This window comes from Salimicrobium album (assembly GCF_900107115.1).
GTDB classification, from domain to species: Bacteria; Bacillota; Bacilli; order Bacillales; family Halobacillaceae; genus Salimicrobium; species Salimicrobium album.
Map to the genome: position 1 here is coordinate 1 of NZ_FNOS01000003.1, position 57671 is coordinate 57671.

At 42.4% G+C, this 57671-nt stretch carries 48 protein-coding genes and 6 pseudogenes (1 of these 54 running past the window's edge); 11 read left to right on the plus strand and 43 right to left on the minus strand.

All coding sequences use genetic code 11. The annotated features are described in order from the left end of the window. Positions 1 to 9: 9 nt before the first annotated feature. Positions 10 to 162 (minus strand): hypothetical protein, encoded by a 153-nt coding sequence (locus tag BLU03_RS13650; RefSeq protein ID WP_176765422.1) that lies wholly within the window; start codon positions 160 to 162, stop codon positions 10 to 12. Positions 163 to 1094: 932 nt separating this feature from the next. Between BLU03_RS13650 and BLU03_RS13860 the strand changes: the two are divergent. Then, positions 1095 to 1256, plus strand: a pseudogene (locus tag BLU03_RS13860) (helix-turn-helix domain-containing protein); the annotation flags it as partial. A 521-nt stretch (positions 1257 to 1777) separates the two neighbouring features. On the opposite strand, the gene BLU03_RS06145 reads toward BLU03_RS13860, so the two are convergent. From BLU03_RS06145 to BLU03_RS06185, 12 genes and pseudogenes are all read right to left on the minus strand, one after another. Further along, entirely contained in the window at positions 1778 to 3202 is a 1425-nt protein-coding gene (locus BLU03_RS06145; RefSeq protein WP_093106383.1) for a lipopolysaccharide biosynthesis protein, read from the minus strand. A gap of 10 nt (positions 3203 to 3212) precedes the next feature. Then, positions 3213 to 4238 (minus strand): dTDP-glucose 4,6-dehydratase, encoded by a 1026-nt coding sequence (gene rfbB / locus BLU03_RS06150; RefSeq protein WP_093106386.1) that lies wholly within the window; start codon positions 4236 to 4238, stop codon positions 3213 to 3215. 4 nt (positions 4239 to 4242) lie between these two features. Next, a complete protein-coding gene (gene rfbA, locus BLU03_RS06155) occupies positions 4243 to 5115 on the minus strand; it encodes a glucose-1-phosphate thymidylyltransferase RfbA (RefSeq protein WP_093106388.1) in 873 nt (290 codons plus the stop codon). Then, complete coding sequence (locus BLU03_RS06160) at positions 5115 to 6233, minus strand: DegT/DnrJ/EryC1/StrS family aminotransferase (protein WP_093106391.1); 1119 nt, start codon at positions 6231 to 6233, stop codon at positions 5115 to 5117. The genes rfbA and BLU03_RS06160 overlap by 1 nt, the downstream gene beginning before the upstream one ends. Beyond that, the gene (locus BLU03_RS06165) at positions 6226 to 6963 is read right to left on the minus strand and encodes a dTDP-4-amino-4,6-dideoxyglucose formyltransferase (protein ID WP_093106394.1); all 738 of its coding nucleotides are present in this window, start codon (positions 6961 to 6963) and stop codon (positions 6226 to 6228) included. Before BLU03_RS06165 ends, BLU03_RS06160 begins: the two co-directional genes overlap by 8 nt. Before the next feature lie 128 nt (positions 6964 to 7091). After that, positions 7092 to 7337: pseudogene (locus BLU03_RS13865) on the minus strand (transposase); the annotation flags it as partial. A 110-nt stretch (positions 7338 to 7447) separates the two neighbouring features. Beyond that, positions 7448 to 8664 (minus strand): annotated as a pseudogene (locus BLU03_RS06170) (ISL3 family transposase). A gap of 308 nt (positions 8665 to 8972) precedes the next feature. After that, positions 8973 to 10019, minus strand: a complete 1047-nt coding sequence (locus tag BLU03_RS06175) for a TDP-N-acetylfucosamine:lipid II N-acetylfucosaminyltransferase (protein WP_176765424.1) — start codon at positions 10017 to 10019, stop codon at positions 8973 to 8975. A gap of 62 nt (positions 10020 to 10081) precedes the next feature. Continuing rightward, complete coding sequence (locus tag BLU03_RS13655) at positions 10082 to 10228, minus strand: hypothetical protein (protein ID WP_176765425.1); 147 nt, start codon at positions 10226 to 10228, stop codon at positions 10082 to 10084. Beyond that, entirely contained in the window at positions 10225 to 10353 is a 129-nt protein-coding gene (locus BLU03_RS13810; protein ID WP_281241178.1) for a hypothetical protein, read from the minus strand. The genes BLU03_RS13655 and BLU03_RS13810 overlap by 4 nt, the downstream gene beginning before the upstream one ends. A gap of 1059 nt (positions 10354 to 11412) precedes the next feature. Beyond that, complete coding sequence (locus tag BLU03_RS06180; protein ID WP_093106399.1) at positions 11413 to 12633, minus strand: hypothetical protein; 1221 nt, start codon at positions 12631 to 12633, stop codon at positions 11413 to 11415. 203 nt (positions 12634 to 12836) lie between these two features. Continuing rightward, entirely contained in the window at positions 12837 to 14027 is a 1191-nt protein-coding gene (locus BLU03_RS06185; RefSeq protein ID WP_093106401.1) for an IS256 family transposase, read from the minus strand. 510 nt (positions 14028 to 14537) lie between these two features. Here BLU03_RS06185 and BLU03_RS13870 point away from each other — a divergent pair. Both BLU03_RS13870 and BLU03_RS13875 read left to right on the plus strand, forming a co-directional pair. Next, on the plus strand, positions 14538 to 15002 hold the full coding sequence (locus tag BLU03_RS13870; protein WP_176765426.1) for a transposase family protein: 465 nt from the start codon (positions 14538 to 14540) through the stop codon (positions 15000 to 15002). Further along, on the plus strand, positions 14998 to 16098 hold the full coding sequence (locus BLU03_RS13875) for a transposase (RefSeq protein ID WP_407690268.1): 1101 nt from the start codon (positions 14998 to 15000) through the stop codon (positions 16096 to 16098). The genes BLU03_RS13870 and BLU03_RS13875 overlap by 5 nt, the downstream gene beginning before the upstream one ends. 127 nt (positions 16099 to 16225) lie before the next feature. On the opposite strand, the pseudogene istB reads toward BLU03_RS13875, so the two are convergent. Together istB and BLU03_RS06205 are read right to left on the minus strand one after the other, a co-directional pair. Then, positions 16226 to 16951: pseudogene (istB, locus tag BLU03_RS06200) on the minus strand (IS21-like element helper ATPase IstB). Next, the gene (locus BLU03_RS06205) at positions 16944 to 17591 is read right to left on the minus strand and encodes a Mu transposase domain-containing protein (RefSeq protein WP_407690265.1); all 648 of its coding nucleotides are present in this window, start codon (positions 17589 to 17591) and stop codon (positions 16944 to 16946) included. The pseudogene istB and the gene BLU03_RS06205 overlap by 8 nt, the downstream one beginning before the upstream one ends. Positions 17592 to 17914: 323 nt before the next feature. Between BLU03_RS06205 and BLU03_RS13880 the strand changes: the two are divergent. After that, positions 17915 to 18021: pseudogene (locus BLU03_RS13880) on the plus strand (IS630 family transposase); the annotation flags it as partial. A gap of 142 nt (positions 18022 to 18163) precedes the next feature. Here the strand turns inward: BLU03_RS13880 and BLU03_RS06215 are convergent. The 4 genes and pseudogenes from BLU03_RS06215 to BLU03_RS06230 form a co-directional block, all read right to left on the minus strand. Then, entirely contained in the window at positions 18164 to 19282 is a 1119-nt protein-coding gene (locus BLU03_RS06215; protein WP_093106414.1) for a glycosyltransferase, read from the minus strand. Between the two features lie 91 nt (positions 19283 to 19373). Further along, positions 19374 to 19889, minus strand: coding sequence for an IS30 family transposase (locus BLU03_RS13525; RefSeq protein WP_143023824.1), 516 nt, complete (start codon positions 19887 to 19889; stop codon positions 19374 to 19376). A 206-nt stretch (positions 19890 to 20095) separates the two neighbouring features. Continuing rightward, positions 20096 to 20200 (minus strand): annotated as a pseudogene (locus BLU03_RS13885) (IS30 family transposase); the annotation flags it as partial. A gap of 143 nt (positions 20201 to 20343) precedes the next feature. Continuing rightward, complete coding sequence (locus tag BLU03_RS06230; RefSeq protein WP_093106422.1) at positions 20344 to 21318, minus strand: ATP-grasp fold amidoligase family protein; 975 nt, start codon at positions 21316 to 21318, stop codon at positions 20344 to 20346. Between the two features lie 972 nt (positions 21319 to 22290). On the opposite strand from BLU03_RS06230, the gene BLU03_RS13890 reads away from it, so the two are divergent. Further along, complete coding sequence (locus BLU03_RS13890; protein WP_407690269.1) at positions 22291 to 22416, plus strand: IS3 family transposase; 126 nt, start codon at positions 22291 to 22293, stop codon at positions 22414 to 22416. A gap of 16 nt (positions 22417 to 22432) precedes the next feature. On the opposite strand, the gene BLU03_RS06245 is transcribed toward BLU03_RS13890, so the two are convergent. The 11 genes from BLU03_RS06245 to BLU03_RS06295 all read right to left on the minus strand — a co-directional run bounded on the left by BLU03_RS06245 (position 22433) and on the right by BLU03_RS06295 (position 34169). Then, complete coding sequence (locus tag BLU03_RS06245; protein ID WP_093106430.1) at positions 22433 to 23539, minus strand: glycosyltransferase; 1107 nt, start codon at positions 23537 to 23539, stop codon at positions 22433 to 22435. A gap of 20 nt (positions 23540 to 23559) precedes the next feature. Then, positions 23560 to 24534, minus strand: coding sequence for an SDR family oxidoreductase (locus tag BLU03_RS06250; protein ID WP_093106432.1), 975 nt, complete (start codon positions 24532 to 24534; stop codon positions 23560 to 23562). 60 nt (positions 24535 to 24594) lie between these two features. Then, positions 24595 to 25908: a nucleotide sugar dehydrogenase gene (locus tag BLU03_RS06255; protein ID WP_093106435.1), complete on the minus strand. Its 1314-nt coding sequence runs from the start codon at positions 25906 to 25908 to the stop codon at positions 24595 to 24597. 18 nt (positions 25909 to 25926) lie between these two features. Continuing rightward, entirely contained in the window at positions 25927 to 27036 is a 1110-nt protein-coding gene (locus BLU03_RS06260; RefSeq protein WP_093106438.1) for a glycosyltransferase family 4 protein, read from the minus strand. A gap of 20 nt (positions 27037 to 27056) precedes the next feature. Next, positions 27057 to 27953 carry an NAD(P)H-binding protein gene (locus BLU03_RS06265; RefSeq protein WP_093106441.1) on the minus strand — a complete coding sequence of 299 codons (897 nt, stop codon included), beginning with the start codon at positions 27951 to 27953 and terminating at the stop codon, positions 27057 to 27059. Between the two features lie 22 nt (positions 27954 to 27975). Further along, positions 27976 to 28575: a sugar transferase gene (locus BLU03_RS06270; RefSeq protein ID WP_093106444.1), complete on the minus strand. Its 600-nt coding sequence runs from the start codon at positions 28573 to 28575 to the stop codon at positions 27976 to 27978. Positions 28576 to 28713: 138 nt separating this feature from the next. Then, on the minus strand, positions 28714 to 29601 hold the full coding sequence (gene galU / locus BLU03_RS06275; protein ID WP_093106446.1) for a UTP--glucose-1-phosphate uridylyltransferase GalU: 888 nt from the start codon (positions 29599 to 29601) through the stop codon (positions 28714 to 28716). 13 nt (positions 29602 to 29614) lie between these two features. Continuing rightward, entirely contained in the window at positions 29615 to 31465 is a 1851-nt protein-coding gene (locus BLU03_RS06280) for a polysaccharide biosynthesis protein (protein WP_093106449.1), read from the minus strand. 369 nt (positions 31466 to 31834) lie between these two features. Further along, positions 31835 to 32599 carry a tyrosine-protein phosphatase gene (locus BLU03_RS06285; RefSeq protein ID WP_093106451.1) on the minus strand — a complete coding sequence of 255 codons (765 nt, stop codon included), beginning with the start codon at positions 32597 to 32599 and terminating at the stop codon, positions 31835 to 31837. A 108-nt stretch (positions 32600 to 32707) separates the two neighbouring features. After that, on the minus strand, positions 32708 to 33412 hold the full coding sequence (locus tag BLU03_RS06290; RefSeq protein WP_407690266.1) for a CpsD/CapB family tyrosine-protein kinase: 705 nt from the start codon (positions 33410 to 33412) through the stop codon (positions 32708 to 32710). Beyond that, positions 33402 to 34169: a YveK family protein gene (locus BLU03_RS06295; protein ID WP_076571727.1), complete on the minus strand. Its 768-nt coding sequence runs from the start codon at positions 34167 to 34169 to the stop codon at positions 33402 to 33404. Before BLU03_RS06295 ends, BLU03_RS06290 begins: the two co-directional genes overlap by 11 nt. Positions 34170 to 34721: 552 nt before the next feature. On the opposite strand from BLU03_RS06295, the gene BLU03_RS06300 reads away from it, so the two are divergent. After that, complete coding sequence (locus tag BLU03_RS06300) at positions 34722 to 35519, plus strand: LysM peptidoglycan-binding and 3D domain-containing protein (protein WP_093106454.1); 798 nt, start codon at positions 34722 to 34724, stop codon at positions 35517 to 35519. A 235-nt stretch (positions 35520 to 35754) separates the two neighbouring features. Next, on the plus strand, positions 35755 to 36732 hold the full coding sequence (locus tag BLU03_RS06305; protein WP_093106456.1) for a C40 family peptidase: 978 nt from the start codon (positions 35755 to 35757) through the stop codon (positions 36730 to 36732). 255 nt (positions 36733 to 36987) lie between these two features. Here the strand turns inward: BLU03_RS06305 and BLU03_RS06310 are convergent, their stop codons facing one another. The 3 genes from BLU03_RS06310 to BLU03_RS06320 all read right to left on the minus strand — a co-directional run bounded on the left by BLU03_RS06310 (position 36988) and on the right by BLU03_RS06320 (position 41650). Next, the gene (locus BLU03_RS06310) at positions 36988 to 38370 is read right to left on the minus strand and encodes an N-acetylmuramoyl-L-alanine amidase (protein ID WP_093106460.1); all 1383 of its coding nucleotides are present in this window, start codon (positions 38368 to 38370) and stop codon (positions 36988 to 36990) included. A gap of 140 nt (positions 38371 to 38510) precedes the next feature. Continuing rightward, complete coding sequence (locus BLU03_RS06315; RefSeq protein WP_093106462.1) at positions 38511 to 40178, minus strand: S8 family peptidase; 1668 nt, start codon at positions 40176 to 40178, stop codon at positions 38511 to 38513. A gap of 86 nt (positions 40179 to 40264) precedes the next feature. Further along, entirely contained in the window at positions 40265 to 41650 is a 1386-nt protein-coding gene (locus BLU03_RS06320; protein ID WP_093106465.1) for an N-acetylmuramoyl-L-alanine amidase, read from the minus strand. Between the two features lie 335 nt (positions 41651 to 41985). On the opposite strand from BLU03_RS06320, the gene BLU03_RS06325 reads away from it, so the two are divergent. The 4 genes from BLU03_RS06325 to BLU03_RS06340 all read left to right on the plus strand — a co-directional run bounded on the left by BLU03_RS06325 (position 41986) and on the right by BLU03_RS06340 (position 47437). Next, positions 41986 to 43938 (plus strand): S-layer homology domain-containing protein, encoded by a 1953-nt coding sequence (locus BLU03_RS06325; RefSeq protein WP_093106467.1) that lies wholly within the window; start codon positions 41986 to 41988, stop codon positions 43936 to 43938. Positions 43939 to 44045: 107 nt separating this feature from the next. Continuing rightward, positions 44046 to 45128 carry a polysaccharide pyruvyl transferase CsaB gene (csaB, locus tag BLU03_RS06330; protein ID WP_093106470.1) on the plus strand — a complete coding sequence of 361 codons (1083 nt, stop codon included), beginning with the start codon at positions 44046 to 44048 and terminating at the stop codon, positions 45126 to 45128. Positions 45129 to 45173: 45 nt separating this feature from the next. Then, positions 45174 to 45923, plus strand: a complete 750-nt coding sequence (locus BLU03_RS06335) for a WecB/TagA/CpsF family glycosyltransferase (protein WP_093106472.1) — start codon at positions 45174 to 45176, stop codon at positions 45921 to 45923. Then, positions 45920 to 47437, plus strand: a complete 1518-nt coding sequence (locus BLU03_RS06340) for a putative polysaccharide biosynthesis protein (protein ID WP_176765428.1) — start codon at positions 45920 to 45922, stop codon at positions 47435 to 47437. Before BLU03_RS06335 ends, BLU03_RS06340 begins: the two co-directional genes overlap by 4 nt. Before the next feature lie 219 nt (positions 47438 to 47656). On the opposite strand, the gene BLU03_RS06345 is transcribed toward BLU03_RS06340, so the two are convergent. The 10 genes from BLU03_RS06345 to BLU03_RS06390 form a co-directional block, all read right to left on the minus strand. Next, the gene (locus tag BLU03_RS06345; protein WP_093106477.1) at positions 47657 to 48967 is read right to left on the minus strand and encodes a UDP-glucose dehydrogenase family protein; all 1311 of its coding nucleotides are present in this window, start codon (positions 48965 to 48967) and stop codon (positions 47657 to 47659) included. 16 nt (positions 48968 to 48983) lie between these two features. Beyond that, entirely contained in the window at positions 48984 to 49868 is an 885-nt protein-coding gene (gene galU / locus BLU03_RS06350) for a UTP--glucose-1-phosphate uridylyltransferase GalU (RefSeq protein WP_093106480.1), read from the minus strand. A gap of 37 nt (positions 49869 to 49905) precedes the next feature. Continuing rightward, on the minus strand, positions 49906 to 50385 hold the full coding sequence (gene pssE / locus BLU03_RS06355) for a PssE/Cps14G family polysaccharide biosynthesis glycosyltransferase (protein ID WP_093106483.1): 480 nt from the start codon (positions 50383 to 50385) through the stop codon (positions 49906 to 49908). Beyond that, positions 50382 to 50855: a PssD/Cps14F family polysaccharide biosynthesis glycosyltransferase gene (pssD, locus tag BLU03_RS06360; protein WP_093106485.1), complete on the minus strand. Its 474-nt coding sequence runs from the start codon at positions 50853 to 50855 to the stop codon at positions 50382 to 50384. The genes pssE and pssD overlap by 4 nt, the downstream gene beginning before the upstream one ends. Further along, positions 50856 to 51953 carry a glycosyltransferase gene (locus tag BLU03_RS06365; protein WP_093106488.1) on the minus strand — a complete coding sequence of 366 codons (1098 nt, stop codon included), beginning with the start codon at positions 51951 to 51953 and terminating at the stop codon, positions 50856 to 50858. It lies immediately after the preceding gene. 19 nt (positions 51954 to 51972) lie between these two features. After that, a complete protein-coding gene (locus BLU03_RS06370; RefSeq protein WP_093106490.1) occupies positions 51973 to 53370 on the minus strand; it encodes an O-antigen ligase family protein in 1398 nt (465 codons plus the stop codon). A gap of 690 nt (positions 53371 to 54060) precedes the next feature. Further along, positions 54061 to 55551 carry a tripartite tricarboxylate transporter permease gene (locus BLU03_RS06375; RefSeq protein WP_093106493.1) on the minus strand — a complete coding sequence of 497 codons (1491 nt, stop codon included), beginning with the start codon at positions 55549 to 55551 and terminating at the stop codon, positions 54061 to 54063. A gap of 16 nt (positions 55552 to 55567) precedes the next feature. Then, positions 55568 to 56026, minus strand: a complete 459-nt coding sequence (locus BLU03_RS06380; RefSeq protein WP_093106495.1) for a tripartite tricarboxylate transporter TctB family protein — start codon at positions 56024 to 56026, stop codon at positions 55568 to 55570. Between the two features lie 68 nt (positions 56027 to 56094). Further along, entirely contained in the window at positions 56095 to 57111 is a 1017-nt protein-coding gene (locus BLU03_RS06385; RefSeq protein WP_093106498.1) for a tripartite tricarboxylate transporter substrate binding protein, read from the minus strand. Positions 57112 to 57258: 147 nt separating this feature from the next. Beyond that, a protein-coding gene (locus tag BLU03_RS06390; protein WP_176765429.1) for a response regulator crosses the window boundary here: on the minus strand, positions 57259 to 57671 show its 3' portion. The gene runs 256 nt beyond the window's last position; 413 of the gene's 669 nt are visible here — the last part of the coding sequence; the start codon falls outside the window, past its right edge; it ends in the stop codon at positions 57259 to 57261.

Sequence of the window (57671 nt, forward strand, 5' to 3'; positions counted from 1 at the left end):
TATGGCTTTTCAGCCAATGTAGGAAATAAACGAAGGGATGCGAGTGGCTACATAAACGTTTTCCGTTTTATGCATTTTTCTCTTGCCAAATACAATAGCTGCTATGCTGAATTTTTCTTTCCGTAATTGATGAACGTACACTACCTTTTCTACTTTTTCCACCTTCCTTGTCCTCCTCTTTCTCCGTTAAAAAATCTACCAATTAAGTATAACGGAGGGGAGGTAATGAGTGAGCAAAAAGTGTTCAATTCTGCTGATCGGAAAGTGTCCACTTTAGTCTAGCAGTTACAAAGCCCTGTCATTAACTGGTACATCGCTTGTCACTCGGTGGTAAAATAGATGGCAATGGTGGTACATTTCATTGGCTGTAATCACCTTTTAGAAGAGGTGCATTTTTGATTTAGTAGCTTTACTCTGCCAGTTCCACTCTTTTCCCGGTCCGAAAAACTGTATGGGAAGAGCGAGAAGCGAGTTACGTAAAAAGTCTAACTTCTAGTTTGGAAAAATTGTTATTGCACTGATTACTTACGCATCCTTCGGGCACTCTGACCACTAGTCAAATAATCGTAATGAAGAAAATTCATCTACTTTTGAAAACGATACCTCATCTTACCTTAATAATGATTACGAAATTTCTTACAATTATTGTATCCCAATAGTGAATCAAAAGGACTGCAGAAATTTGAGTACCTTCTATATATAATGGTGTGTTTACGCTATATTTTGCATGAAGAGATGGAGAATCACTGCTTTATACAAAGCCTATCTATATTACGGCATTACAGCGAAACTAAAATTCATTTCCACGATTTCTCGTAGACAGGGGCTCATATCCAAGTAATATAACCCCCGAGAACAATATTCCCAATCAATGATCGTACGTCAACTCCCGTGCGATTTTTCCCCAATGAGCTATACAAATGGAAATTCAACTTCTCAAAAATTATAATATGGAATTTCCATACAATATGCCACTGTCAGTATGTAGAACTCTCCACCGATCCATAAGACGATAGAAACATGAACTATCCAGAAACTCTACTTATAATAGGACAATACATTCGCCACTTACGTATTAAAAAAGTCTCTCTCAGGAAAAAGTTGCACTTGAAGCAGGTATCTCACGTTCTTATATGGGAATTATCGAACGAGGAGAAACTGGTGCTAATATGTTCTTCTATTTCAAAATCGCCGCAGTATTCGGTGTACGTATTGAAACAATTATGAAAGGAGCCCGAAATATCATTACTTGTTGACTATTACTTTTTTCCACTACCGATAAAGGAGAAGCTTTTCGTTTCACTAACTTCTGAAGAAAGAACTCCTCTTCCTTCCCTATTACTACCCACTCTTGAAGAAACAAGTGATCCTTATACTTACAAAAAGACAATACCTTCGTTTCCCTATAGGTGACACTTACGTCGTCATTGAAATCCTCGGAGAAAACTACTTCTATGCCCGGGCAACTTTCAGCTATATGCCTTACCAGGTTGAAGGCAACAACCCTCAACAAAGTCCTGGGTACCATCATCCGTCGCATCAAATCAGATAATCGTGATTACTATGCAAATTGAATTTCCTGGTTCAACGTTCAATTGATACTTCTCGTAGCTTTATTCAGAAATTTGATATTGTTCAGACGGGTTTAAACGCCTTCTATTATAACTGAATATTCAGAAAAATTTAGATAAAGAAGATTCGCAGTATTTCATTAGAATACCGGAATCACTTTTAAATCTTCCTACTTTGAATTTTTTATTAGAAAGGCATTTATTATTTAGTCAAACAAAGCTTTTCTATTTTTCAAAACATAATGTAAATCTTTTTGAAATATCAGCACCAATATTACTAGAGGACCAATACCAAATAAAATGTTAAGCAAGAAACTATCCTCTATAATAGATGCCCAAGCATAGAAACTAACTACTATAAACATAAAATATATACGTTTCAACGGATAAGATACTCTATAATACTTTAGTGAAAATAATGTTCTCAAACTGAAAAACACCACGTAAGAAAACGCTGTAGCTATTGATGCTCCTATTGCACCATAACTAGGTACAAGAATCCAATTTCCTAAAATGTTCACCCCACAAGCTACCGAAGCGATCAAAATATGCCAATTTGTCTTTTTGTAGAAATTCACTCCTATAACCGTTGTTTCAGAAATAGTATAAAAAATGGGCATAAATACAAGGAAAGGCATGATAATTGCAGCTTCACTATATTGAGAACCTAATAATAGTACAATAATATCTTTAGCCGCAATACTGGCAATTGCTACGATAAACATAACAAAAGTTATAACAATCGATATATATTTAAAGAAATCTTTGTCACCAGGGGAATTTTCAAACTTCTCATAAGCTACCGGAGTCCAGAACGTAGAAAAAGTTGTCCTTACTACCATCACTAAAGCGACTAGTCTAAAAGCTGCCGTATACAAACCTAATTCATCGAAGTCACTCCACTGCCTCAGAGCAATTTTGTCAAATGCCTCAAATAGCCATGAAATAAAAATAGTTAGTACAAAAGGAGCTCCATATTTAAAAATATCTTTTTGTGAATGTTTCATTCTTCTTACGTTTGCGTTAAAGGGATTCCATAAACCCCTTCCAAAGTATAGAGATATTACAGCTACAAACAAGAGAGTTAATAACTTTGCCAATACTAGTGTTTCAAACTCCTCACCAATCAAATACAAAAATACAAAAATAAATATTAGGCTAAAAGTTTTCTGGAAGATTTGAAGTAAGGAATACAAGTTTCCTTTTTGTTGCATACGGATTACTAATTGGCCAAAACGAAAAACTAGTTGAGCTATTACCCCTAATGATAAAATTGAAGCAAGCAAAATACTTTCCCTTCCAAACAAATAATTTGTCAGAGGAGCATAAAGAAGAAAAATGAGTCCTATAGTAAGCACTGTAAGTATCACTGGTATCTTCAGCACATTGAAAAGTAGTGCCCCGCGTTTTTCTTCATTTTCCTCATTAAAGAACCGGACAAAGGCTTGGTCAGCTCCAAATATAGTTAAAATCATTCCTACTTGAATGAATAAATCAAACATTGAAGCCTTTCCTAGCAACTCAGGTGGGAATAACCGAGTAGTGATCATAGTTATTAATAATCCTAATAGGAGCCCTACCCAACTACCATATGAAAACTTCAAAAACTTTTTAATAAGAGTGTCCTTCATGATTAACCTTCTATCGATAACAATTTTTATAATCTAGGTATTCTCCAGAAAAAATCCTGTTAACCCAGTTTTGATAAGATAAGTACCAATCTATTGTTTCTTGCAAACCATTTTCAAAAGCATAGTTAGGGGACCATCCCAGTTCTTTAGTTATCTTTGCATTATCGATAGCATATCTACGATCATGCCCCAACCGATCAGTAACATAAGTGATCAACTCTTCACTTTCACTCAGTTGCGTCAGAATCAACTTTACAATCTCTATGTTTTCTTTTTCATTATTACCACCAATGTTATAAACCTCTCCGCTCTCACCTTTACGAAGCACAGTATCTATTGCTGAACAATGATCTTCTACATGAAGCCAATCCCTTATCTGTTTTCCATCCCCATATACAGGCAAAGGATTCTCTTCTAAAGCGCGATGAATCATTAAAGGTATCAGTTTTTCCGGAAATTGATAAGGTCCATAGTTATTAGAACATCTTGTTATGTTAACTGGTAACTTATATGTTTCATGATAGGCACGAACAATCATATCTGCCGACGCTTTCGAAGCAGAATAAGGGCTATTTGGTTGAAGATTGCTTTCTTCAGTAAAAAAACCATCTTCCCCTAACGTCCCATAAACTTCATCCGTTGATATTTGAATAAATTTATTCCTATCATGATAAACTTGCGGTTTTACTTCCCAATTTTCTTTTGCTACATCTAAAAGGGCTTGTGTCCCTAAAACATTAGTTGTCAAGAATAATTCAGGATCTTCAATACTGCGATCCACATGAGACTCTGCAGCGAAATTTATTACCACGTCTATTTGGTGCTTATCAAATATTTGACGAAGTTGAGTTCGATCGCAAATATCTCCATGAATAAACTGATAGTTCCTATTGTGTGCAATATCCTTCAAATTTTCCACATTTCCTGCGTATGTCAATTTATCCATATTCACAATGGTATAATCATAGTGGTGTAGCATATACCTGACAAAGTTAGAACCTATAAAACCCGACCCGCCGGTTACTAAAATATTCATATTCTTATTTCGCTCCTTTGGAAATTTCCAGCAAATATTGGCCATAGGCTGTCTTTTGTAGTGGCTTTGCTAACTTATGTAATTGTTCAACATTAATATAACCTAGACGATAAGCAATTTCTTCAATCGAAGCAATGTATAAGCCCTGACGCTTTTGAACGGCCTCTACAAAATTGGAAGCATCCAACAAAGATTCATGCGTACCTGTATCTAACCAGGCAAGACCGCGCCCCATAACTTGCACATTTAAATCATTTCGATACATGTAAGTTTCTATAATAGAAGTAATTTCAAGTTCTCCCCGACGTGATGGTTCTACCGATTTTGCTATATCAACTACATCATTATCAAAAAAGTATAATCCCGGTACAGCATAGGGTGAACGAGGGGATTCCGGTTTTTCTTCTATGGAAATAGCTTTGTAGTTATCATCTACTTCTACCACTCCATATCGGCGTGGATCATCCACAAAACATCCGAAAATAGTTGCCCCTTTTATGAGACTTGCACTTTCACGTACTTTATTAACAAAATCTGATCCATAGAAGATGTTATCTCCTAAGACCAAAGCGACATTAGAATCACCGATGAACTCCTCACCTACAATAAATGCTTCTGCTAAGCCGTTCGGTTCTTCTTGAATGACATATTCAAAAGACATCCCAAGATGTTCACCATTTCCTAAAAGTTCTTTGAATGTAACCACATCTCGCGGGGTTGAAATAATCAACACTTCTTTAATCCCTGCCAACATGAGAACAGATAAAGGGTAATAAATCATAGGTTTATCATAAACAGGAAGGATTTGTTTTGAGACAGACTGAGTTAGTGGATACAACCTTGTTCCCGATCCACCTGCTAAAACGATTCCTTTCATTAATTTTCCTCCTCTTTATTTACTGATATTATTTTCTCACAAATAAATTCGACTTCTTCTTCAGTTAAATCGGAATAAAGTGGTAAACAAAGCACATTATTTGCTACGTATTCTGCAACTGGTGCCTTTGTTCTGTAAGCTTTGAAAGCTTCGAAATTACTAGTCAACGGGTGAAAGTATTTTTTGGTTCCAATATTATTTTTGTATAAATACTTTTGCAAATCATCCCGATTAATACCAAATATTTCTTTCTCTACTAAGATTGGAAAATACGCAAAATTATAGTTCACATCTTCTCTTTCATATTTCAAAGTGCTAATACCACTAACCTTATTTAGATTCCCTAGATATTGGTTTGTTAAATGCTCTCGTTTCTCTATTTCATTATCTATTAAAGATAAATTAGTCACCCCCATAGCTGCATGAAACTCGCTCATTTTTGCATTTATACCCGGCTCTTCTATATCATTGTGTTCATCAAGACCAAAGTTCCTTAGCATTTCACTTTTTTCCTTCCAAATTGCATTTGAATAACTTAAAACCCCCCCCTCAATAGCGTGAAATACTTTTGTAGCGTGCAAACTAAACATCGATATATCTCCATAAGCAGCAATACTCTGCCCTTTATTCAGTACAGAAAAGGCATGAGCCGCATCATAGATTACTTTCAAGTTATATTTATTAGCAATTCTTGCAATCTCTTCTACATTACAGGGGGTTCCAAATACGTGAACTGCTAAAATCGCTGAAGTTTTGTTCGTTATTAGCTTTTCAATTTTATTTACATCAATATTATAATCATTTATTGAAATATCACAAAATACAGGGGAGAGACCATCTTGTATAAGAGCATTAGTCGTAGAAGAGAACGTAAAAGGAGTAGTAATAACTTCCCCAGTAAGTTCCAATGACTTTAAAGCTATTTGCAATGCAGAGTGACCATGGGAAAATAAAGATACGTAAGGAACTTTCAAGTATTCTTTTATTTTTCTCTCGAAGTCTTGGTGAATTGGTCCTTGGTTAGTTAACCAGCTATTTTCCCATACTTTGGATATCTCTTCAAAATACTTCTCTTTCTTAGGGAGTTTTGGCTTCGTAATACTAATAAAATCACTCATTTCTATCCACCACCTTTTCTAAAGAAACACTGATATAAATTTTCTCACCATTATTATTAATAAAGTATGCATTTTTATAATTTCCATGCGTTAGTGCTCTCAAATGTTTTATAACTTCTTCATAAGTAGCTTTTTCTTGCAGTGGTATTTCACACAATTTATTGAAATCCTTTTTCCAATTCACATTCCCTTCACTATCAGGAGAATATGTTTCGTAGTTATTTTCAATGATTCTTTCAAAGTGTAAAGCCAATAACTCAATTTCCTTTCCAACAATTTTTTCATAAACATCCAAAGAAGTTTCATCTTGATCTATTTCAACTTTTTCCTGTAGGATAATTGGTCCATGATCCACTGCACTATCCATTTCATGAATTGTTACCCCAACAGGTAAATCATTTATTATACTAAATACTTGTGGGTACCAACCTCGGTTATAAGGATTAAAACCAGGATGAACATTGATACAACGCACGTTATTAACGATGTCTTCCGGGAAAATCTGCTTAGAGTGCAAAGATATAACTAAATCAAAATTATTCACAATCCATTCTGCCTCTTTTTTTATGTCTATTTCTTTGAATTCCTTATTTTTTGAGAACTCTTTTTTAAAAGTTTGGTTTTTTACAGAAAAACGGAAAACAAAATTATGATTAGTCTTCTTTCTATAAATCATTTTTTTAAATTCATCAAAGATAACTTTATTATCTGTAACAACTAATATATTCATAAATTCACCTCTGAAATAATTTGTTGTAACCGACCATCGGGTACAGTCAATAAGTTTGTGTAAATCGTCAGGATGATCTTCGGTGGAGGGTGTTAGCTTTTCTCGCCTGTCTCGGTTAGAGACCCGTATCACTCCTCAAACATGGGGTGCAGTTCAAGGCTTGCTTCCTTGAAGCCGCGGGGTCTGCGTGTAGACCATATTTGAAAACATATAAATCTTCTTTCAACGGCTTCTTCGGATGGCAGACTGCCCATCGTTTTCAGACAATTCTTGAATTCCTTCATAATGCGCTCAATGATATTGGCAGTGTAGATCTTCGATTGTATCGAGGAAGAATAGTTCAAGAAGGTGGTTAGGACGTGGAAGTCATTTTTTACTATACGAAGGAACGGACCATTTCATTCAATTGATTTTCAAGGCTGTTTTGTCCTATACTTATAGGTTCTAAGTCAATTGTTGGGGTGGAGGGTGTTCCTCCGCCCCTTTATCCTATGTTCTTTCCTATCTTCTTGAATTGGTGATGCATCAGAATGCGGGCACGTAACCGGTCGTGCCGATAAAATCCGAACGCATTCCGTTTGAATACTTTCGTTTGGTTGTTCAAGCCTTCCACCAATCCATTGCTGTAATCAAAAATGAAACTGTTCATGATTTCCGTCTGCCAATTTTTAAACGTATGGATGGCGGAGACGAATTCATCCAACCCGGAGGCGTGCACAAGATCATAAAAGGCATACAGATGCTCTTTCACTTTCTTTATGTTCCCTTCCTCCTCGTACTTCGCCAGCTCAAACCACTTCTTATACGCCTCTTTCAAATCATAGGCTACCTTTAATTCCGAAGATAGACCGAGGTACCTTTCCAGGTACCACCGTTGTTTCTCTGACAGGAGAGCGTACGGCTTGTGGAAGACGTGCTTCATTCTCTTGCACTTTCTTCGATCATAGTCATGAAAGTCCTTTTGGACTCTCTGTCGCACACGATCAACCGCCCAGTTGATATACCGACAGAAGTGAAAACGATCGGCTACAATGATCGGGTTGTTCAATGCTTTGTTCACGGCCGCCTTGAAGGTGTGACTCATGTCCATGACGACACACTCCACCTTCGATGTTTTCTTCGCCAGATACTCTTTCACCGTCTTCGACGACCGATCCGGTAAGATATCAATCGGTTCGCCGGTCTCCGCATTGGCAATGATGACCTAGTACTTGCCCTGGTCCGTGTCTCCCTTGTATTCATCGATGGCAATGACACGGGGGAGCTCTTCGACTTCTTTCAAATGCGTAGCCGAGATATGATCGAAGCGTCGTACAGCTGTGTTCGGGGACGTGTGGAACTGAAGAGCTGTGTCTTTGAAATTCTTTCCGTGAATCAATCGAAATCCGAGCGCCTGGTTCCATTCTTTCGAATGACGCTGATACCGATCGACGAGGGGATTCTGTTCCGCCACCTTCTTTCCGCACGGACATACATACCTCCGTTTTCGATAGAAAACGTACGTAAGGCGTTCAAACAACTTGAGGTGCTGAACCTTCTGCCTGCGATAATCATGCACGCGACTGGTTTTGGTTTTGCAGGAAGGGCAGACGTGGGGGATTTCTTCGGCGTCTGGACGTAAAGATACACACAACCTTCCCGTTCCTCCATCTTCATCACTTCCATATCTTCAAATCCGGGAATAACCATGGTAGAATGCATATGTACACACAACTCATCTCTTTTGCTTGTTTCTCGACAATTCAAGTGTAAAAGATAAAGGAGCTTGTGTGTATTTTTCTTACTTATTTTTTTAGATACCCCAAAAATATTGTAGAGCCTACTTGTAGACACAGGTAGGGTATCCCCTATCATGAGTTGACTTGGTCTTTAACTATGATGATTCCCTGCCTCTTTTTTATCTTCAAGAGATTTTACACAAACTATTGTACGTCATCCGTCCACTTTAGTCTAGAAGCTACATTAGTCCATTTATTGCTTAATTGCATTTGAAAAGTCAAGGCGTCTTGTTAATCATCAAAGATATTCTCCCAGTAAAATTTAATATACTCCTCATCAAACAGTTTTTTTATATTTTTATTATTAGTTGATTTATTTACTATAGAAGTTATTTCTTGAGTATGATTAAGCTCGTTAATACTATGCAATTGAACTTTAAATTGCTTATAAAAATCCCACATCGTAGTGTCAGTTCTTAGCATCACAGTTTTATTTAAATATAAAAACGAATTAATATTGAAAATTCCTTGCTGTCTATTATTATTAAAAATACCAATATCAATATTACTAAGATACTCAGCATATCTAGGGGGAGAAAGAAAGTTAGTTAAAGGAATAAACTTGTCACCGAAAAGTGTTTTCCCGTACTCACTTACTTTTGAAGCATGGGATTTATTTCCATATGAAAGAGGGGCGAATATTTTAATATTTTGATTTTTGAATTTGTATAATTGCTCCAATACTTCTATATGATTATTAGTAGGGGCAGCTGAATTACCTATTTGTATATTGATTGTATCTTTTCTTTTACTATCATCCTTCTTTAATATATTTAAAAATTTAATATTTATTGGGTTAACATAAATACCATGATAATATTTTCCTTGAACTCCATACCACCTTCTTGCTAACTCATAATCACCAGGCACTAATGAGACTATACCTTTAAATCGTTTGACAATATACTTCTTTACAGACTCTAAAATTTTATCTTTGATTTTTTTCTTTGGTTTTCGATAGTTATATAAATCGCTTCCCCAAATCACCCAATAACATTTTTTTAATAACCACGGTTGAAGAGCTAGCAATAATAGAATTTTTGGTTTGGGCAAACTATGTAAGATTATCTTTTTTGATAAGTACATTTTATTATTTATTTTAATTAACCCTTTGTAACCTTTAATGTAAGTCATGTTATTCATCAAAAGCTTGAATTTATCTTCGTCTTTAGATATATTCAAAGCAAACTCATGGTCATTTTTATTAAAATTGTTATTTATAAACGCGTTAAATGGCTCTACAAATTTATCTGTATTTTCTATATGTAAAATCTTCATACATTGCCCCCTTAACTGTTTTCCTCTAATATGAAACCACATTTTCTCTTTGATAAACCACGTTAAAATTCACTCCCCCTAAGACATATCAGCCTCCCGTGGACCTGGGTGTATTTTTTGTCGGCACCCGGGACATGGAAAACGAACTCTTCGGGTTGTGCTTCAAGACCAAAGAGATGTTCTTCGATCTCCCTGTACTGGTCGATCAAATAACGGAGAATTCCTGACGGACAATGCATGAACCGATGGTAAAGGCGCCACTGTCTTCTGCCGCCTGCTTCAACGCTTCGAGTCGCTTGATGCCTACGGGGCGTCGCGTGACATATATTTTCACTTCAACCAGCAATCCTTCTTCTGAAGCTTTCCGGATATCTTCTGGAAGGAAGATGAATATTTCACTCGTTTAGAGCCGTTGTCACGGACAAATTGAGCCAGTATCTCGGAAAGAGAACCACTGACCTTTCAGCCACCATTTACTATGCTTTTGTCCATGTGGTGAAATTATTGCAGATAGCTTGAAACAATGCCTTTAGGCTTACCTGCACCAGATGGTAACACGTACAAATCGATTCTAAGTATCCGTAGGCGCGCCCCCTCCCATACTAAGACTCGGTCGCTATGGTGAATGGCAAGCCGCTTCGCAGTGGCTGGTTCTGACTCCGGGAAAGTGGTTCTGTTCTTCCGTTATAAATGCTCATTTTATCCAAAAAGGTGGTTCTACTTAAACGAAATATTCAGGAGCCTTTCTCCCACAGATGGGTTGCTGCTTTCCCAGTCTAGTCTTTGAAAACGCAAAAGAATCCTGTGAAGTTGCGACCCAGGCCATCCTGCATTTTGATGGAAGAGAAATTTTCTGCATGATAACGAAGAGCTTCATGCCTTCATACAAATCTGCGTACACATCCTCGGGCAAGATCGTTTAATAGACCGTTTCACCTTCATCGGACGGATGACCACGGTATGGGTATCGCGGGTTTTCAGGTTGCACGCCAGGTTCAGCCAGTAATCATCTCGATCACGATGTCCGGGCGGTCGTGACCCTTGAAAAGGTAGGGAAATTCGAAACGATCTCCCCGTGTTAGCGAAGACCAGCCGTTTAGTGAGGTCGCGGCTCCGGTCATCAACGATCGTGCAAGATGTTTGTGTTTTGCAACGTCGATGCCGATGATTAGCGTCTCTTCATTCATTTACGTTTATCGCTGATCTTGTGTAAAATCCTCGGGGTGATACTCTTTCGGTACCTAAACCGAGGTCATTGTAATGACCCTCTCTATCGTACCAGGGAGGCTTTATTATGCATCTGGCTTCTACTCTGCCCCCCTTAAAATTCTTCATTACAGACATGCTTTCAAAAGATGTTTTTACTTTTTATACACTTGATTTCTAATCTAAGTTATCTTTGTACTTCTTTCTTATAGGAATGCTTCTTATATAGTAATCCTATTATAAAAGTAAGTATTATAAATCCATACACACCTACTCTTTGTCGCGTTGAATCTCCTCCATATTCAATTCCTAGTGCTAATGCATGAACAAATATAGGAATTACATATAAATACATTTTTGACCTTAAATCTTTATATTTAAAAAATTTTATTATAAAAAGTAAAACTGCAAAAGAAAAAATCAACGCCAAAAATGAGTCAATGAAGGTTATTAAATATACATTAGGGGCAGCTATTAAATTCCAAAACAGAGGAGAGAAGTAAAATTTCACCAAACTAACCAAAGGATATACAACCAACTCAACAACGCTGCTCTCAGCTAAAAAAGAATTTATTTTTTCAAGGTAGTTAGTAGCAAAAGGAAGATTCAACAAAACAATACTAGTTATTATTGCACTGGATACCCCTTTTACTTTTTGCTTCTTAGTAAGTTTTCCAAAGACTAAATAGTCAAACACAATAGCCAAAATAATTGAGGCACCTGCATATATTCTTACCGTGACTAAAAAAAACGCAGGTATTAAAACTAGAACTTTATACTTTTTTTGTTTATATATGTAAAGGGAAAGTATCATTAAAAATAAAACTAATGAATCTTTTAATATATTACTTGTGAATAAAAACATATTAAAGCTACACAAAAAAAGTATGATAGTTATTTTAGAAATAGACTCTCCAAAATCACTTTTTAATAATTTATAAAACATCAAAGACGAAAAACTAAATAGAAAAATATTGGCCACATAAAGTGAATAATTAGTATTAAAAATAAAACTAATTATATACATGAAGTAATAGTAACCAAAATGTAATGAACCAACAATACTTGTTAAAGATTCAACACTTAAATTTGACTGCCTTACTATTTCTAAATTAGATAGATAATTAAATGAATCAGGAAAAGGAGATGTTATAGTTTTATAAATAACGTAAGAATACATTGATTTAACTAAAAAGCTTATTAGAATAAGAAATGTTATTACTTTTGAAATCTTTTCTTTATACAAAAGTCCTACCAATATCAAAAAAAATATTAGAACCGGATATACTTCAATTGGTATGATATCTACATAATTAACACTTAATAAGAAAAATAAACTTATCAGTAAAGCTACTACAGTTACGAAAAACGAATAATTTAGATAATTCACATTTTTTATATGGCTCATTTTATTCACCTTTTACATTAAAATCGGTTGGAAATATTATTGGATTTTATTAATTGTAGAAAGACATAGGACAAATACACCGCGTACTAGAAAATGATTAACTTTGACAAGAGTGAATCAATAGTGCTTAAGTAGATTTGAATTTTAAATGGGTACCGTCAATAAGTTTGTGTAAAACAGTAGGATGATCCTCGTAGGAGGGGTTAGCTTTTCTCCTCCGTCTCGGTTTGAGACCCATACCGTTCTTCGAACATGGTGTGCAGTTCAGGGCTTGCTTCCTTGAAGCCACGGAGTCTGCGTGTAGACCATTTGGTGTTGCATTCATCTGAAACCATATAGATCACCTTTTCTACGGCTTCTTCGGACGGCAGGCTGTTCATCGTCTTCAGACGTTTCTTGAATTCCTTCATGGTGCGCTCGATGATGTTGGTCGTATAGATCATCGGGCGGATGGAGGAAGGGTAGTCCAGGAACGTGGTCAGGACGTGGAAATCTTCCCTCCAGGATCTGGAGATTTTCGGATACTTCTTCTGCCATGTGTCACAGAAGGCCTGCAGCTGCTCTTCAGCTTCTTTCTTACTGTTGGACCGATAGATGGCTTTCATGTCTTCACTGATGGCGGAACGGTCCTTTTTCCGGACCTTGTTCAGCGTGTTCCGTACTTTATGGACGACACAACGCTGCACATCAGCTTTCGGATAGATAGCTTTCATCGCTTCCTCCAGACCGGGAAGACCGTCGAAAATGCCGAGAAGTACTTCTTCGCACCCCCGACGGTAGATGTCGGAGAGGACTTCCTTCCAGCCGAGGGAGCTTTCCTGACCGCCGACATAGAAGCCGAGAATCTCACGATAGCCGTCTTCCCTGACACCGATGACGACGTAGACGACCTCGTTCGCCACATCGTCCCGGCGCAACTTCAGGTACGTGCCGTCGAGATAAAGAACGGCATATCTTTTCTGGAGAGGACGCTCCTGCCAGGCACGGATATCTTCGATCACCACATCGGTGATGTTACTGATTGTGCCAGGGGCGTAAGCATGACCGAGGATGTGCTCGAGGAAGTTTCCGATTTCACGCGTACTCACCCCTTTCTGATACATGGTGATGACTGTTTCCCCCAGCCACTGTTGATATCGCTGATACGGTTGAAACATTTCCGTCTGGAACGCATTGTCCCGATCTCTCGGTACCTGAAGGTCTTCGATACGTCCGTACTTCGTATCCAGTTGACGACCATAACTGCCGTTCTTATAGTTTTTCAGTTCCGGATTTCCTTCGAAGAACTGGTTCATTTCTTCCTTCATGATCGTTTCCAGCTTCTCCTGGACGAAGGAACGGACCATATCGTCCAATTGATTTTCGAGGTTGTTTTGTCCTATACTTGTAGACATGAGGTAGGGCATCTCCTTTCATGAGTTGATTTCGTCGTTAACTATGAGGATACCCTACCTCTTTTTTAGTCTTCAAGAGCTTTTACACAAACTATTGTACGTCATCTTTAAATGCAAACTTCTAACTAAGTCAATTGACTGTGACCCTTTACTTATCTGACTATATTCTACTTGCTTGTAATAAATGATTATACCATTGCAATTGAGACTAGCATGCAAGTTATCCAAGTAAATTCCACAGCAATGCTTAAAAATACTATCCGTATCCGTGGTTCACTTTTGTAGTAGATGAGTCAATATCATAGCAATCCTGGCTCAAAATATGGCACATCCGGTTTATTTCGATGGGTGTACACAATAATAGTATATATCAGTTTAAATACCTTTCCATATGGTATCATGTTAATGATTATATCTGTATTTGGCAAGAGAAAAATGGGTCTTATTCATTTTTGGGGAAGAGTTTCTATCCCAAGAGGGTATACAGATAGTAAAAAGGAGATAGGAATCATGAATACCCTCTTACGTCCTCTCGAGACTCACCTCCAGGTCTTGAACCATTCGGAAACGCCAACCTCTTTCCTATTTGTTATTGCGAAAGAAACGAAGTCTTCTTGTTGTCCTTTATGTCACCATTCTTCCGAACGCAAGCACAGCTCCTATATGCGAATCATCCATGATCTGCCTATACAGGGAAAGCCGGTTCTCCTCTATCTTTGGACACAGAAGTGGTTCTGCACGAACGCTGGTTGTAAACGAAACGTATTCACCGAAAGATACACGTGGCTTCTGCCGTCTAAGCGAAGGACCAGACGCATGGAAGAAATGTTACGTACTATCGCTTTCTCTAATAACTGTGTCCAAGCTTCCCTTCTTTGCCAAAACCTTGGGGTGAGTGTCAGTCATGATACGTTGTTGCGCCTGGCGCACCAAACAGAAATCCCTCTAACGTCCAGCCCCTTTCGTAGGTATTGATAACTTCGCCTGGCGAAAAGGACATAGGTACGGCCTCCTTATTTGTGATGCCCGTACCCACAAACCGATTGAACTGTTACCGGATAGAGAAAAAGAAACGATTCAAGCGTGGTTACAGGCACACCCGGAAGTATTACGAATCACAAGGGACAGATATCCTCGATTCAAAGAAGCGATGGAAGAAGTGAGACCAGATCTTTATCACATCCATGATCGCTTCCATCTCATTCATAATCTATGGGACCTTCATGACGAGGTCATGAAAAAGGTACTCCCTTCAAAGATTAGAAAGAACGGAGAACCGGAGGTTCCCGTCATTGTCACGGCCACCAAACAGGAACTGCGTCAAAAAGAAAATGTCGAGCGTAAATGGGCGCGTGTGCAGGAAGTTCAACGATTGCGAAAGCAAGGATATTCCCTGCGTCGTATAGGTAATCTTCTTTCTTGCAGTCCTGTTACGGTGAGTAATTACTTATCCATGCAGGAGCCTCCTCAACCTTACCGGTCAAAGCGTCCGAAACCAATAGATGTTCATGAAGCACGTGTGATTGAAATGATAGAAAAAGGGATGAATGTGAAGAGGATTCATGCTTGTTTGAGCCAGGAATTCGATTACAAAGGCACCTATGGTGCTGTTCGAGTATTTGTCACGGAAACTCGCAAAAAGAAGAAACAAGGACAAACGCTTCAGGCTCATCATTATTACTCCCGGAGATATATCCGGAAACTTTTTTGGCAGAACGCTTTGGAAGACGAAGAGAAAAGGTCGGTCATCAATGAAATACTGGAAAGGTATCCTGTGTTGGGCCCCTTTTATGCTTTTCTGACTTCCTTCCGTACCACTGTTTCCTCCAGAGATGCCGAAGGATTTCGGTCTCTCATTCTATTCGAAAAACAGAGGGAGGACCCTTTCACAAAGTCGTTCATCACAAGATTGCTTACAGACTTTCAACCAACGCTCCATGCCTTAATGAGTGAAGATAGTAATGGCTACGTCGAAGGACAAATAAACCGACTGAAAATGATGAAACGTCTATTATACGGGAGAGCCAGTTTTCCTCTTTTACGTGTGCGTATGCTCTACCGCATTCAATAAGCTTCAAAAAATTCTCTTCCTTCATGAAAAGGGAACACGTTGGCTCTCACCAAAAATGAATAAGACCCAGAAAAATGCATAAAACGGAAAACCTTTATGTAGCCACTCGCCTCCCTGCCTTCCTTTCCTACATTGGCTGAAAAGCCATGGATTCTTTTAATCGATGACTGTCGTCATTGAATAGGACGAGGTGGGAGTGATGGATCAAGCGATCCACGACCGCCTCCGTTAAAATCGGGTCGCCACATACATGATTCCATTCCCCGAATTGAAGGTTTGTCGTAATGATATTACTCCTCTTTTCTTAACACAGACTGATGACTTGGAATAATAGTTCAGCTCCCTGTTTATGCAAAGGGATGTACCCAAGCTCATCCAGGATCAATAAATCAAGCTTCTCAATCTTCTTGAACACTTTGCTTAACGTCCCTTTCTCACTGGCGTCCAATAGCTCATTGACCAACGAAGCGACGGTATAGAATTTCACGCGTTTCCCCTGGTGCTGAATGACGTTCAACCCTATGAGGGTTGAGAGATATGTCTTGCCGGCACCTACGCCACCCTAAAAGATCACATTCTCTTGGTTTTCGATAAAACTACCGTTGTACAGCGTTTCCTGGTCAGAGTCTGCCCCCATACGAACTTCCTTCCAATCGAAAGGTTTGCCGGACGCCTTCGGCAGGGTTGCCGATTTTAATAATAAATTGATTTTACGCTCTTCGCATTGTTCAATCTCTTCCTCGAACAGCCGGAGGAGAAACTCCTCCTGGGATTCTGCTTGAATCTCCTGATAATGTTCACGCACCCAACTCAATTTTAGACGTTTGGCATACGCCTGAATCTGTTCATGCATGGTCGCTCACCCCTTCCGTTGCGAAGAAGGCATTGTACTGCTTCATGCCCCGATGGGCCTTCCGCATCGATGGAAGATGCTGAGGAACGGCCACTGTCTCTCTGTAGCCTCGTCCATGCATTTGCTGATGGTACACTTGCTGAATCGCATCAGCCGAGGGATGACCATAGTGGGATGCTGTCTTCAGTGCTTCTACAGCTTTATCCATGTGTTGATCCTTCAGGATCTTCGCTAAAAGTTTCAATGCTTCTTTCTTCTCAGAAAGCGTACATTCGTCGAGATACTCCTGCCATGGATAAGGCAGCTGATCAAAGAAGGTTGTATATTTCAGTGCGGTAGGCCGTTCAGCCATCAGAGATACATAAGGGAGCCAGTCCATCGATTTCTTCTCCTGGCCATACATTCGTCGGTGCGAGACGATAATGTCATCACCCTGGAAAATGAAAATGCAGTCATACCTGACACCGACAGTCACCCGTTGTTTGGCGAACCGAGGCGAGGTCGAATACTTCTTTTGATCCACGATAACGAAACCGTATTTATCAGCCTTCAATAATTCATATCGAATCGTTTCATAAGAAGTTTCAAGCAAGTAATATAACGAATGGAAGTCTTCCTTGTGCAAAAAAGCTTTGCACAAGGAAGAGATTGACCATATTTTCTTTCAAGACTAGTCGTTGATTCGTAAGTATCAAGCAATTCAGCGAACCTGGTTCCTGAAAATAAAGCAATATCTTCTCCCCCACTGTCAACTTAAAGGAGTTAAACTTGTAGATATATTAAAACGTGAAACCGAAAAAATCTTCTGTATCGAAGAATGGTTGTATGACACTGTGGTATCCAATAACATCCTGACGAAAGTTCTGTAGGTCTATCCAACTGGAAAGATCATTATGTTTTTAGACAATAGACAATGGCCGTATTCATCACGCCAAGCTCGACCATCTTTTTTAAAAAAGGATGGTCGAGCTTACTTTACTCCCACCTTATAGTCCACGCCTTAATCCGGTAGAGAGATTAGATTATGGAAATGGTTAAAAGAACCAGTCACTATCAATAGCTTCTTTCCAAAATTTAAAATTCACAGGAAGAAATTAGGACTCCATAGACCCCGCTTGTCAATGACCGGGGGGGTCTAATCAAGATTTTCTTTGTACGACTTTGAATTCAAAATCAATAGTTCCATTTATATAACAATTATATATTCTTTAATTAACCATTCTTAGTGTTGTCTAACAATTTAAAATAAGACTCATATTCCTTAACAATATTAACAGCATTAAAATCTTTAGTTCTAATTTTCGCATTTCGGATTATTTCACTGTTGTCGTGCTCTAAAGTTTCTTTTATAACCTCTGCTAACCGTTTATAATCATCTACACCTACCAATTTACCATTTAAGTTATGCGTTATAATCTCTTTCGGTCCAGAATTACAATTAGTTGATACAACAGGAACTCCTGAGGCCATAGCTTCCACAATAACATGTCCGAACCCTTCCCATTTTGAGGTTAAGACAAATACATCAGCTTTATTCATATAATTATAAGGGTTTTTAATAAATCCCTTGAACACCACATAATCGTGAATATTTAGATTAACCGCCAATTGTTTTAATTCTTCTTCTAAATGCCCTACTCCCGCTATTATTAGTTTAGCTTTATACTTTTGACAAACAATTTTAAATGCTCTTAGAAGAGTAGGATAATCTTTAGCTTCAACTAACCTTCCAACAGAGATTATTTTTTTTTCATTTTCACCGAAAGCCTCTTCATCATTAACAGGTTCATTTTTTAATTGTTCTATTGAGTCAATATCAACTGGATTATATATAACTTGGATTTTGTCACTTTTCACTCCAAAATTATTTATCATATCATCTTTTACACCATTTGAAAGTGCAATAACTCCATTTGCAAAATTATTGTAGCAAATTTTCGTTAAAATTTTATTTTTAGTTGTTACTTTTTTTGACTCAGACCTAACAGCAGCCTCTCTAACTATTAACTTAGGTCTATTTTTAATAATTAAGCCGGTTACTAAACTAGTTATAATATTATTATGATTAACAGTGGTAAATATTATATCTGGACGTTCATTAATAATAGTTTTCCGTAATCTCATGACTGAATATCGTAATCTATTCGTTTCTAAATCAATTACTTTAACGTCTTTTTTCAAATAATCTGAATAGACATTTGAACTATAGTTTCCTACAACTAAAGTAATAATGAAATTATTTCTGTTTAAATTATTTATTATATTAATCACAGTTCTTTCAGCGCCACCTCCACCCAAGGACTGCATAAAAAATAAGACTTTTGTTTTCATTTGAAATCTCCCATAACTTATTAATTTTTATTAGAACTTGAATCGCAATAGTAAATGCAACAAAACACCGTATGGTAAAATCAGGTTATAGTTAATCCAGTTTCTGAATCTTCCAGCGAGTCGGAAAGGTCGGCGAAGTCCGAGCCATTATCCGACGTGATGGTTTTGAAGATGGTAGAGAAATCATCTCCATAGGTCTCCTGGATAGCTGTGAGAGCTTTCTGAACTTCAGTGGCATCTTTCTCCCTCCGATTTTATACATGATTTCCCGGCGTGTCTGTCGTTCGGTCAGAGTCAACAGCGCTGCCTCTTTGGATCGTTTGCCGACCACGGTATCGATTTCCCAATGACCGAATTCATCACGGTCGTCCATGACGGAAGGGCGCTCTTCGATGCTTTTGCCCAATACCTTTTTGTGTTGCCGGTTGCGCTTCGTTTTCGTGGATCGTTTTACTTTAAGAGAGAGCTCGATGTTCCGTACGGAAATCAGCCCGATATCGATGTAATGATACAGCCTCCTCGTACAGATGATGCCCTTGCCGAACCAGTTGTTTTTTTTGCGACGCCCACAGCGACGTCGGGAGACCAGTGACGATTTTCGATACATTCGGTGGCGAACGCCAGAAATGGCTGGATCGACACGAACTTGTAGGTCGCGCCGCAATGGGAAAGGTTGATTTCGTAGATACGCTGCCCGGGATCCGGGAAATACACCTCGTGTTCGGTCCGATCGGTTTTAAGTTGTGGGACAGATCCTCGCTTCAGTTCCCTCGAGACGGTAGATTTGTGAATACCGAGGGGATCGGCGATGTACTGCATCGTATGTCCTTCCTCCCGCAATGCTTTGATCTGTCCCCACTGATCGAGAGTTAGGTGTGAAAAGACCCGTGCATGTGTGTTAAAATAAGAGTCGGCCATTGGTACATCCTCCCGTTATGTGTGGTTTTCGTCGACTCAATCATAACGGATGTACCATGGCTTTTTCTATACCCGAAATCGGGAGAGATCGTTGTTGCATTTCATTTTACAATTAAGCCGCAAAAAACAGATTAAAAAATGATCTAGTTTGATGTTGACAACTTAATCTTGCTACTATTCAAGTCAATCCATTCCCCCATTTTTATACTCCACTCTTCAGGTTCCACCTTTTGTGTTCCTCCACCATGATAAAAGGTGATTTCACCAAAGTATATGTTCCCTTCAATATTGAATAAATCTACTCTACAATGAGCGAATGGCTCAGCTAGTGCTTCAGCATATTCTACCATTTTATAATAATTTGGAGGTTTTACTAATAGGGAAGAATCGAAATTTTTTCTGCCAACTTTAATGTTCAGTAAATTAAAATCCCTATCATGTACATTTCTGGTAGAATACGGGTTATGGGTGCCGTCATTGGATGCAATGCCTACTTCTGAAAATACCATCTTCACTTCTCCATCAAAACATAAGAATTTATAATCCACTAGACCTAGTTCTTTCTTATCCATCAATACCTTTTCAATAATTATTCTTGGTTCTATATTTTTGTAATTCCACTCTCTAGATTGTAAATAGTAATTTTCTTTTAATGACCTATTAAATTTTTTTATAAACTTTTTTGTATTAAAAGGATTTTCTTTATCCCATAGAACGTTATTTCCAGAACCATGATTTGTTTTTATGAAGGCTTTATTTGGTAACGATTCAAACTGAATATCATTTGCATCACTATACACTCCATAAAGAGGAATTAGTATTTCCTCCAAACCCTTTTCTTTAACGTAACATCTCACTTTATATTTATCTGAGCATATCGTTAATAGTGGATCTCTGTTATTTAACTTTAACCACCATAGTTTCTCATTGAAGGTAACAGGATTTTCTAAATTTAAATTTTTCCCTGTGTTTTCTTTATATTTTAATTTTGCGAATTTTTCATCATCCATTTTTCTCAACAAAAAAATCTTTATTGAATTAGCTATTAGATACATTTTACTTACTATCTTACTTTTTTTTGATACATTTCTAATTTTATTTTTAAGGTGAAAAAACATTATTTTCCTCCTTTTATACTTTTGATAAATCTTAAATTTAAAATAGATAAATCACACTGAATCAGACGTCGAGAAAGGCAAGCTAAGACAGGGTATTATCCGGTAGAATGAGTGACATCTTGCTCGTTCTACCGGTAAGTAAGCCAGTATCATGATTCCAATTCGTTCACAGAAAAAAGTAATCCTTCCCCGAAGAGAAGGAAATGATCAAGCTACGCAAAGAGAATTAGCACCCCAACTTGAGGAACGATATGTTAAAACAGATGACGCTGATCTAAGGGACGGATCCAGGTGTAACCAGGAGTAACCGTCACAACTACTCGTTCTCAACAATGTGCGTCGCCCTCCAACTTCCAAAAAACATATACTATTACGAATCGAAAATCAAAGATATGGCGGAAGAAGAAAATCTGAGAATCCACACTGTGGATATCTTTCACTGAAGCAGACGAGTCGGTACAATTCGGAAAATCAAGTGTGAACTTTACTAAAGAAGAGGACAAGTCTCTCGCTGCCCCATTGGTCGCCTCATAAAAGAGCAAGGCTTTACATCCAAGTGCCTCTTGGAGCATTTCAAACTGAAGGAAAGTATATGCAACGATTTTGACCAGGAGCAACATACTTCGAATTATAAATTCGACCAGAATCAGACCTGTGAAATTGTCATCAAGGATCAGAAGTATGTGCGTGCAGGGACGACATGGAATTATATTTGTGCGATTCTTAATTTATATAATCGCGAAATTCTTCATTACAGTACCAATGTCAAAAGGGATGCGCACCTTTCATAGCCAAGGGGCGTTCGCTTTGCTTCAGAGCGGCTTGAAGGACGTGGAACTCATTCATACACTTACGAAGGGAATGAATTCCAAAACCAAGCCAATTTAATAACTTGATACCTTCGGTATTGATAGTTTGTTTGTCCTGAAAGGATGCCTTTATGACAATATTGTTGCGAAAGCTACAAATGAGGTGCTGAAAACCGAATTTATATGCTACCATAGATGTGAGAACTTTCAGGAAACGAAACTTGCTCTGTTCGATTATATTTACTGGAATTATAATTCCCAACTCCACGAGACATATAATCTAGTTTGATGTTGATAATCCAAAGCTATATTTTAGAGAAATTTCCGTCTAACCTGTTAACTACTGACTGCACTTCATATCTCTCAATTACTCGCTCCCTTGCATCTCTATTTCTTTCAATTTCAGGTCTATTTATAAAATACATTAATTCTAGAGCCATATTAAAGTGATCTCTTGGATTTACAATTTTCCCCGTTTCTCCAATCATCATTTTAGAATCACCAACGTCTGTCACAACACAATGTAACTCCGAAGCCATCGCTTCACCAATTGCATTAGAAAAACTTTCACCAATTGATGAAGAGACATACACATCTGCAGCTGATAGTAAGGCTGGAATATCGTTTCTTCTCCCTAATAAAAAAACATCATTTATTAAATTATACTTTGTAATAAGTGCCACTAACTCTTTATTTGAATTCTCCAAATTCGTACCTACCATTAAAAATTTAAATTCAACTTTTTTTAATTTTAATTCATGTAGCGCTTTCATTAGTGTATGATAGTCTTTTTGAACATGCCATCTACCCACAGTTATAAATACCTTGTCATTTTCATGTAATGATAGGCCTTTCCTAACTTTCATTCTGTCTTCTTGATTAAATTTGAACTTATCCAGTTCAAACCCATTTGGAATTACTAAGGATTTTTCTTCTGCGTATCCCACCTTCACATGGTTTAATAACGCTTCATTTGAATTAAAAGTTATACAATTAACATATCTAGACAATAAAGAATTCATCTTCATTATTTTTAAAGTCAATGACTTGTTTGCATGTTTATCCAAATTACTATGCCTTATATTCCAAATAAGCTTCTTATTAGATAATAATATCTTTGCTACTATGAAACCAAAAAAATCTGCGTGATATAACCAAGTGTTAATTATATCAAAATTTTTACAAATTTCTCTAACTTTTAATAAAGATCGGAATAGATTTTTTTTACTTAAATTTATAGAATGGACTGTGATCCCTTCCGCTTTTATTCTTTTTTCCATTACCCCTTCACTCACCAAAGAGATGACTTCATGGTGGTATAGACTTCTATTTGAATATTTCACTAATTTATAGAGCATATTTTCAGCTCCGCCACTTCCTAAGCCTGTAATTATATGGATAACCTTTTTCATATTATAAACCTCACATACTCTTATAAATTATCTTTATACCAACAAATTGCTTCTTCAATTCCTTTCTCGAAACTCCATTGGGGTTTATAGCCAAGACTCTTTTGTGCCTTGCTAATATCCGCATTACTATGCCGGATATCTCCGGCACGCTCTGGTCCAAATTTCGGTTCGATTTCTTTCTCAAGGGCTTGACATAACCCTTCGTAAATATCAGTAAGAAATTCGCGTCCACCATAGGCAATGTTGTACGCTTCACCCCCTGCGGATGAACACGCCATACAAGCTTTCAGGTTCGCCTGGATTACATTTTCGATATACGTGAAATCTCTGCTTTGGTTCCCATCGCCGTTAATCGTTGGTTGTTCATCATTTAGTATTTGTTTAATGAACTTCGGTATAACCGCTGCATAAGAACCATTTGGATTTTGTCTTCGTCCAAATACGTTAAAATAACGCATGCCATAGGTATCTAAATCATAAAGTTCTTTATAAAGTCGTCCATATTCTTCGTTCACTTTTTTGGTTAGTGAATAGGGAGATAGAACATTTCCTTCTCTGCCTTCTCGTTTGGGGAGATTGGGTTCATCTCCATATACAGATGAGCTGGATGCATAAACAAATTTTTTCGCTAAATTTTGTCGTGCAGCTTCCATCATATTCAAAGTGCCCTTTATATTAACCTCTTCATAAAATTTTGGCATTTCGATACTTCTAGGAACACTGCCCCAAGCTGCTTGGTGAAGGACATAATCAACATCTATTGTTGCGTTCAGGCAGGTGTTGAAATCAGTAATATCCCCTTTGATAAATTCGAATTGTGGATGATGGATAAATTCATCTACATTTTTCTGTTCACCATTTGATAGGTTATCTAATCCTTTTACTTGATACCCCATATTAAGCAATGCTTCTACTAAGTTCGATCCGATAAATCCGGCACAACCGGTAACAAGGAAAATTGAATTTTCAGGGAATTTAATTTCGTTTGATGGCATAGTAAAACTCCTTCAAGTCAGTTAATTAAAAAAATACAACATTATATTTACTTTATTCACTTACAACTGCCAGTAGCGATCTTGCTCACTCATTTCTTCACGATCCAGCATGCCTTTAACATCAATAATAACATTCTTATCATTTTCTGAATGCATTTTTTTGAAGTGATCAAAGTTCAGTTCTTTAAATTCCTGATGTGCCACTGCAATAATCACAGCATCCATATCTTTCACCTCTGAAATCTTCTTAACTTGGAGCTGGTATTCATCCCGCATATCTTCCTGATTCGCAATAGGATCAACTACAGAGACTTTAACCCCATAAGCTTCCGTTAGCTCAGTTACGATATCAATAACCCTCGTATTTCGAACATCTGGTGTATTCTCTTTGAAGGTAAAGCCTAAAATTGCCACGTGAGCACCTTTGACTTTTTTATCTGCCTGAATGAGCTGCTTCACAGTATTCTCCGCAATATATTTACCCATGTCATCATTAATTTTACGACCTGAAAGAATAATCTGGGAATGATAACCCAACTGTTCAGCTTTATACGTAAGATAGTAAGGGTCCACCCCTATACAGTGGCCACCAACGAGACCTGGGAAAAAATTCAAAAAATTCCACTTGGTCCCAGCAGCTTTTAGTACGGCATTTGTATCGATTTCCATTTTATTAAAAATAATTGCCAATTCATTCATAAAGGCAATATTTATATCTCTTTGGGCATTTTCAATGACCTTGGCCGCTTCAGCAACCTGAATACTCTCTGCCCGATACACACCCGCCTCCACAACTAATTCATACACCTTCGCAATGATGTCCAGCGATTCCTCATCCGTACTAGCAACGACTTTTACGATATTTTCAAGTCGATGGAGTTTATCCCCCGGGTTAATCCGTTCAGGAGAATAACCTACCTTGAAATCAACTCCGCAAGTCAATCCTGATTCTTCTTCGAGAATCGGAATACAGACATCTTCAGTAACACCAGGGTACACTGTTGATTCAAATACCACAATCGACCCTTTCGTCAAGTGCTTACCTAGTGTACGACTCGCCCCTTTTACAGGTATTAAATCTGGTGTGTGATCGACATTTACAGGAGTTGGAACAGCAACAATATGGAATTTGGCTCTTTGCAAATCTTCCGCGTTTGAAGTGAATTCAACCGTTGTCTGCTTTATCTCTTCGTCACCAACTTCTTCTGTCGGGTCGATCCCTTGTTTATACAAATTAACTTTCTCTTCGCTAATATCAAAACCAATAACGTCTGTCTTTCTTGCAAACGCAACTGCAATCGGCATGCCGACATAGCCGAGTCCTATGAGTGAGATTTTTTCATTTTTATTTTGAAGTTCATCGTATAAGTTCATTTTTAATACTCCTTCTCATCATAATATACCCATTGTTTTCATAATATTACTATTTATTAACTTAACATCATATTTTTCTTTAGCTAATTTCAAACTGTTTTTTGCTATGATTTGATTTTTCTCTTGATCATTTATTAGAATTTCCATTTTATCAACTAAACTATTGACATCTTTGACTGGTATTAGGAAGCCATTATACCCATCTGTTACTGTTTCTCTACAGCCGGGCGCATCAGAAGTTATAATTGAACGTCCTGTTGCCATCGCTTCAAGGACGGTCTTGGGTGTCCCTTCATGATAAGAAGGTAGTATATATGTAGTACATTGTTTTAAATAAGGCCTTACGTCAGTCTTTTCTCCAACATACTCTATGACGTCATTATCTATATACGGCTGAAGTTCATCCGGTTGTATGGAGGATGGATTACTATCAAAAGGTCCTACAAGTATACATCTTACTTCAGGATAGTTAACTTTAATTCTTTTACAGGCTTTCAAATACTCCACCACACCTTTATCTTTGATTAATCTACCGATAAACAAAAATGTCGGAGTAACAGGTAATGGTTCTGGTTGGAATTTTTTGAGGTTTACACCTGAGCCATTAATAATTACAACTTTTTCCTTCTGTACAAGTCCATTATTAATAAACTCATTCATATCGTCATTGTTTTGAAAAAACACTTTTTTACTCGCATTGCAGGCTAAACGATATTCAACCTTCATAACTGTCTTGATAATTTTATTCTTAATTCCGGTGCCCCTAAAAATTGAACCTAGTCCGGCTATCAGAGGATAAACTTCTTTAATATTATTAGCTTTTGCTGCCAAACATCCATGAACAACTGTTTTCGCTTGATATGCAAACACTTTATCCGGTTTCTCTTCTTTCATAAATTTCTTAAGTTCTCGGTAGGTCCTTAGATCCTTGAATGGATTGATACCATTACGTTCTACGAAAAGTTGTTTATACTGAATTCCGTTTTCTTCAAACTTACTTCTCCACTCTGCTTCGAGCTCAGACCCAACAGCTATTACAGAGTGACCTTGTTTTATAAAGTCTTTCATCATATCCATACGAAACCAAAAGAGTGATGACGTATGGCTTGATAGGACAGCTATTTTCATTTGTCAATCCTGCTTTCATTTCATATTTGATTAGATAAGTACTGGTCGACTTCTATTTTAATTCCTTCTTCAAAAGTCATGGGATTATAATTAAAATCGGTCTCGGCTTTGCTATGTAGATAACTTCTATCTTCACCCATCCTTTGAATCCTTTCTATATAATCTATTTTTCCGAAGGTTATTGCTTTTATAACTTTCGCCAAAAATACACCTAATTTAAGTGGAACACTTATGAAAAGTGTTTTCTTATTTAAATTAGCACTTATCATTTTGAAAGCTTCAATCATTCTCAGAGGTTTATCACCTGACAAATCATAAACTTTGCCGGCTGTCTGATCAGGCAATGTCAACACTTTATAATAAGCTTTACCTAAATCTCTTGCATTAACAGGTTGAATTAAACTTCTTCCTTCATTTATAACTGGCATGATCCTCATTTTATCGACCATCTTAATGAACTTACTTATGTTACTGTCGCACAAATCGCCATAGATCATCGTCGGTCTAAGAATCGTAATTTTAGTTGGACATTTTGCAGGTGAAGTCATTTCGGATACTTTCTTTTCAATATCTTTATAATTTTGAGAAGCATGTTTGAAATTAGAATACACCCCCGTAGTATGTACCAAAATTGCTCGTTTCACATTATTATTAATTGCTACTTTTACAATGGCTGGAGAATGATGAATATTATATATATGCAAGATATCATCTATACCAATCATGGACTTATTTATAAATTCTTCATCATTCAGATCACCGTAAACTTTTTCAATATCTAAACCGCTTTGATCCAACATTGAAGTATCAGATGTTTTTCTAAGGATACAACGGATTGGGCCTTCATATTTATGATCAATAAGTTCTTGTAAAAAATATCTCCCTGTATGCCCTGTAATCCCTGTGACTAATAACATTTACTCACCTCTCTTTGATTGATTATTTATGATCTTTACTAGTATCTCCTTCAACTACCCCATCACTCTTAAACACACTGATGAAAGTTCCAAAGAAGCACTTGAGATCCATAACTAACCCTAATCTCTTAACGTATTCCCCATCCAACCTGGCTTTCACATCGATAGGGAGTTCATCTCTTCCATTAATCTGCGCCCATCCAGTTAAACCTGGCTGCACATCATTAGCACCGTATTTATCACGCTCAGCGATAAGATCATATTGGTTCCAAAGGGCAGGTCTTGGTCCGATCACGCTCATTTTCCCTGACAGGGTATTTAGAAGCTGCGGCAATTCATCTAATGAGGTTTTCCTAAGAAACTTCCCCATCTTAGTGATGTGCTGCTCTGGATTTTCTAATAGATGCGTAGGAGTATCCTTAGGCGTATCAATACGCATCGTGCGGAATTTATAAATCTCAAAATAATTTTTGTGAATGCCTACTCTTTTTTGCTTAAATAGTACGGGGCCTTTTGTATCGAGCTTGATTCCAACAATCAGACCTATAAATACTGGTGACAATATTATTAGCCCTGCAGCTGAAAGGACGATATCTGAGCTCCGTTTTATTTTCATATACATCTTTTTTACATCTACTCCCTGTATTTTATCAGATAATTAGTACTGAGATGGTTTTGACAACCAAATGACTACTAATAATCAAATTTATATTTCAAAGTTGAAAACGAGTTTCTTCCATTCCCGATCCCGAGAAGCAACCTATACATTTGTACTTAGCTGCTCTTTCATAACCTTTTGTATACAATCCCGCAAGTCGTCTTTCAATCCTCCTTGTTCCAGTGATAATTCGATTGTCGTTTTGACAAAACCGTTTTTCTGGCCTACATCGCAACGGTCACCTTCGAAATCATAAGCGAAGACTCTTTGAATACGGTTCAGATTTTGAATAGCATCTGTAAGTTGTATTTCATTACCAGGGCCCTTCTCCTGCTTATCGAGGTACATGAAGATTTCAGGAGTCAGAACATAACGTCCCATAATTACAAGATTTGAGAATTCCTCTCCTTGCTTTGGTTTCTCAACGAAGTTTTTCACTTGGTACAGACGCTCATCATTATCTAACGGATCGATGATACCATACCTATGCGTATCTTCATCAGGAACAGTTTGTACCCCTATTACAGAAGAAAGTGTCTTTTTGTACTCATCAATTAATTGTTCCAGGCAGGGTTTCTCTGCGCGGACGATGTCGTCACCAAGTAGAACAGCGAAAGGTTCGTCACCAATGAATTTACGTGCTGTCCATACCGCATGACCTAGACCTTTGGGTTCTTTTTGCCTTATGTAGTGGATATCCACGTTCGAAGTGGCGTTCACTTTATCCAGAAGATCATACTTTTCTTTTTGGTACAGATTGTCTTCGAGCTCAACATTCTTATCAAAGTGATCTTCAATAGCTCTTTTTCCCTTACCGGTTACAATAATGATGTCTTCGATTCCGGATTCGATTGCTTCTTCAACGATATATTGTATCGTCGGTTTATCGACGATTGGAAGCATTTCCTTCGGCATCGCTTTCGTCGCAGGGAGGAAGCGCGTGCCGAGACCGGCTGCCAGAATGATAGCTTTCTTCACCTGTTTGTTCATGATAATCGCTCCTTCAACCGTGCGACACGGCTTGATTTTCTTTTGCGGTAATTAGATTGAACACTCTTTTAGGAATCTGTTCTGTTCTCAGGTAGATTAGTTCATGTTCGGCAATCTCACGAATATTTTCGTTCGTGATCGAGTTATTTTTACCGATATAGATTTTTGGGTAAATCTGCTCCGGGTGTACTTCGTTGTCTCCCAGCAGTTCTTCATACATTTTCTCCCCGGGACGGATGCCAGAGAATTCGATCGGGATCTCTTCTTCCGTAAAGCCTGAGAGGTAAATGAGATTCTTCGCAAGATCTACGATTTTGACCGGTTCACCCATGTCGAGGACGAAGATTTCTCCACCTCTGGCCAGTGCTCCTGCTTGAAGCACGAGTCTCGATGCTTCCGGAATTGTCATGAAGTAGCGAGTCATCCTAGGGTCTGTTACGGTAATCGGTCCGCCTGCTTCAATCTGTTTTTTGAAGAGTGGAATGACACTGCCGCGGCTGCCGAGGACGTTTCCGAACCGGACGGCTACGTATTCCGTTTTGCTTTCCGGGTTCAGGGACTGGATGACCATTTCCGCTAAACGTTTGGTTGCCCCCATCACATTTGTCGGATTGACCGCCTTATCTGTGGAGACGAGTACGAATGTTTTGACCCGGGCCTTGTCTGCTGCTTCGGCAACATTTTTCGTTCCGATGACATTGTTCTTCACCGCTTCTTTCGGGTTCGCTTCCATAAGAGGTACGTGCTTGTGCGCCGCTGCGTGATACACATACTGCGGCTTGTACTCTTTCATCACCTGATGGATGCGGTCGCGGTCCTGTACATCTGCAATAACCGGAATGACCTCTGTCTCAAGGTCAAGGTTGGACAATTCCATATGAATGTTATAAATGCTGAATTCTCCGTGACCCAGAAGCACTAATCGCTTCGGTTTAAAATTGACGAGCTGGCGGCAGATTTCAGAACCGATGGAGCCGCCTGCCCCTGTGATAAGGATTGTCTGCCCGGTAATTTCTTCATTAATGGAATCGGTGTCCAGTTCAACAGGTTCACGCCCCAGCAAATCCTCAATGGAAACATCACGGATATGACTGACAGAAACCTTTCCGGAAGCAATGTCCTCAATCATCGGCAACGTCTGTACACTTTTAACGTGAGGCTGAACCTGTTTAATGACTTCCCGTATGCGTGAGCGGTCTACGGAAGGCATAGCGATTACAGCGTGGTCGATTTCTTTATTATTGACCACCTTTTCCATATCTTTCACCCGGCCAAGAACAGGAACGGAAGCTATAGACATTTTCTGTATGAATGGATCATCATCGATAAACCCGATGAGATTGACACTCGTATCACCATTGCCTCTCATCTGATTAGCGAGCATCTGTCCTGCTGATCCTGCCCCTATAATAACCGTGCGCCTGGCTTCCGGGTTATTTTTCATGAGTTTAACTTTTCTAAGACCCGGGTTGAGAGTAAGGCCGTACGTATTGTAGTATCTCCATAAATATCTGACTCCGCCGATCATGAGAATATGGAGCATCCAAGTAACGATCAACGCCCGCTCGTATACAGTTCCGAACAATCCGAACTGGAGAATGGCTGTTGATAATACAGAAGATGATACAACGGTAGTAAGACCTAGAAGTTCTTCCATATTGGCATAGCGCCATTTCTTTCTATACATGCCAAGCGTCCAGGAAAAGAGGTGGTGGGTTACAAGGAGCATGAGGGAAGTGACAAATACGATTCGATTAAAGACGTGGAAATAAGGGTTGAGGAAGAAATGTGACATGTAGATAGAGAACGTCACAATTAATGAATCTATTGTAATTAACAGCAACAATCTCCGATTTTTCGTCATGACCATGAGAACTCCTACTTTCTTATGTATTAGCTACTATGAAGAACAAATTCAAATGTGCACATTATTTAGTGGTGAAGCAAAATTGTAAAGATATCTCAGTTTCCATCCATATATGAACCACAGTAATTCCATAATGGATTCATTTTTCTTCATTATAATATATCTGTTTAGAATTACTTTATAAGTTTAACAATACTTTCCTTTACTGGCAACACCGCCTTTTAGTAAACCACACTGTAATTACATATTTTTGTATAAGACAGGTGAAGTCTACGAATTATTCACCAATTCAATAAAACGGACGCTTTTTATCGACACTACTGAACCCCCTGACCTTATTAATGTGGCCAGAGGGTTCATTTATCTCTAAAAGAGACCGAATCTTTTTTTCTTCCTCACATGTTCCGGCGGTTCAGCGAATAACGGTTCATCATCTACTACAAACCGGGCATTGTCCAGAAATGCTTCCCTTGTTTCCGGTCCATACAGTTTCTCGATTCTTTCAAAGGCTTCTTTCATATGAAACGGCCGGTGCTTCACGTTGTGGGCATCTGATGCAATCAGGTGAATGAGCTTCGCTTCCAGTAATTGTTCACTGAACTTTTTCACCTCTTTGCCGAAACTCCCGATCAGACTTCCGGCAGTCAGCTGAGCATAGGCGCCCTGCTGTATGAAATCATGAAGAACGGAAGGCTTTTCCTGCAGGTAGCTGTTCCGTTCCGGATGAACAATAATCGGTTTGTATCCTTTCAACTGTAGATCATACAGCAATTGACTGGTGTATCTCGGCACTGAATCTGAAGAGAATTCCACAAAAACATACTGGCTATGGTTAATAGTAAGTACTTCCTGGTTATCAATGTCTGCGAGCATATCCCCGTTAATACGCGTTTCCTGCCCTGGCAAAACCTTTAATGGGACCTCATTTTCTTCAAAAAAGCGATTAAGGACATGAACTTTCGCTTCTATATCGCGTCGCGAATTGTCCCAATGTCCATTTTTGAAATGGGGAGTTGCTACAATCGTGTGGATTCCTTCCTCAAGGGCCTGTTCTGCCATTTCCAGACTTTCCCGTTCCGACTGGGCTCCATCATCGACATCAGGCAATATATGACTATGTATATCAATCATCGGCTTCGCTCCCTATCTAAATTGATGAACCTTTATTCTCTCACCTTAACAAAAGCTTCCTAAAAGATACAACTCTTCTGTATGTTTACAGAAGAGCATTGGTCTTTCCTATTTTTCTGTACCGTAGTAAACGTAATACCCGCTTTCTTTCTGAGGAACATCATTCAGCACCATTCCTAATACATTCGCCTTTGCCTGCTCCAACAGCTCCTTCGCTCTTTTTGCGGCTTCCTTCTCCGTCCTTTTATTTCTTACGACGAGTAACGTACCATTCGTCTGGGAAGTAAGCACCTGCGAGTCGGTAACTGCAAGTACGGGAGGGGAGTCGAATATTACCAGATCGTATTCCTGCTTCACTTCCTGAAGAAAATCCTTCATTTTCTGCGATCCCAGCAGTTCCGAAGGGTTCGGTGGTATCGGACCGCTCGTCATGATGTCGAGATTTTCCACGCGACTCCCATTAATTAGATTAGTCAGGGAATGGTCATGCCCCGCTATGTAATTACTCAATCCCGCTACGTTATCAAGACGGAACGTGTAATGGACGGTAGGTTTCCTCATATCCGCATCGACGAGAAGAACTTTCTTTCCCTGCTGTGCAAATACTACCGCCAGATTGGCCGTCGTAAGTGATTTTCCTTCGGAAGGCCCGGCAGAGGTAACCGTCATCATATGCAATTCGCGGTCGACGGAAGCGAAATCAAGGTTCGTTCTAATTGTTCTGTATTGCTCAGAAATCGGAGACATCGGGTTCTCGTGGGCAATGAGCGATCTCTTCATTAAAGGTGAATGCTTTCTTCTTTTAAGAACCAACGTTTTCCCTCCTTTGTCCTGACGTTACACTTCTTGTATTCGTGTTCGTTCTTTCCTGTCTGGAGGATTCCCCGGGTGCAATGGTAGAGACTGATCCCAGAACTGCCATTCCAAATTCTTCTTCCAGATCATCCGTGTTTTTAACCGTGGTATCGAGATATTCCAGCAGGAATGCCGCTCCTACTCCCAGCATAAGTCCGACAACCGCTGCGATAGCAAGGTTCAGCGGGGCGTTCGGGCTGACCGGAGACGGGTTGAGTCCGGCTTCCGCTTCTGAAAGGACGTTTACGTTATCGACGTTCATTAAATCGGGAATTTTCGCTTCGAAAGTCTGTACCGTTGCGTTCGCAAGGTTCGCTGCGGTTTCCGCTGATTCATCTGTCGCCGCCACCGTAACGACCTGGGATTGCTCGGCGTTAGAGACGGTTATTTTGTTCGCCAGCTGTTCGGCGCTTAAGTTGAGATCCAGTTCATTGTTCACTTCATCTAAAATTGCAGGACTTTTAATAATGACGTTATATGTATTGATAAGTTCGACGCTCGATCTGATTTCATTTATATCGTATCCGGCCTGCTGCTGATTATTGTTCTTTTCCTGGTTGACGATAAATTCCGAAGAGTACTGATACGTCGGCGTCATAAAGAAGAATGTAGCAATGGCGCTCAAAAGAATGGCTCCGACGACACAACCGGCTATCAGCTGCCACCGTTTCTTCAGTACGCTCATAATTTCCTTCAGTGAAATAGTTTCTTCCATAATATTCTGTCCCCCTACTTTCCCATAAAAAATCAAATAAACCGACTTTCATTATAACATAACAATATTTAGAACAAGTATGCATTTTGTAAATTATTGAATATTTTTACGTTTGAAGCGGGTTTCTTCTAGGTAACTGTTGTTTTCACACTTTTCACGCAACTATTTCTTTAATATTTCCTGACGAGTTTCTTCTATATTATATATGTCTCCTGAATTACACGTTATTAACGTGACCATATTGATTAGAAAAAGCTTCCCGAGGGAGGATCGATTTATCAAAAAAACCTCCTTCAACCTTAAAAATATGAAATGCAACCATTATTTCAAGAAATTTTATCTACTTCTCGCCTTTATTTTCAGGAAAATCTCTTTCACTTCATCCCCGTCATTACGGGGTTTTCTATTCCTTTGTAACTTCACTGCAATATAACTGTCAGATTTGCAATACGAATGTTAGCGTTTTGTTCTTAACTTTAATGTTTAATGACTTTAGTATTGTGGTTGTGCAGATGAGACACGGAATTTTCAAACACACAGGAGGAATTATAAATGAAAAAACAAATGATTACTTTAGCAACTACCGCAGCTTTGACAGGAGCGTTCGCGACTACTGTAAGTGCGGAAGAATATAACGTAAATAGTGGAGATACGCTTTGGAGCATCTCCCAGCAAAATAATGTTTCTGTAAGTCAGCTTAAATCCTGGAACAATCTTTCTTCCAACCTGATCTTCCCTAACCAGTCTCTTACAGTTAGCGGTCAGGCTTCTGCTTCCGACAACGGCAGCAGCAACCAGGCGAGCGAATCGAACACGTATACAGTTAAATCCGGAGATACTATCTACTCCATCGGTAAAAAACACGGAGCAAGCGTTTCCCAGATCAAATCCTGGAACAACCTTTCTTCTAACCTGATTCACCCTGGTGATCAACTTTCCGTTGGCGGATCCACTGCAGTGAAATCCGAATCCAGCAGTAATAACACAGCTTCCGAAGAAAGCAACACGACTGCATCTTCTTCTGCTTCTTCCGAAGAAAGCAGCAGCCAGGGCGATGTCGTTAAACAGTTCACAGCAGAAGCTACTGCTTACACTGCTTACTGCGCAGGCTGCAGCGGTACAACTGCAACAGGTCAGGACCTTAGAGCTAACCCTAACCAGAAAGTTATCGCTGTAGACCCTGACGTTATCCCACTCGGATCCAAAGTATGGGTTGAAGGTTACGGAACAGCTATCGCCGGTGACGTAGGTGGCGCAATCAAAGGTAACCGTATCGATGTCTTCATGCCAAGCAACAGCGACGCTCTGGACTTCGGTCGTCGCAACGTAACTGTTAAAGTTCTTGACTAATAATAGTAGAGTCTAAATGAATAAAGCGTCCTCCCCCGTGCGGGTGGACGCTTTTCTTATGGAATCAGTTGCATGTACCGGCGAGCTAAGCAGCAATCCATCAAAGTTAGAACCAAAATGTTCCCGATTTAACAGGCTATCAAACGTTTGTAATCCAATTGTCACAAATCTGTAACTTGTCTAAAACCTTCCTATGCTAGGCTTGAAACAAATAACTTTACAGGGGGATTTACATATGATTAAGCGACTGGCGGCTTTTTTATTTACATTTGCAGCAGTATTCTTATTATTCGCTCCAGGCTCATCCGCACAAAGCAAAGCGGAGAGTATTATTGATACAGCTTACAGATACTCAGGTTCACCGTACGTTTACGGAGGTACTACTCCATCCGGTTTCGACTGTTCCGGCTTCACCCGCTACGTCTATGCGAAAAACGGTGTCAAACTGAATCGTACATCCCGTCAGCAGGCAAGACAGGGGAAATATGTCAGCCGATCGAATCTGAAACCGGGCGATCTCGTCTTCTTCGGTAAACCCGTCTATCACGTAGGCATTTACATTGGTAACGATAGAATGATTTCTGCGGAAAACCCTGATGATGACATTGATGTAACGTCTCTTAACTACAACTACTGGAAACGTAACTATAGCGGAGCACGTCGTGTGTTCGAAGAAGACCAGTCCCACACTTCTTCCAACACCATTACTGATTTCCGTGACGTCCCTGATCATTACTGGGCAGCTAAGAAGATTTCATACATAAGCGATAAAGGCATCATTGAAGGTTACAACGGTTACTTCCGCCCGAAAGCGAACGTGACACGCGGGGAAGCAGCTAAAATGATCAGTGAAGCACTGAACCTGGGTACGTCTTCGAGAGACAGATTCTCTGACTTGTCTGGTTGGTCAAGTGAGTACGTAAACGCAGTAGCAGCAAGAGGATATATCAAAGGCTACAAAGATGGAACATACAGACCCGAAGAACATATGACACGTGAAGAGATCGCTGCCGTGCTGACGCGGGCTTTCGACCTCTCCGGCAGCGGAAGAGTAGGCTTTAAAGATGTGAGCAGTAACAACTGGTCTTACGAATCCATTCAGGCGTTGGCTTCCAATTCTATTACAAACGGGTACGAGGACAATACATTCCGACCTAAAAAGACCACTTCAAGAAGTGAGTTCGCCACTTTCGTCTATAATGCTATCAACTAATACGGATTGATTCTGTTGTTTCACGACAGAAGACTGCTTTATCAGTATTTGAGAAATGACAGAGCCACTAACACCGGAACCTTGACGTTCTGGATTAGTGGCTCTGTTTCGTTTTTCACCGGTGCTATCTGAACAGTACGTCGCTATTCATATTCTAGCGTTATATATCGTTTTAGAAAGCGAGCAGGTGTCTCTGCTCCTCTCCTCTATATACAAACAAAAAGCCTGCAGCTAAGCTGCAGGCTCTTTTTTCGTCTATCTTCTTTCCTCCCAGTTGTAGTAGTCAATAATACCCTGGGACACGGCATTTGCCGCTCTGTTTCTCCAGTAGGAGGACCCGAGTTTCTGGGCTTCTTCTCTGTTCGTTACGAATCCAAGCTCGACAAGTGCAGAAGGCAGGGTCGTTCTCTTGATTACGTGGAACCCTGCTTCTTTCACACCACGATCGGAAGCATCCATAGCTTTCACAAGGCGTTGCTGAATGAAGTGGGAAAGTTTATAACTCTTATATGCTCTCGGTCCAAGTGCTGCCGCCGAGTAATACGTCTCTACTCCCGAGGCATTTTCACTCGAAAAAGAGTTGGAGTGAATACTTACGAACGTATCCGCGTTATTACGCTGCGCGTAATCCACTCGTCCGGAAAGAGAAATGTATGTGTCATTCCGGCGCGGCATTACCACTTTCACTCCTGAAGCTGCGAGTTTGTCTCTTACAAGTTTTGATACTTTCAGGTTCACTTCTTTTTCTACTACCCCATGTCCGGAAGCACCCGGGTCCCAGCCGCCGTGACCGGCGTCAATCGCGACGACTCTCGAGCTGCTTACATCGGAAGTCGTGTAGTTTGCATGGACAAAACCTAGCGTGTTTCCATAGGAGACCTGAAGCCAGTTCCCGACTTTTTTATGGACACGGACGGTTCTGCCCGTTTTGAACTGATTAATCACTTTGTATCCAGTCCCCGGGCCGGTTCTTACATTAAGGGGAGTGCTGCTTGAGACTATTCTTTCTTCCTGTACCGCGAGATCACGTTCCACTCGGTAGTCGTTATTCATAGCGCGGGCCAGAAACAGGGAGTACTCCGTTCTTGTGATTTTATTGTTCGGAAGGAATCTGCCGTCCGGTGTTCCGTTACTTACTCCTGCTGTCGCCACTTTATTCACGGCTCTGTAGCCGGAACCGGGCCCTTTGACATCCGTAAAGTAGGCCCCGCTCATGTTAGAGAAATTGAAAGCTTTGGATACGAGGTAGGCCATTTCTTTCCTCGTCATCGTATTTTGAGGACGGAATGTGCCATCCGGATAACCGGTGATGATTCCTTTATCCTTGGCAGACTGTATGTATCCGGAAGCATACGAGTTCTTATCTACATCCGGGAACTCGGTCGTCCGCTTCCTGTTATCCAGACCGAGAGCCCTGCCGACCATGGTGGCGGCCTGCTGTCTGCTTACTTCTTCATCTCCTCTGAATCGACCGTCCGGGTAACCGGCGATTACCTTTTTATGGATGAGGTAGTTGATTTCCGACTTATAGTTGCCCGGTATTCCTGTAACGGCAGCGTCCGCTTCTTTCATCGGTATGACAGTGAAAAGAACAGCAAAGACCATGAACACAACAACCTTATTAAAGTTTTTGATCATGTGGTTAAAACTCCCTTTTTTTCAAATTTTTATGATGCTCTTTGTTCATTATAATATACTATTATTTTATTAATAGATGATTATTGCATACTAATAGTTTCTTAACATTATTGTAATGCTTTTGTAATATTGGTGAGTAACTATCTGGATGAGTATTCTTTTGATTCGTAAAGTGCTTTAGCAAGTTCCGCACGGCTTACAGGTTCGGACGGTTGATATGTCCCGTCCCTGTACCCGGAAAGAACTCCCGCTTTTGCAGCGGCATTTATAGGTTCAGTGTAGTAACGGCCGTTTACGTCCGAGAAATAAGATCTGCCTGCCTCCGGAAACTGGAAAGCCCGGTCCAGCATGACTGCCATATCGCCGCGGGTGATATTTTTACGCGGAGCGAACGTTCCGTCCGGAAAGCCGTTGATGAATCCTTTCTCGACAGCGGCGGATATATACCCCGCGCTGTACGAATTCTCCTGCACGTCCGGGAATCCGGTATTCGAGTCTTTTTCCTCCAGATTCAACGTTCTGCCGAGCATCGTAACGACGTCCTGACGGCTGATCTTCCCATCCGGCCGAAACGTGGCATTTCTAAATCCTGTAACTGTCCCATCGACGTACAGCTTGCGGACGGGCTCATAGTACCAGCGGCCGGAAGACACGTCTTTGAAAGGATTGACCGGAGCCTGGACAAGGCCGTGACCGAAGTCTTTATCTTTTCCTTTTGGTCCAAGGTCTTTCGCCCGGTCTCTAACTTCTTTCCTGAGCTGCTGGATAGTGTAATGAGGATAGGCTTCTCTGTTCAAAGCGAATACTCCACTTACGAAAGGGGCTGCCATGGAAGTACCGTTCAAATATTCGTATCCGTTCACCCCTGTCTTTGCATCCACGTACGTACTGTACACTCCCGTGCCCGGGGCGACTACGTCAAGAGAATTACCTCCGTAGGAGAAAGCAGCTCTCTGGAATTCATCATTCACCGCTCCCGTACCGACGACGCTGTCATAGCGTGCCGGATACATGACGTCCGGAAGATATCTTCCGTTACAGGGAGTTTTGTTGCCGGAGGCGGCAACAACTAATACCCCTTTCTCTTCCGCTTTCTCAAGTGTTTTCTTCATAGGGATGGAGGAGCTGCAGGTCGTAAGGCTTAAATTGATGATATCCACATCTTTTTTGAAAGCCCACTCGATCCCTGCGATGATTTCACTTTCCCAGCCGTCCCCGTCTTTGTTCAGGGCTTTGACAGCATAAAGATCGGCATCGGGAGCTATACCGACTGTTCCTCTATTGTTCGGCTGGGCGTTGAGTACGCCCGCAACGTGGGTACCGTGGCCATTGTCGTCCGCCCATCCGGTCGAGCCCTCGATCGTATTCACACCGCCCCGGACGTTGAGATCCGGGTGGTCTTTGGCTACTCCCGTGTCGATGACTGCAATATTCACGCCTTCACCCGTAAGGCCCCAGCTTCTTGCCTTCGACGGTTCCGTTGCTTTGTAGCCCCACGTTTCTCTTTCAGCAGCTACAGAGACTCTCTGGTCAAACTCGACCCAGGCCACCTCCGGCTTCTTTTGCATCTCGATGATCTGTTTACGGTTCATCTTCATAGATACAGCATTCAGAGAATCGTACGTATGTAAATGCTCCCCTTCCACTGCAGTTCTGTATCTGCCCGAGGTGCCCTCTTCGAATCCGACTACCACTCTGTAACTGCTTTCGGCTGAAACGTTCTCCGTCACCGCTCCTCCGAACGCCGCAATCAGCGTCAGAAGGCCTGCGAGCAGGAGTTTGCTGCCCATATCCTTCATCCATTCCATCCTTTCTTTTCCTGTCCTATCCGCCAGCTCTTCTGAGCGGAAAACGACAGAAAGAAACGGACAGAGTTCGTCCGCTTCTATTCCATTTATTCTTTCCAGTTATAATAGTCCACGACTCCAAGCGCAATCGCTCTCGCTGCAGCCTCACGGTAGTGCTGGGTCTTCAGCTTTCCTGCATCTCCTTTATTCGTCAGAAACCCGATTTCTGTAAGGACAGCCGTCAACGACGTCTCTCTTATGACGTGGAAGTTCCCGTTTTTGACTCCACGGTCTGTCATATCCATTTCTTTGTGGAGTCTTTCGTTAATGAATTTAGCCAGCTTATAGCTGTTGAATTCTCTGTTGGACATACCGCTTGCGTAATAGAAAGTCTCTACACCATTTGCGCCTTCCGAAGCGGCGTTCGCATGAATACTTACAAATTCCGTAGCGTTATTACGCTCGGCGATAGCTACCCGGCCTGACAGGGAAGGGTACCAGTCCGACTGTCTCGTCATTACGACGTCCATTCCTGCGTTCTCCAGAAACTTACGCGTTTTCTTACTCACATCAAGTACGAGCTCTTTCTCTACGATGCCATTCGCCGAAGCGCCCGGATCTCTTTCCCCGTGCCCCGGGTCGATGGCGACTTTATACGTCTTCGATGGCTTATCCATCAGGTACGCGGAATGCACATACCCTTTGATGTTGCCGGAAGAAATGTAGTACCAGCTGCCTTCTTTCTTATAAACGGAGACGATGTCCCCCGTATAAATTTTGCCGACGACCTGGTTATTCGATCCAGGTCCATTTCTTACGTTCAGGAAATCAGCCGTTACAATCTGCTTTTCAAGCACTTCCATCGGCTCTTCCGCACCCGACGAAACTTTGAATTCCTTGTTCATGCCGCGTGCAACGAACAGGGAGAATTCTGTGCGGGAAATGATTCTGTCCGGCTTATATTCTCCAGAAGGAAACCCTTCTGAAATACCTGCCGTACTGAGCTTGTTCACATAGTCATAGAGTTTCGACGATTTAGGAATGTCCGTGAACGTAACGTCGCTCTTCGCCTCAAGGCGCAGTGCTTTAACGATCAGGTAAGCCATTTCCGCTCTCGTCATGCTCTTGTTCGGACGGTAGTCACCCTCCGGAAAACCGGTGATGATACCCTTATCTTTAGCAGACTGTATATATCCGGAAGCGTACAGGCCCTTGTCTACATCAGGGAAATCTGTACTTCTTTTTTCACCGGGAAGTCCGAGCATTCTTCCTACCATGACCGCAGCCTGGGCTCTCGTAACTTTGTCATCTCCATGGAAATCCCCATCCGGATACCCTTTGATGATGTTCTCACTAATCAAATAGTTTATTTCTTTACTGTAATTCTCCGGAATCCCGGAAACAGTGTTGGCTGACACACTACCTGCTCCCACACTCAACAACAGAACAGCGACGAGGACGACGACAGCATAACGTAAACCCTTACCTCTCATTCACTTAACCCCTTTTCCTGATTTATTACTTACGCTCCGATCCGAATGATCGGAGCACGAGAATTTTTCCTCACTATCTGTTGTATCGATTAATTTTAAGTTTATTAAACAGGACTTTTTAACCAATTAACAAAATTTCCGGTTTCAAGACTCAAAAATCGGGTATTTATTTCCCTTTTCAGTTCATTAAAACTCCTGTTTACCAGCGTTTAATGGTCAAAAATATAGATTACTTAAAAAATTGTTGTTTTTTCCTAAAATTTAGCTATTCAAACGTGTTCTAATCTGATAGTTTATTATAGAGAACGAAAAAGCACAAGGAGGAGTTTTGTTTGATGAAAAAGATTTCTGTTTTTCTGGTCACTTTATTGATGCTCCTGTCCATTTCGGCCCCGGCCCTGCACGCGCAGGATGATATCTCAGGGTCACCTTTTGAAGAAGATATGAGATCGCTGATAGATAAAGAAATAATGCAGGGGTTCGAGGACGGTACATATAGACCAAAAGCTGAGGTGACGCGCGCTCAGTTCACAGCGTTCATCACGAGAGCACTCGACCTCCCGGTGACAGAAGAAGTCATCACTGAGCTGCAGTCGCTCGATCCAACTTCTTTTTCCGATGTGGATTCGGGCAGATGGTATTACCCTTATATACTCGTCGCCAACAACGAAGGACTGATCCAGGGATACCCGGGCGGTACTTTTAAACCCAACGAGAAAATAAGCCGTCAGAATATGGCTGTCATTATGATGAATGCAGCCAAATCCAAAGGAATCGTTACGGAAACGGAACCTCTGACGTTTAAAGACAACGGGAAGATCCGATCTTATGCGAAAGAAGCGGTCCAGATTCTTACGGGACTGGAAATCATCAACGGGAAAGTAATTAACGGGGGCTCTTACTTCGCTCCTTCCGACCTTACGACGAGGGGGGAAACGGCAGCCGTGATCAACAGATTACTGAAAGTACTGAACCCTCCGGAAGAGAAATATAACTACAGTGTGGCCACGCTTGGCAAAGACAAAGAGCCGGTCATCCATAAGAGTTATAAAACATACGACCAGGCTGTCTCCAACGCCTCTTCCGGTCAGGTCGTGCTGAAAGGGAACAGCGTCGCCTGGATCAAAGACGGGAAAGCCGTCTCGAACACTTTCACAAGTATTTACAAAGATAAGAATCTCTCAAGCTCTCTGACGTACTTCACCTCGGGTGTCGAAGTGAAACTGCTTGACCTTACCGAAAATTATGCGAAAGTCCAACTTGCCGACACGGTCGGTTATGTAGCTCAGGAGGATATCAATCTTGTTCCTTCTTCCATGATCGAAGGACGTTCGTATTACTATGCGAAGAACGGAGACCTGTACCATTACAAGTACAATACATCCCTTAAATCAGGAAGCTCCTACGTATACGGAAAAGCTCCTTCTTTCATGCGGGAAGGACGGAAGTATTACAGCTATAATGGCAACACTTTTCTGAATGAAAACGGCAGCAAAGCAGGAGATGCGTATCAGTATTTCAACCGCCTCCCTCTTTACAGTGATACGTCCTATACTGCGGAACAGCTCGACAATTTCATCGCCGCCGAACAGCCGAACAGTCCGCTAATCGGCACCGGTGATGACTTCAAGAAAGCCGAAAAACTGCACGGAACGAACGCATTGTACCTGATGGCCCACGCCATCCATGAGAGTAACTGGGGTAAGAGCCGGATCGCCCAGGATAAAAACAACCTTTTCGGTATAGGAGCGAGAGACGGCACTCCTTACGAAAGTGCCTACTCCTATAAGAACTTCGAAACGGGTATTCTTGAAGCGGCGGAAGATTTCATCGTTCCCGGCTATTTCGAGAACACGTGGAAGAGCTACGGAGCTCATCTCGGCAACAAGAGCTCCGGTATGAACGTCTACTACGCCTCAGATCCGTACTGGGGACAGAAAATCGCCGGCCATATGTACAGAGCCGATAAATATTTAAGCAAAAAATATGGTGTAAAAAGCGAGCTCGGTGCTTCTCCTCTGGCGGAAACACTGAAGCCGGACACGAACGTCCGCACCAGCGCCAGAACTTCCGCCAGTAAAATTTACTCGCTCGGGAAAGCAGGAAGTACCGTACAGATTCTTGATACGGTGAACACATCGAATGAGGGTACGTGGTATGAAGTTGCGACGAAAGACTATGAATCAGGAAAAACGGGTGTAAAACCTGTCGATCACGGTAAAGGATTCGTTTACAGCCATAACGGACGATATGGAACGAATCTGGAAAAACTCAATATCGCTGAATAACCGGCATCAGGGGAGTAATCACTTTTAATGATTACTCCCCTGTTCTTTTCGTGATAAAATGGAAATGGTGAAATATAAACCATAAGGAAAATAAAGGATGAGAATTTATGCACCTGGTCATATCAGGATACTACGGTTTTCAAAATACGGGGGATGAGGCTATTCTGCAGGCGATGGTTTATCAGCTTCGCCGGCAGGAACCCGGAGTGCGGCTTACCGTCCTCTCCAACGACCCCGTCACTACGTGCAGTAACTACGAGGTGGAAGCCGTAAACAGGTGGGATATGGCTCAGATCCGCAGGGTCATCCGTCAGGCAGACGGACTGATCAGCGGCGGAGGCAGCCTGTTTCAGGATGTTACAAGCCTCAACACCCTTATTTATTACACTTCTGTCGTCAGTATAGCCAAACTTTATAATAAACCTGTGTTTCTTTACAGCCAGGGCGTGGGCCCGCTCGAACGTCCCCTCTCCCGTCTTATGACCCGGAGAACTCTGAAGAACGTGGAAGGTACGGTGAGAGACGTGGAGTCGCTCGATTTTCTTCACAGACTCGGAGCGAAGGGACCTTTTTCGATTTCGCCGGATCCGGTTCTCGGCTCCGTATTCGCAACACCCTCCTGCACCTGGCTTGAGGAGAAGAAACTCACTTCCGAAATCGTGACGGTCAGCTTACGCGACTGGCCCGTATCAAAAGATTACAGGCAGGGGCTCGCCGCCCTCCTCGACAATCTTGCAGAGAAAGGGTACACAATTCTGTTTATTTCTATGCACGGCGTTCCGGACACCGAAGCTGCGGAGGAAATCGCTGCTCTTATGGAATCGGAAACATTGATCAGCCCTTCTTATCTGTCACTCGAGGAGAAAGCGGCGCTTATCGCCACGTCCTCCCTCCTCATAGGGATGCGGCTGCATTCGCTCATACTGGCGGCGAACGCATTCGTTCCGTTTGCAGCTATTTCGTACGATCCGAAAATCGACTCGTTCGCGAAAGAACTGAAGCAGCCGGTCCTCGGAGACGTAAATAACGAAAAAGAAACGTGGGACCCCGCTAAAATGAACGCGTCTCTCGAACATCTGTCAGATGAGGATAATTATGCGGAATATTGTACTACCGTCCGCTTCCTTATAAAAGAAGCGGAAAAAACCCCGGGACTGGCCCTCCGCTACTTCAGAGAGAGGCTTGACTGAACCGGTCACCGGAAGAACTCTGTAAAATCACTAAAGGAGATTCATATGGAAACGAAGAACGTGGATATCCTCGGGATACCTGTAACCAGTATCGATCATTATACACTTAAAAATAATCTCATTTCTCATATCGAAAACTCGGAAAAATCATTTGTCGTAACCGCTAATCCAGAAATCGTTATGACCGCAAAGAAAAATAATTCCTATATGAGTGCTATCCTGTCCGCTTCGTATATTACCGCGGATGGCATCGGTATCGTTAAAGCCTCCCGAATCCTGAACAACCCTCTTCCGGAGAGAGTCGCAGGATACGACCTGATGATTGATTTCATCAGAGTTTCCCAGGAATACTCCTATAAGATTTTCCTGCTCGGAGCTAAGCCCGAAGTGATCACTCAGACTGTACGTAATCTTGAGAAATACTACCCGAACCTGCACATCGCCGGTTACCACGACGGGTATTTCAACATCCACGATGAAGAAGAGACGACTTTGATCGTGGAGAGGATCCGGGCATTGGAGCCTGATCTCGTATTCGTCGGGCTCGGGGTACCGCGTCAGGAAGAATGGGTTGCCGAAAACTATCACCGGTTCGACAAAGGCGTGTTCCTCTGTGTGGGGGGCAGCTTCGATGTACTTGCCGGGGTTACGAAAAGAGCCCCCATCTCCTGGCAGAACTGCAACCTGGAATGGTTGTACCGCCTCCTGCAGCAGCCTGCAAGGTGGAGACGGATGATTTCTCTTCCCCAGTTTGCGCTCAGCGTACTCAAAGAAAAGGTGCGGATGCGAAAATGAAGACGAACGGGCTTATGAAAGGTGCGGTTCTGTTATCCGCATCGATTCTTCTTTCAAAGATTCTCGGAAGCTTTTTCAGAATTCCGCTCCAGAATATCGCAGGAGATTCGGTACTCGGTATCTTTTCACTCGTCTATCCGGTATATATGGTAGCACTCACTCTGTCCGTAGCCGGTATACCGCTAGCGCTGTCGAAACTGATTGCAGAACGGGACAGTCTCCCGGAAATCCTGAAAATACATAGAACAGCTAAATGGTTAGGCGCGCTCCTCGGAGTCAGCGCTTTTCTTATCGTTAACGTATTAGCTTCTCCGCTCGCCACAACTCTCGGCGGCCCTTCCACACTTCCTGCGATCCGGGCCGTGTCTTTCGCCCTGCTTTTCGCTCCTTCCATGGCGGTGTACAGGGGATATTTTCAAGGTAACGGTGATATGAAACCTACAGCTCTCTCCCAGGTGATGGAACAGACGGTGAGAGTTGCGGTGATTATAGGGGCAGCCTACATCTCCGTCCGCATGGGAATGGAAGCATCCACGACGGCCGGGTTCGTCATGACGAGTTCGACAGTGGGGGTCGCCGCTTCTTTCCTCTATCTCGTTTTCCGTTACTCAAAAGTACCGTCTGCGAGAAGGAAATTCACCGGAACCTATACTCTTGAAGATTTCCGGGTGTGGAGTAAATACATACTTAAAATTTCGCTCCCGATCGCTTTCGGTACCCTCACGGTGCCACTGCTTCAGTTCGTGGACGCCGTCACGATTCCGGCCGGCCTCCGGGCCGACTCGAACTACCTCTTCGGGCTGTACGGCCGGGGCTTATCGCTTATTCAGATTTCGACCGTTTTTGCGACAGCTGTCATCTATCCCCTTCTTCCAGCCATCTCGCACCGGCTCGTGACCGGTGATATGACCGGAGTGAAACAGGATATCCGTAACGCAGACAAGTGGAACCATCTGATTTCCTGGCCGGCAGCCGCCGGTTTTGTCGTACTGGCCCTGCCGCTGAACGTCGCCCTGTTCACCGATGCAGCCGGCACCTTAGTCATGGCCATTCTCGGAGCAAGCTCTGTGTTCATTTCCTTTTCCATTATTACGACAGGCATACTGCAGGGACTCGGGAAAGGGAAACAGGCAGCTGTGGTCATTTCAACAGCTGCCGTTTTGAAACTTGTTCTTAACCTGCTCCTTGTTCCCGTGTTCGGACTCGCGGGTGCCGCTGTCATCAATATTCTTGTCTTTGCGCTTATTTATGCAGGAAATGCGCTGCTTGTTAAAAAATCCGTTCAGCTGCGTCTGGTACCGGACCGATTTCTGCGGCTGCTTGGCAGTACTGTACTGGCCGTAGCTGCGATGGCCGTTCCCTTTCTGGTTTTCTCGCCCGGGGTCTGGGCGAGAGGAGAAGCTTTTCTTTTTTTACTCGTCGCCCTTGCAGCGGGTATTACAGTATATGCAGGCAGCTTACTAGCGTTGAGAGTAGTTTCTTTGCGGGAGCTAAAACTGCTCGTTAAACGGTGAGACATCGGGGTTCTGTAGTTTGCGTGCCCTTCGGGGGCGTATCGTTGCGTTGAAGGTCACGATTACGGGGGAATCGTGACTTTCGGAAACCTTTTTTCTTACTGAAGGTCACGATTACTGCCTAAACGTGACCTTCAGCCTCAGATTCTCCTTCTCAACGTAACGATTCAGGTACAAAAAAGCCACGGAAAGCGTAAAAATCGCCTCCGTGGCTTAAAATTACTTATTGTAAATAGTAGGACGTCCTATCGAGTGGTATTCAAGTCCCGTGTTTTCAATTTCTTTAAGTCCGTAGCAGTTGCGGCCGTCGAATACGACAGGGTTAGTGAGAGATTTCGCATAGTCCTCCGGAGAATACTCCTTGATTTCTTTCCAGTCCGTCATAATGACGGCGAAATCTTTACCATCGATGGCTTCTTCGACCGAATCCATGTAGTTGGTAGCTCCCGGCAGATATGTTCTCGCGTTCTCGCTCGCAATCGGGTCATAGGCATAGACCTCGGCTCCTGCATCAACGAGTTCCCGCACGACTTTGATCGACGGCGCGTCTCTCATGTCATCCGTGTTCGGTTTGAAGGCAAGGCCTAAAACGGCGATTCTTTTATTCTCAAGATCCGGGAATACTTTCTTGATCTTGTCCACAATGATACGCTGCTGTCCTTCGTTCGTAGCGATAACGCTATCCACGATAGTAAGATCATAATCCACGCTTTTGGCGATGGCACTGAGAGCGCTCGTATCTTTCGGGAAGCAGGAGCCGCCGTAGCCGACTCCCGCGTTCAGGAATTTGTCGCCGATACGCTTGTCCATGCCCATACCCTTCGCGACGCTTTCGACGTTTGCGCCGATCCGTTCACACAGATTACTGAGCTGGTTGATGAAGCTGATCTTTGTCGCAAGGAAGGCGTTCGACGCGTACTTGATCATTTCGGCACTGCGCAGGTCAGTCATGATGATCGGAACGCCGAACGGTTCGAATATGCTCTTCACTTTTTCAACGGCCTGCTCACTCTCGCCCCCGACGACGATACGGTCCCCGTTGAACGTGTCATAAATGGCGGAGCCTTCACGGAGAAATTCCGGATTGGAAATGACGTCGACGCTGTAAGAACCGTTATGATGTTTCTCGATTTCGCTCTTTACGTGTTCGTTCGTACCGACCGGCACCGTACTTTTCGTAACGACGATCATATCGTTCGTCATCGTTTCGGCGATGCTGCGGCAGGCGTTATTCAGGTAAACGAGCTCTGCGGAACCGTCATCGGCCTGCGGTGTGCCGACGGCGATAATGACGACGTCCCGGCCCTGCATAGCGGTCTCGTAACTGTCTGTGAAATCAAGACGGCCTGCATCGATATTCTTTTTCATCATATCCTCAAGACCCGGCTCATAAATAGGCGACTCTGAACGGTTCAGCCGCTCCACTTTCCTGGAGTCGATATCCAGGCAGGTAATTTCATGGCCGACTTCTGAAAGACATACCCCTGTGACAAGTCCTACATATCCTGTACCAATTACTGAAATTTTCATTGTCTCACCTGTTTCCTCACTTATATTTTTCCAGTTTATCCTCAAGAAGCTGCAGTATATCCTCTTTCAGATCGCTTCGGTTCAGTGCGAAATCTATCTGGGCATCGATGAACCCGAGTTTGTTTCCGATATCGAATCTTTCGCCCACGAAATTATAGGCAAGAACCTTCTGTGTATTCGTCAGCTTTTTGATGGCGTCCGTAAGCTGGATTTCATTGCCTGCTCCCGGTGGAAGTGTTTCAAGAATATCGAACACTTCCGGAGTAAGGATATACCGGCCCATAATCGCAAGGTTCGACGGAGCATCTTCAAGGGCAGGTTTCTCCACGAGGTCCTCGACTTCGACGTAGCCGTCCGACAGTTCTTCGTTATTCTTCGTCTTGATGATTCCGTAGCTTGAGACCTGGCTCTCCGGCACGTCCTGGACGCCGACGACGGATGCTTCTTCCTTCTCGTACACATCCATCAGCTGACGCAGGCACGGGGTACCGTTTGCCTGCACGATATCGTCCCCTAGAAGAACAGCGAACGGTTCGTTGCCGATAAACCGGCTGGCGGTGGCGATGGCGTGACCGAGCCCTTTCTGTTCTTTCTGTCTTATGTAGTGGATGTTCGCAAGGTTGGAGATATCCTCCACTTCCTTGAGCAGTTCATATTTCTCTTTCTCCTCAAGCTTTTCTTCAAGCTCGTATGATTTGTCGAAGTGGTCCTCGATTGCCCGCTTGCCGCGGCCGGAGACGATAATGATGTCCTCGATGCCCGACTCCACTGCTTCTTCGACGATATACTGGATTGTCGGTTTATCTACGATCGGAAGCATTTCTTTCGGCTGGGCTTTTGTTGCAGGTAAAAAACGTGTACCGAGTCCCGCTGCCGGGATAATAGCTTTTTTCACTTTCATTTGACCTCCACCTTTCTATCCATTTCCTTCAATTCTATCATAATTTTTCTATATATGTTTTCAAGAGATTGATCATGCCGGCTTTTCCTGAGACGAAAGCCTCCGGTTCAAAGTCCCCGGACTGGGCGATCACTTCCGCGAGGTCTTTCCCCGGAGCCCAGCTGAGAATGTGCCCCTGCTCCTCGAAGACGTTGACCAGCTCAAGCTGATGGTCGTCGTTATGCTCCCCGAATTCCGCCAAACGGGCTACCGCGATAACCTTCTTTCCCTTTTTGAGGGCGGTCGTCACCGATCCGGTTCCTGCATGAGTAATGATCGGGTCCGCCTGATCGAAGAGCTTGTCCATCTCCTCATAGCTGACGAAAGGAGAAAAAGTCATATATTCGCTGCTGTAGGACGTATGACCGTTCTGTACGATGATCTCCTCGTCAATGACCCCGTCGATCTTCAGCCTTTCCACTTCTTTCAGGAGTCGCGGAAAGGGGAGCTCATGCGTACCGAGAATTACGAAAATCAATAGATCGACCCCCCGTTCACTGCTTTCGGGTAGACTTTCTTCATCGATTCCCACTGCACGACGAAAAGGTCGGCAATCGGATAGACGAGTCTGCCGGACAAGTTTGGTGACGTAGTCTTGGCGAAACTTTCAATGTAAATCACTTTCTTCCGGAAAAGCTTCGCTATGTAGCACATCGGCACCGCCGTGTGAGCTCCGGTCGTAATGACCACGTCCGGCCTTTCCCTCAGGAAAAGGAAAAAAGACTTTATGATGTTGAAGGAAAACTTGAAAATGTACCGCACCGGATAGTTCCTGCCCCCGTAAACGAGGAAGGAGACCGGGTGCTTCTTCTTCATTTGCTTCGTAATCGCCGATTTTTCGGTCACGATGTGGTAGTCATACTGGGAAAATAACGGCTCGAGCTGAAGGAGCTGTGTGAGATGTCCCCCGATTGAAGATATTAGCAGTAACTTTTTATCTTTAGCCATTCATTTCTCCCCCATCTTTTCGTACATCTGTCCCAGCTGACGTACCACTACTTCTAAATCATGTTTCTGTGCCATCGTTTCTCCCTGCTCTGCGTACGTTTTTCTTAATTCCGGGTCGTTGATAAGCTTGTTCATGCTTTCAGCCAGTGCACGCTCGTTCTGCGGTTCCACAAGTTCGCCTCTCCCGTCTGCCAGCACATACTGCAGTCCACCGACGCGGGTACCCAGTACCGGGGTGTGGCAGGCCATCGCTTCGATAGCGACGAGGCCGAGTCCTTCCAAGTGGGACGGCAGGACGAACAGATCGGCGGCCGACATCCACTCGGCCAGTTTATTCTGATTGACGGAAGGGTGGAAATGAATGCTGCTTCTGGACGATTCCGGAATAGCCGCTTTCACTTCGTTGTAAAAATCCGGTTCCTTCACTTCGCCGACGAGGTGAAGGTGAACGTTCCTGTTCTGCTTTTCCACTTCCCGAAAACCATTTACCAGCTCTTCGATGCCCTTCGCTTTAATTATATTGCCTACGTACAGGATATGAAAACTGTTTTCCTCAAGCCCGAGCATTTTTTTGCTCACACTTTTATCCCGCGGGTAGAATTTGTTACGGTCCACTCCCATGCTGAGGACGGATATTTTCTCCGGATCCCCGCCGAAATCGCTGATTATATCCTGACGCAGTCCCTCCCCGGCAGCGATGACCGCATCCGCATCCCTGAGAATCCGTTTCGTTTCTCCGGCAATCAGATTGTTTTTTCTTGCCATCCGGTCGATGTCCCCGCCGTGGGAGGTGACGATCATCCCTGCTCCGGATATTTTTTTGAAAATACGGGCGAGAAGACCGCTCGGGAATACGTAGTGGGCATGGATGACATCGTATTTTTTCCTGTTCTTAAGAAGCAGCCACGCAAACTTGCCGAGCCACTTCATATACTTCTGTATGACAAATTTTTTCCCCATCCGCGGGTCACGGATGCCGAGTACGTCTATTTCAAACCCGCGACTGCGAAGTATTTCCACGTGATTCTTGACGAAGATACCGAATGTTCTGCTTCGTTTTCCCGGATACATGTTGGAAATCACTAAGATTCTCTTCATAAAGAAGCTGCTCCTTTTTTTATCTGAAATGATAGCTTTCACGGCTATTCTGTCTATATAGCTGATACGTTTCGAAGTTTAAATAGACGACTGCAAGGGCCAGGTAGAAACCGGAAGCCGGAGAAGACAATACGTGCCCGGCGGTGAAGGCAGCTCCGAGTCCGAGACCGACAGCCGTTCCTGTAAGCAGGAAGTACGGCGTGAACACTTTCCCTTTCGCTTTGACAATTAATACGACGGTCCTTCCGAGAAGGAACCAGATGGGAGCACTCAATAGAATAAAGCCTATAATTCCGAAGTTGAAGAACCAGTCAAAGAAGTCCATCTCCACAAGTTTCGGGTCTCCTTCGTAGTTCCCGCCGTATCCCATGCCGAGAAGCTTCTGGGTGATGCCCGCTTCTTTATAGTCCACCAGCTGCGCGTCAAAGAAGTCACCGCGACTGCTCAGTAATTGTTCCACTGATTGGGAAGTTTCTCCGGTACTGTTGTCCGCAGTCTCTCCCCCCTCTTCCGCTGAACCTCCGCCCGGGCTGTTTGCCGGGTCGTTGTCCTGCTGCGCTTCCTGCTCTTCTTCAATCTGACTTATCGTCAGATCCAGGTTATTCCCGATAGCCGTATAAGGAATAGCTATAACCGTCAGCAGAAGAAGGACGGGCAATACGACAACATTGTGCCATCCCTTCTTCTTCCACCACTGAATCAGCGCTGCCAGAATACCTACGGCGAGAAGTGCGAGTATGGAACCGAGGGCGACTTTTGTGCCGACGGTCAGAGCCGCATAAATAGTCAGACCCACCAGCGGAAGCTTCCAGAGGGACTCTTTCTCCCCGTCACGGACCATGTAGGCGAGCAGCATGAAACCGAAGCCCATGCCGATAATAATACTGATCTCATTACCGGAGAAGAACCATCCGGAGTGCCCTTCTTTTGCGAGATAACCATAACTCCTTTTTCCGGTGTCCGTTATGGACGCCACGACCATGACGATACTCACGACAGAGATGGCCCAGAATACGAGCTGTCTGATCAGAGCTTTCCACTTGATTCTTGAGTAAAGAGCTTCAATTACAAAGTAATAAATGACGATCATCATTACAACGTATGCTGTTTTTGTTAAATAAGTAATCTCCGCTACTATCGAGAACGGATCTTTGAAAATATAGTTATTAATAAGATTCAAAGCAAAAAATGCGGCGGCTGCTCCAATGTACAGGAGAGCTATTTTCTTTCCTCTGGACGGCGCCGTCAGGAAAACGACGTAAAAAACACCCGCCACCATGGAAAGGACACGTACAGGTTCAGAAATAGGTAAATTCACGAAAGCTGTGAGATCCAGGAAAGGCTGCAGCAGAATGTACAGCAGGAAATATACCTCCAGCCCTTTTTTCAATTTGTTATTATCGCTGATCGCTTGCATTTGATGAATCCTCCTAGGTATCTCTTCATATCTATCACGGCTCCCTAAGATAACCTTTTCGGATATAAAGATATTTTATGTCTGTGATGATGATAACTTTTTTATGTAACAGCGGAAATCGCTGTATGTACGCTGATGGATTTGCAATCTCCGCGCCTCTTTCTTGCGACCACCTCTTTCATCAGTCTTAAAAGTCGCACTGCAACATTATAACATTAATTCGCTTCGATAAAGGGGGGCAATCTCGTTTCTTTTTTGAAAATAGTAAGGAAGTTATACGTTTCTATAATAAAAAGGATATTTCCGTGCTCCCTTCCCTCAAATCCGGCAGCAGAGGATTGTAGTATTTCCGGGGAAATAAAGATGCACACCGTTATTTATCTTCATCTATTCTACCGTACTATGAGAGTATGTACAAAGGTATACCGGAGAAAAGAAGGCGGCCAGGAAATCGTGACGTTCAGATGCTTTTAGGAGGTGCGAAGGGCACGATTATTCAGTAATCGTTACCTTCGGGGACTTTTAACGGGCGTTAAGGGCACGATTATTCAGTAATCGTTACCTTCGGAGGCTTTCAAGAGGTGCGAAGGGCACGATTCGGACGGTTTCCTTACCTTCGGGCGGATGAAGGGCTTCTAAAGGGCACGAAAGAAACGAAAAAGGCCGCCTTCAAAAATGAGGCGGACCTTTTTATGCAGCTGGTCTGTTTTTTCTCGTACGAATCAAAGGAACGATGAATGATAAGGCACTCACTACATAAAGGCTTATCGATACTGGGTCGGATATAAGTGCCATAACATCTCCCCCGGAAGCAGTTAAGGCCTGTCGCATCGACTGTTCCATCATCCCTCCGAGTATAAACGCCAGAATGAACGGAGCGGCCGGGAAGTTCAGAATTCTCATAAAGTAACCGACCACCCCGAAAAAGAGCAGGACGTAAAGATCGAACGTGTTAAAACTGATGGAGTACACTCCTATTAAACTGAAGATGATGACAAGCGAAATGAGCAGCGGTCTGGATATTTTCAGTATTTTAGCAATGTAAGGTATTAATGGCAAGTTTAATATCAGCAGGAAAATATTCCCTATATACATACTTGCGATAATACCCCAGAAAACGTCCGGGCTTTCCTGCACGAGCAGCGGCCCCGGCTGAATACCGAGTACCAGCAGAGCACCGAGCATGACGGCCGTTGTACCGGATCCCGGGATCCCAAGACTCAGGAGTGGTACAAATGCACCGCTGGTCGCAGCGTTGTTCGCCGTTTCAGGAGCGGCCAGCCCCTTGATGGAACCTTTCCCGAATTTTTCAGGATTTTTAGCGATCCGTTTCTCGGAAATATAGCCGATGAAAGAAGCGATGGTTGCACCAGCTCCCGGCAAAACGCCGAGAAGGAAACCGAGGAACGACTGACGTGTCATGGGTCCTCTCATTTCTTTGAAATCTTCTTTAGAAAGACGAAGGCTTCCGATGTCCCCCTGATCACTCAGGGAAGTGTCTTTTCTTTTAATGATCAGAAAACAGACTTCCGCAATAGCAAATAATCCAAGGGCGATTACGAGAAAATCGATCCCTTCCATAAGGTTTGGGTTGTTGAATGTAAAACGGCTCGTTCCCGTCTGACCATCAAGGCCGATAGTAGCAGTCATGAACCCTATCGTTGCAGTGATCAGCGCTTTCGTCGTCGAACCGTCGGACAGACTTGAAATAGCAGTCAGTCCGAGGAACATCAGAGCGAAGTACTGAGCAGGACCGAAAGAGACTGCCACCTGTGAAAGCATCGGGGCAAACAGCATCAATAGTACGACCGATACCGTACCGCCGACGAAGGATGAAATCGCGGCAATCGCTAAAGCTTTACCCGCTTCCCCCCTCTGTGCCATAGGGTACCCGTCAAAGGACGATGCTACCGTTCCGGAGATGCCGGGAGCGTTCAGAAGAATGGAAGACGTCGATCCTCCAAAAACCGCTCCGTAATATACTCCTGCCATCATGATCAGAGCAACCGATGCTTCCATCCCGTAAGTGACAGGGATCATGATAGCTATTGCGCTGATCGGTCCCAGCCCGGGCATCATTCCTATAAGTGTTCCGGCGATGACACCGATCAGTACAAACAGGATGCCCTGCAAACTGAAAGCAACCTGGAATCCCTGTGCTATTCCTTCCATTGCGCCCATACGTGTTTCCTCCTTCCTAGAATGGTAATATACCCTGCGGCAAAATGATGTTCAGCAGGTAAGTGAACGTTACATAGAGTACTCCCGGAACCATGATTGACACCACTGCATTCATAACGTGCCTACTGTAACCGAGAAACAGGGAACATCCGAAAATGAACAGAGCCGAAGTAACGACGAACCCGAGAATTTCAAGAAGAAATATGTAAAGGAAAATGAAGCCCCCTACTCCAAGCATAATCGGAATTTCTTTTTTCGGTACGTCACGCTTCTCTTTATCTTCTTCGGTTTCCGAGGATTTATCGAAAAACAGAATGATGGCGAGCCCGATAAGCAAGTACCCGAGTACTTTAGGCACAGCATCGGCGTCTACAGGAACGTACGGGTATTTCTTCAAATTGTACGCTGCGTACAGATACCCGACCGCAAGCAAAATCAGAAAAATACTGACTTTCTGATTCATTGTCTTTAACATACCCACACCTCCTTGATGGATTCATCTAAGGAAAGGACCTTTTGTTAAAAAGGCCCTTTCTTCAATAGTTATTGTCCCATGTCCAGTTCGTCCAGAAGTGTTCCCAGCTCTTCCGTCTGTTTCTGGAGAAATTCTTTGTACTCTTCACTGTTCATGTACATTTCGTTCCACCCGTAGTTGTCACGAATGTCAGCGAATGCATCAGACTCGCTTACTTTTTTCAATTTTTCTTCGTAAAAAGAAACTTGAGCATCCGTCATATCTCCCGGGCCGAAGAATCCTCTCCAGTTAACGAATGTTGCGTCAATTCCCTGTTCTTTAGCGGTAGGGAATTCAGAAAGCACTTCTCCGTCGAGACGCTCTTCTGCCGTGATACCGAGAACTTTCACTTCTCCTGCTTTCACCTGTTCCACCGTCTCTGCCACACCCGTAGAGTAGACATCAGCGCTGCCATTCATGATCTGAGTCATACCACCTGCGTCCTGAGCAGATACGTATTTAATTTTTTTGATGTCCACGCCTGCTTTTTTCGCTATAGAAACAAATTGCATGTGGTCCATGGATCCGGGAGAAGACGTCCCCACGACCGTTACGCTTGAAGGGTCTTTCTTCATATCCTCGAACAATTCGTTCAGGTCATTCCACTTGGCATCTGCGTCCACTGCGAACGCACCGTAGTCAGCGATCATGTTAGCCAGAGGAGTGAAATCTTCATAGCTGAGCTCCGACTGGCCATTCAACGGGATAAATACGAGAGGCGGTGAGGAAACGAAAATATTGTGAGGGTTGTTCGTGCTGTTTATGTAAGACCACCCTACGGCACCACCTCCACCTTCTTTGTTCACGACGCCCACACTTTTGTCCATAATGTCTTCTTCTTCAAGGATTTTCCCTACACTTCGTGCTGTAGTGTCCCAACCGCCGCCAGCTCCGGCCGGTGCTACAATTTCAACGTTCTTCTCAGGTTTCCAGTCCTCGCTTCCTTCTCCTTCACCGCCCCCTGAACTCTCTTCACTACCGGAACTTCCGCAAGCTGCCAGAACAAAAATAAACATGATAGAGATAAAGACGAATATTTTTTTCATGTTACCACTCCCCTTCTTTTTGTAATAATTCCACTTTATATTATAATTTTCTGAATGTAACCGTTTTCAAATTATCCTTCATTAGAAAAGTTAAATGAATTAAACAAATAAAATTCACGAAAAAGATCAGCCGGTTTATCCAGCTGATCAATAGGGGTAATATTTTCTTTCCGGTCTGCCGACTCTTCCGTATTTCATTTCGGCTGCAGCAGTATCGGTGGAAACCAGATATTCGAGATACCTGCGCGCCGTCGTTTTCGAAGCGCCCATCTTTTCGCTCACCTGTTCCGCCGTCACTCCCTCTTTTTCACTCATTAAAAAACGTTCGACTTTTTTTAAAGTGATCGGGTCAATTCCTTTAGGCACCTCTTCCTCCCTGTGCTCCTCCTGCTGGTTAAGGAGAAAGTCGAGTGTTTCCTGACTGAATTCTTCGGTTTTATTAAGGATATTCGTTCTTTTTTTATATTCTTCGATAGTCTTCTGGAAACGTTCGATCGTTATCGGCTTAATAATATAGTCCACTACCCCATAGTTCAGGGAGTGTTCCACCGTTTCTTTAT

Excerpts from the sequence above, each read along its gene's own strand:
- BLU03_RS06145 (WP_093106383.1), bottom strand. The coding sequence starts at position 3,202 with ATGAAGGACACTCTTATTAAAAAGTTTTTGAAGTTTTCATATGGTAGT.
- rfbB (WP_093106386.1), bottom strand. The coding sequence starts at position 4,238 with ATGAATATTTTAGTAACCGGCGGGTCGGGTTTTATAGGTTCTAACTTT.
- rfbA (WP_093106388.1), bottom strand. The coding sequence starts at position 5,115 with ATGAAAGGAATCGTTTTAGCAGGTGGATCGGGAACAAGGTTGTATCCA.
- BLU03_RS06160 (WP_093106391.1), bottom strand. The coding sequence starts at position 6,233 with ATGAGTGATTTTATTAGTATTACGAAGCCAAAACTCCCTAAGAAAGAG.
- BLU03_RS06165 (WP_093106394.1), bottom strand. The coding sequence starts at position 6,963 with ATGAATATATTAGTTGTTACAGATAATAAAGTTATCTTTGATGAATTT.
- BLU03_RS06175 (WP_176765424.1), bottom strand. The coding sequence starts at position 10,019 with ATGAAGATTTTACATATAGAAAATACAGATAAATTTGTAGAGCCATTT.
- BLU03_RS06180 (WP_093106399.1), bottom strand. The coding sequence starts at position 12,633 with ATGAGCCATATAAAAAATGTGAATTATCTAAATTATTCGTTTTTCGTA.
- BLU03_RS06185 (WP_093106401.1), bottom strand. The coding sequence starts at position 14,027 with ATGTCTACAAGTATAGGACAAAACAACCTCGAAAATCAATTGGACGAT.
- BLU03_RS13870 (WP_176765426.1), top strand. The coding sequence starts at position 14,538 with ATGAATACCCTCTTACGTCCTCTCGAGACTCACCTCCAGGTCTTGAAC.
- BLU03_RS06215 (WP_093106414.1), bottom strand. The coding sequence starts at position 19,282 with ATGAAAACAAAAGTCTTATTTTTTATGCAGTCCTTGGGTGGAGGTGGC.
- BLU03_RS13525 (WP_143023824.1), bottom strand. The coding sequence starts at position 19,889 with ATGTATCGAAAATCGTCACTGGTCTCCCGACGTCGCTGTGGGCGTCGC.
- BLU03_RS06230 (WP_093106422.1), bottom strand. The coding sequence starts at position 21,318 with ATGTTTTTTCACCTTAAAAATAAAATTAGAAATGTATCAAAAAAAAGT.
- BLU03_RS06245 (WP_093106430.1), bottom strand. The coding sequence starts at position 23,539 with ATGAAAAAGGTTATCCATATAATTACAGGCTTAGGAAGTGGCGGAGCT.
- BLU03_RS06250 (WP_093106432.1), bottom strand. The coding sequence starts at position 24,534 with ATGCCATCAAACGAAATTAAATTCCCTGAAAATTCAATTTTCCTTGTT.
- BLU03_RS06255 (WP_093106435.1), bottom strand. The coding sequence starts at position 25,908 with ATGAACTTATACGATGAACTTCAAAATAAAAATGAAAAAATCTCACTC.
- BLU03_RS06260 (WP_093106438.1), bottom strand. The coding sequence starts at position 27,036 with ATGAAAATAGCTGTCCTATCAAGCCATACGTCATCACTCTTTTGGTTT.
- BLU03_RS06265 (WP_093106441.1), bottom strand. The coding sequence starts at position 27,953 with ATGTTATTAGTCACAGGGATTACAGGGCATACAGGGAGATATTTTTTA.
- BLU03_RS06270 (WP_093106444.1), bottom strand. The coding sequence starts at position 28,575 with ATGTATATGAAAATAAAACGGAGCTCAGATATCGTCCTTTCAGCTGCA.
- galU (WP_093106446.1), bottom strand. The coding sequence starts at position 29,601 with ATGAACAAACAGGTGAAGAAAGCTATCATTCTGGCAGCCGGTCTCGGC.
- BLU03_RS06280 (WP_093106449.1), bottom strand. The coding sequence starts at position 31,465 with ATGACGAAAAATCGGAGATTGTTGCTGTTAATTACAATAGATTCATTA.
- BLU03_RS06285 (WP_093106451.1), bottom strand. The coding sequence starts at position 32,599 with ATGATTGATATACATAGTCATATATTGCCTGATGTCGATGATGGAGCC.
- BLU03_RS06295 (WP_076571727.1), bottom strand. The coding sequence starts at position 34,169 with ATGGAAGAAACTATTTCACTGAAGGAAATTATGAGCGTACTGAAGAAA.
- BLU03_RS06300 (WP_093106454.1), top strand. The coding sequence starts at position 34,722 with ATGAAAAAACAAATGATTACTTTAGCAACTACCGCAGCTTTGACAGGA.
- BLU03_RS06305 (WP_093106456.1), top strand. The coding sequence starts at position 35,755 with ATGATTAAGCGACTGGCGGCTTTTTTATTTACATTTGCAGCAGTATTC.
- BLU03_RS06310 (WP_093106460.1), bottom strand. The coding sequence starts at position 38,370 with ATGATCAAAAACTTTAATAAGGTTGTTGTGTTCATGGTCTTTGCTGTT.
- BLU03_RS06315 (WP_093106462.1), bottom strand. The coding sequence starts at position 40,178 with ATGGAATGGATGAAGGATATGGGCAGCAAACTCCTGCTCGCAGGCCTT.
- BLU03_RS06320 (WP_093106465.1), bottom strand. The coding sequence starts at position 41,650 with ATGAGAGGTAAGGGTTTACGTTATGCTGTCGTCGTCCTCGTCGCTGTT.
- BLU03_RS06325 (WP_093106467.1), top strand. The coding sequence starts at position 41,986 with ATGAAAAAGATTTCTGTTTTTCTGGTCACTTTATTGATGCTCCTGTCC.
- csaB (WP_093106470.1), top strand. The coding sequence starts at position 44,046 with ATGCACCTGGTCATATCAGGATACTACGGTTTTCAAAATACGGGGGAT.
- BLU03_RS06335 (WP_093106472.1), top strand. The coding sequence starts at position 45,174 with ATGGAAACGAAGAACGTGGATATCCTCGGGATACCTGTAACCAGTATC.
- BLU03_RS06340 (WP_176765428.1), top strand. The coding sequence starts at position 45,920 with ATGAAGACGAACGGGCTTATGAAAGGTGCGGTTCTGTTATCCGCATCG.
- BLU03_RS06345 (WP_093106477.1), bottom strand. The coding sequence starts at position 48,967 with ATGAAAATTTCAGTAATTGGTACAGGATATGTAGGACTTGTCACAGGG.
- galU (WP_093106480.1), bottom strand. The coding sequence starts at position 49,868 with ATGAAAGTGAAAAAAGCTATTATCCCGGCAGCGGGACTCGGTACACGT.
- pssD (WP_093106485.1), bottom strand. The coding sequence starts at position 50,855 with ATGGCTAAAGATAAAAAGTTACTGCTAATATCTTCAATCGGGGGACAT.
- BLU03_RS06365 (WP_093106488.1), bottom strand. The coding sequence starts at position 51,953 with ATGAAGAGAATCTTAGTGATTTCCAACATGTATCCGGGAAAACGAAGC.
- BLU03_RS06370 (WP_093106490.1), bottom strand. The coding sequence starts at position 53,370 with ATGCAAGCGATCAGCGATAATAACAAATTGAAAAAAGGGCTGGAGGTA.
- BLU03_RS06375 (WP_093106493.1), bottom strand. The coding sequence starts at position 55,551 with ATGGGCGCAATGGAAGGAATAGCACAGGGATTCCAGGTTGCTTTCAGT.
- BLU03_RS06380 (WP_093106495.1), bottom strand. The coding sequence starts at position 56,026 with ATGTTAAAGACAATGAATCAGAAAGTCAGTATTTTTCTGATTTTGCTT.
- BLU03_RS06385 (WP_093106498.1), bottom strand. The coding sequence starts at position 57,111 with ATGAAAAAAATATTCGTCTTTATCTCTATCATGTTTATTTTTGTTCTG.